At 55.7% G+C, this 56,640-nt stretch carries 56 protein-coding genes and 1 pseudogene (1 of these 57 only partly in view); 40 read left to right on the forward strand and 17 right to left on the reverse strand.

Annotation, left to right across the window (positions count from 1 at the left end; translation table 11 throughout):
• The 3 genes from rlmJ to ACN0VM_RS04845 all read right to left on the reverse strand — a co-directional run.
• A partial coding sequence (rlmJ, locus tag ACN0VM_RS04835) for a 23S rRNA (adenine(2030)-N(6))-methyltransferase RlmJ (RefSeq protein WP_417449721.1) occupies positions 1-346 on the reverse strand: 346 nt, incomplete at its 3' end.
• 15 nt (positions 347-361) lie between these two features.
• Positions 362-1,594, reverse strand: a complete 1,233-nt coding sequence (locus tag ACN0VM_RS04840) for an NAD(P)/FAD-dependent oxidoreductase (RefSeq protein ID WP_417449722.1) — start codon at positions 1,592-1,594, stop codon at positions 362-364.
• 20 nt (positions 1,595-1,614) lie between these two features.
• Positions 1,615-2,490, reverse strand: coding sequence for a phytanoyl-CoA dioxygenase family protein (locus ACN0VM_RS04845; RefSeq protein WP_417449723.1), 876 nt, complete (start codon positions 2,488-2,490; stop codon positions 1,615-1,617).
• A 180-nt stretch (positions 2,491-2,670) separates the two neighbouring features.
• Between ACN0VM_RS04845 and ACN0VM_RS04850 the strand changes: the two genes are divergently transcribed.
• Positions 2,671-3,924, forward strand: coding sequence for a DNA recombination protein RmuC (locus ACN0VM_RS04850; protein ID WP_417449724.1), 1,254 nt, complete (start codon positions 2,671-2,673; stop codon positions 3,922-3,924).
• Between the two features lie 84 nt (positions 3,925-4,008).
• Positions 4,009-4,248, forward strand: coding sequence for a YdcH family protein (locus ACN0VM_RS04855; RefSeq protein WP_417449725.1), 240 nt, complete (start codon positions 4,009-4,011; stop codon positions 4,246-4,248).
• An 841-nt stretch (positions 4,249-5,089) separates the two neighbouring features.
• Here ACN0VM_RS04855 and ACN0VM_RS04860 read toward each other — a convergent pair.
• Complete coding sequence (locus ACN0VM_RS04860; protein ID WP_417449726.1) at positions 5,090-5,551, reverse strand: PAS domain-containing protein; 462 nt, start codon at positions 5,549-5,551, stop codon at positions 5,090-5,092.
• Between the two features lie 139 nt (positions 5,552-5,690).
• Between ACN0VM_RS04860 and ACN0VM_RS04865 the strand changes: the two genes are divergently transcribed.
• The 3 genes from ACN0VM_RS04865 to ACN0VM_RS04875 all read left to right on the forward strand — a co-directional run bounded on the left by ACN0VM_RS04865 (position 5,691) and on the right by ACN0VM_RS04875 (position 8,694).
• A complete protein-coding gene (locus ACN0VM_RS04865) occupies positions 5,691-6,341 on the forward strand; it encodes a ribonuclease HII (protein ID WP_417449831.1) in 651 nt (216 codons plus the stop codon).
• A 168-nt stretch (positions 6,342-6,509) separates the two neighbouring features.
• Positions 6,510-7,625, forward strand: coding sequence for a site-specific DNA-methyltransferase (locus ACN0VM_RS04870; RefSeq protein WP_417449727.1), 1,116 nt, complete (start codon positions 6,510-6,512; stop codon positions 7,623-7,625).
• Positions 7,626-7,686: 61 nt separating this feature from the next.
• The gene (locus ACN0VM_RS04875; protein ID WP_417449728.1) at positions 7,687-8,694 is read left to right on the forward strand and encodes a hypothetical protein; all 1,008 of its coding nucleotides are present in this window, start codon (positions 7,687-7,689) and stop codon (positions 8,692-8,694) included.
• A gap of 419 nt (positions 8,695-9,113) precedes the next feature.
• Here ACN0VM_RS04875 and mutY read toward each other — a convergent pair whose 3' ends face one another.
• A complete protein-coding gene (mutY, locus tag ACN0VM_RS04880; RefSeq protein WP_417449729.1) occupies positions 9,114-10,157 on the reverse strand; it encodes an A/G-specific adenine glycosylase in 1,044 nt (347 codons plus the stop codon).
• A gap of 132 nt (positions 10,158-10,289) precedes the next feature.
• Between mutY and ACN0VM_RS04885 the strand changes: the two genes are divergently transcribed.
• The 25 genes from ACN0VM_RS04885 to ettA all read left to right on the forward strand — a co-directional run bounded on the left by ACN0VM_RS04885 (position 10,290) and on the right by ettA (position 31,690).
• Positions 10,290-10,817 carry a DUF721 domain-containing protein gene (locus ACN0VM_RS04885; RefSeq protein ID WP_417449730.1) on the forward strand — a complete coding sequence of 176 codons (528 nt, stop codon included), beginning with the start codon at positions 10,290-10,292 and terminating at the stop codon, positions 10,815-10,817.
• Between the two features lie 17 nt (positions 10,818-10,834).
• Positions 10,835-11,431, forward strand: coding sequence for a thioredoxin domain-containing protein (locus ACN0VM_RS04890; protein WP_417449731.1), 597 nt, complete (start codon positions 10,835-10,837; stop codon positions 11,429-11,431).
• A gap of 92 nt (positions 11,432-11,523) precedes the next feature.
• Entirely contained in the window at positions 11,524-12,213 is a 690-nt protein-coding gene (locus ACN0VM_RS04895) for a thioredoxin domain-containing protein (RefSeq protein WP_417449732.1), read from the forward strand.
• Positions 12,214-12,285: 72 nt separating this feature from the next.
• Entirely contained in the window at positions 12,286-15,744 is a 3,459-nt protein-coding gene (locus ACN0VM_RS04900; protein ID WP_417449733.1) for a chromosome segregation SMC family protein, read from the forward strand.
• A 175-nt stretch (positions 15,745-15,919) separates the two neighbouring features.
• Positions 15,920-16,276, forward strand: a complete 357-nt coding sequence (locus ACN0VM_RS04905) for an AtpZ/AtpI family protein (protein WP_417449734.1) — start codon at positions 15,920-15,922, stop codon at positions 16,274-16,276.
• Positions 16,277-16,314: 38 nt separating this feature from the next.
• Positions 16,315-17,070 carry a F0F1 ATP synthase subunit A gene (locus ACN0VM_RS04910; RefSeq protein WP_417449832.1) on the forward strand — a complete coding sequence of 252 codons (756 nt, stop codon included), beginning with the start codon at positions 16,315-16,317 and terminating at the stop codon, positions 17,068-17,070.
• A gap of 67 nt (positions 17,071-17,137) precedes the next feature.
• Positions 17,138-17,365 carry a F0F1 ATP synthase subunit C gene (locus ACN0VM_RS04915; RefSeq protein WP_020400691.1) on the forward strand — a complete coding sequence of 76 codons (228 nt, stop codon included), beginning with the start codon at positions 17,138-17,140 and terminating at the stop codon, positions 17,363-17,365.
• 120 nt (positions 17,366-17,485) lie between these two features.
• Positions 17,486-18,028 (forward strand): F0F1 ATP synthase subunit B', encoded by a 543-nt coding sequence (locus ACN0VM_RS04920; RefSeq protein WP_417449735.1) that lies wholly within the window; start codon positions 17,486-17,488, stop codon positions 18,026-18,028.
• Positions 18,028-18,534, forward strand: coding sequence for an ATP F0F1 synthase subunit B (locus ACN0VM_RS04925; protein ID WP_417449736.1), 507 nt, complete (start codon positions 18,028-18,030; stop codon positions 18,532-18,534). The genes ACN0VM_RS04920 and ACN0VM_RS04925 overlap by 1 nt, the downstream gene beginning before the upstream one ends.
• Before the next feature lie 133 nt (positions 18,535-18,667).
• The gene (locus ACN0VM_RS04930; protein ID WP_417449737.1) at positions 18,668-19,588 is read left to right on the forward strand and encodes a cation diffusion facilitator family transporter; all 921 of its coding nucleotides are present in this window, start codon (positions 18,668-18,670) and stop codon (positions 19,586-19,588) included.
• Positions 19,585-19,941, forward strand: coding sequence for an ArsC family reductase (locus ACN0VM_RS04935; RefSeq protein ID WP_417449738.1), 357 nt, complete (start codon positions 19,585-19,587; stop codon positions 19,939-19,941). Before ACN0VM_RS04930 ends, ACN0VM_RS04935 begins: the two co-directional genes overlap by 4 nt.
• A gap of 12 nt (positions 19,942-19,953) precedes the next feature.
• Complete coding sequence (locus ACN0VM_RS04940; protein ID WP_417449739.1) at positions 19,954-20,763, forward strand: PhzF family phenazine biosynthesis protein; 810 nt, start codon at positions 19,954-19,956, stop codon at positions 20,761-20,763.
• 67 nt (positions 20,764-20,830) lie between these two features.
• A complete protein-coding gene (locus ACN0VM_RS04945) occupies positions 20,831-21,367 on the forward strand; it encodes an RNA polymerase sigma factor (RefSeq protein WP_417449833.1) in 537 nt (178 codons plus the stop codon).
• The gene (locus ACN0VM_RS04950; protein ID WP_417449740.1) at positions 21,360-21,740 is read left to right on the forward strand and encodes a DUF6768 family protein; all 381 of its coding nucleotides are present in this window, start codon (positions 21,360-21,362) and stop codon (positions 21,738-21,740) included. The genes ACN0VM_RS04945 and ACN0VM_RS04950 overlap by 8 nt, the downstream gene beginning before the upstream one ends.
• Before the next feature lie 67 nt (positions 21,741-21,807).
• On the forward strand, positions 21,808-22,287 hold the full coding sequence (locus tag ACN0VM_RS04955) for a glutathione peroxidase (protein WP_417449741.1): 480 nt from the start codon (positions 21,808-21,810) through the stop codon (positions 22,285-22,287).
• 23 nt (positions 22,288-22,310) lie between these two features.
• Positions 22,311-22,649, forward strand: a complete 339-nt coding sequence (locus ACN0VM_RS04960; protein ID WP_417449742.1) for a hypothetical protein — start codon at positions 22,311-22,313, stop codon at positions 22,647-22,649.
• 48 nt (positions 22,650-22,697) lie between these two features.
• Entirely contained in the window at positions 22,698-23,042 is a 345-nt protein-coding gene (locus tag ACN0VM_RS04965) for an endonuclease NucS domain-containing protein (protein ID WP_417449743.1), read from the forward strand.
• A gap of 94 nt (positions 23,043-23,136) precedes the next feature.
• On the forward strand, positions 23,137-25,032 hold the full coding sequence (locus tag ACN0VM_RS04970) for an NAD(P)-binding protein (protein ID WP_417449744.1): 1,896 nt from the start codon (positions 23,137-23,139) through the stop codon (positions 25,030-25,032).
• Positions 25,033-25,050: 18 nt separating this feature from the next.
• Positions 25,051-26,418 (forward strand): sodium-dependent transporter, encoded by a 1,368-nt coding sequence (locus ACN0VM_RS04975; protein WP_417449745.1) that lies wholly within the window; start codon positions 25,051-25,053, stop codon positions 26,416-26,418.
• An 18-nt stretch (positions 26,419-26,436) separates the two neighbouring features.
• Complete coding sequence (locus ACN0VM_RS04980; protein ID WP_417449746.1) at positions 26,437-27,429, forward strand: alpha/beta fold hydrolase; 993 nt, start codon at positions 26,437-26,439, stop codon at positions 27,427-27,429.
• Positions 27,430-27,464: 35 nt separating this feature from the next.
• On the forward strand, positions 27,465-28,103 hold the full coding sequence (locus ACN0VM_RS04985) for a LysE/ArgO family amino acid transporter (RefSeq protein WP_417449747.1): 639 nt from the start codon (positions 27,465-27,467) through the stop codon (positions 28,101-28,103).
• Between the two features lie 24 nt (positions 28,104-28,127).
• Positions 28,128-28,808 (forward strand): glutathione S-transferase family protein, encoded by a 681-nt coding sequence (locus ACN0VM_RS04990; RefSeq protein ID WP_417449748.1) that lies wholly within the window; start codon positions 28,128-28,130, stop codon positions 28,806-28,808.
• A gap of 17 nt (positions 28,809-28,825) precedes the next feature.
• Complete coding sequence (locus tag ACN0VM_RS04995; protein WP_417449750.1) at positions 28,826-29,485, forward strand: glutathione S-transferase family protein; 660 nt, start codon at positions 28,826-28,828, stop codon at positions 29,483-29,485.
• 15 nt (positions 29,486-29,500) lie between these two features.
• On the forward strand, positions 29,501-29,920 hold the full coding sequence (locus tag ACN0VM_RS05000; RefSeq protein ID WP_417449751.1) for a GFA family protein: 420 nt from the start codon (positions 29,501-29,503) through the stop codon (positions 29,918-29,920).
• A gap of 99 nt (positions 29,921-30,019) precedes the next feature.
• Complete coding sequence (gene ettA / locus ACN0VM_RS05005) at positions 30,020-31,690, forward strand: energy-dependent translational throttle protein EttA (RefSeq protein WP_417449752.1); 1,671 nt, start codon at positions 30,020-30,022, stop codon at positions 31,688-31,690.
• A gap of 56 nt (positions 31,691-31,746) precedes the next feature.
• On the opposite strand, the gene ACN0VM_RS05010 is transcribed toward ettA, so the two are convergent.
• Positions 31,747-32,550, reverse strand: coding sequence for a VacJ family lipoprotein (locus ACN0VM_RS05010; RefSeq protein WP_417449753.1), 804 nt, complete (start codon positions 32,548-32,550; stop codon positions 31,747-31,749).
• 231 nt (positions 32,551-32,781) lie between these two features.
• Here ACN0VM_RS05010 and ACN0VM_RS05015 point away from each other — a divergent pair, with 231 nt between their 5' ends.
• The 4 genes and pseudogenes from ACN0VM_RS05015 (at position 32,782) to ACN0VM_RS05030 (ending at position 39,478) form a co-directional block, all read left to right on the forward strand.
• Positions 32,782-33,723: an ArsR/SmtB family transcription factor gene (locus ACN0VM_RS05015; RefSeq protein ID WP_417449754.1), complete on the forward strand. Its 942-nt coding sequence runs from the start codon at positions 32,782-32,784 to the stop codon at positions 33,721-33,723.
• A 5-nt stretch (positions 33,724-33,728) separates the two neighbouring features.
• Positions 33,729-34,643, forward strand: coding sequence for a methylenetetrahydrofolate reductase (gene metF, locus ACN0VM_RS05020; protein WP_417449755.1), 915 nt, complete (start codon positions 33,729-33,731; stop codon positions 34,641-34,643).
• A 2-nt stretch (positions 34,644-34,645) separates the two neighbouring features.
• Positions 34,646-38,355 (forward strand): annotated as a pseudogene (gene metH / locus ACN0VM_RS05025) (methionine synthase).
• A gap of 67 nt (positions 38,356-38,422) precedes the next feature.
• Entirely contained in the window at positions 38,423-39,478 is a 1,056-nt protein-coding gene (locus tag ACN0VM_RS05030; protein ID WP_417449756.1) for a glycosyltransferase family protein, read from the forward strand.
• Here the strand turns inward: ACN0VM_RS05030 and ACN0VM_RS05035 are convergent.
• The 9 genes from ACN0VM_RS05035 to ACN0VM_RS05075 form a co-directional block, all read right to left on the reverse strand.
• On the reverse strand, positions 39,475-40,257 hold the full coding sequence (locus ACN0VM_RS05035; protein ID WP_417449757.1) for a sulfotransferase: 783 nt from the start codon (positions 40,255-40,257) through the stop codon (positions 39,475-39,477). The two genes, ACN0VM_RS05030 and ACN0VM_RS05035, sit on opposite strands and share 4 nt — an antisense overlap.
• A 111-nt stretch (positions 40,258-40,368) precedes the next feature.
• The gene (locus ACN0VM_RS05040) at positions 40,369-41,274 is read right to left on the reverse strand and encodes an MBL fold metallo-hydrolase (RefSeq protein WP_417449758.1); all 906 of its coding nucleotides are present in this window, start codon (positions 41,272-41,274) and stop codon (positions 40,369-40,371) included.
• A 55-nt stretch (positions 41,275-41,329) separates the two neighbouring features.
• The gene (locus ACN0VM_RS05045; protein WP_417449759.1) at positions 41,330-41,875 is read right to left on the reverse strand and encodes a PAS domain-containing protein; all 546 of its coding nucleotides are present in this window, start codon (positions 41,873-41,875) and stop codon (positions 41,330-41,332) included.
• A 485-nt stretch (positions 41,876-42,360) separates the two neighbouring features.
• Positions 42,361-44,514 (reverse strand): TonB-dependent siderophore receptor, encoded by a 2,154-nt coding sequence (locus ACN0VM_RS05050; protein ID WP_417449760.1) that lies wholly within the window; start codon positions 44,512-44,514, stop codon positions 42,361-42,363.
• A 58-nt stretch (positions 44,515-44,572) separates the two neighbouring features.
• Positions 44,573-44,779 (reverse strand): hypothetical protein, encoded by a 207-nt coding sequence (locus ACN0VM_RS05055; RefSeq protein WP_417449761.1) that lies wholly within the window; start codon positions 44,777-44,779, stop codon positions 44,573-44,575.
• The gene (locus tag ACN0VM_RS05060) at positions 44,776-45,951 is read right to left on the reverse strand and encodes a PepSY-associated TM helix domain-containing protein (protein ID WP_417449762.1); all 1,176 of its coding nucleotides are present in this window, start codon (positions 45,949-45,951) and stop codon (positions 44,776-44,778) included. The genes ACN0VM_RS05055 and ACN0VM_RS05060 overlap by 4 nt, the downstream gene beginning before the upstream one ends.
• 180 nt (positions 45,952-46,131) lie before the next feature.
• Entirely contained in the window at positions 46,132-47,181 is a 1,050-nt protein-coding gene (locus ACN0VM_RS05065) for an EAL domain-containing protein (RefSeq protein WP_417449763.1), read from the reverse strand.
• Positions 47,182-47,324: 143 nt separating this feature from the next.
• Positions 47,325-47,969 (reverse strand): pyridoxamine 5'-phosphate oxidase family protein, encoded by a 645-nt coding sequence (locus ACN0VM_RS05070; protein WP_417449764.1) that lies wholly within the window; start codon positions 47,967-47,969, stop codon positions 47,325-47,327.
• Positions 47,970-48,031: 62 nt separating this feature from the next.
• Positions 48,032-48,577, reverse strand: coding sequence for a carboxymuconolactone decarboxylase family protein (locus tag ACN0VM_RS05075; protein WP_417449765.1), 546 nt, complete (start codon positions 48,575-48,577; stop codon positions 48,032-48,034).
• Between the two features lie 128 nt (positions 48,578-48,705).
• On the opposite strand from ACN0VM_RS05075, the gene ACN0VM_RS05080 reads away from it, so the two are divergent.
• Complete coding sequence (locus ACN0VM_RS05080) at positions 48,706-49,623, forward strand: LysR family transcriptional regulator (RefSeq protein WP_417449766.1); 918 nt, start codon at positions 48,706-48,708, stop codon at positions 49,621-49,623.
• Between the two features lie 106 nt (positions 49,624-49,729).
• Complete coding sequence (locus ACN0VM_RS05085) at positions 49,730-50,200, forward strand: hypothetical protein (RefSeq protein WP_417449767.1); 471 nt, start codon at positions 49,730-49,732, stop codon at positions 50,198-50,200.
• Between the two features lie 40 nt (positions 50,201-50,240).
• Here the strand turns inward: ACN0VM_RS05085 and ACN0VM_RS05090 are convergent, their stop codons facing one another.
• Positions 50,241-52,994, reverse strand: coding sequence for a response regulator (locus ACN0VM_RS05090; RefSeq protein ID WP_417449768.1), 2,754 nt, complete (start codon positions 52,992-52,994; stop codon positions 50,241-50,243).
• A gap of 95 nt (positions 52,995-53,089) precedes the next feature.
• Here ACN0VM_RS05090 and ACN0VM_RS05095 point away from each other — a divergent pair, with 95 nt between their 5' ends.
• From ACN0VM_RS05095 to ACN0VM_RS05110, 4 genes are all read left to right on the forward strand, one after another.
• Positions 53,090-53,221, forward strand: a complete 132-nt coding sequence (locus ACN0VM_RS05095) for a hypothetical protein (protein WP_417449769.1) — start codon at positions 53,090-53,092, stop codon at positions 53,219-53,221.
• A 94-nt stretch (positions 53,222-53,315) separates the two neighbouring features.
• Positions 53,316-53,525: a hypothetical protein gene (locus ACN0VM_RS05100; RefSeq protein ID WP_417449770.1), complete on the forward strand. Its 210-nt coding sequence runs from the start codon at positions 53,316-53,318 to the stop codon at positions 53,523-53,525.
• Positions 53,526-53,877: 352 nt separating this feature from the next.
• The gene (locus tag ACN0VM_RS05105) at positions 53,878-54,255 is read left to right on the forward strand and encodes a hypothetical protein (RefSeq protein ID WP_417449771.1); all 378 of its coding nucleotides are present in this window, start codon (positions 53,878-53,880) and stop codon (positions 54,253-54,255) included.
• A gap of 166 nt (positions 54,256-54,421) precedes the next feature.
• On the forward strand, positions 54,422-55,267 hold the full coding sequence (locus ACN0VM_RS05110) for a DUF3987 domain-containing protein (RefSeq protein ID WP_417449834.1): 846 nt from the start codon (positions 54,422-54,424) through the stop codon (positions 55,265-55,267).
• On the opposite strand, the gene ACN0VM_RS05115 is transcribed toward ACN0VM_RS05110, so the two are convergent.
• Positions 55,241-56,640: the 3' end of a type I restriction endonuclease subunit R gene (locus tag ACN0VM_RS05115; protein WP_417449772.1), read on the reverse strand. The gene runs 1,699 nt beyond the window's last position; only the last 1,400 of its 3,099 coding nucleotides appear in the window; the start codon falls outside the window, past its right edge — the gene reads right to left on this strand; it ends in the stop codon at positions 55,241-55,243. The genes ACN0VM_RS05110 and ACN0VM_RS05115 overlap by 27 nt on opposite strands.

The following is a 56,640-nucleotide window of genomic DNA, read 5'->3' on the forward strand; positions in this document are numbered from 1 at the left end:
GGAACATGCGGTCACCATTGCGCATAAACTGTTGCGCAATCGCCGGCGACCCAGGATAGCTCGTTTCGCCGTGCTTTTCACGGAAATCCTCTATCAGTTTCAAGTAACGCTCGGCGGCGGTTTTTGGTGCGGCCGGTTCATCCACTGCAGAGATGCCTGTTTCATGCTCTCGCGTTTTCTGGGCCTCCGGGCTTGAGAGGTCATAATAACCGCGACCAGCATGGCTGTCATAGACGCTGAAAGAGCCCGCATTGGTGTGCATGTGCTCCAGCAACAACATGAAAGTCAGGTGCTTGTGCACATCGGCAAAATTACCGGCGTGGTAGACGTGCTGATAACTGAGCATGCAGGGTTTTCTTTCCTATACCGAGAGTATTTCTGCGGCGATTTCCTTGAAGGGGCGACTTTCGTCTTTGAGCAGGCTCACGTCAATATCTATCCGTGCTGCGATCAGTTTTTTTGCATTCATGAATTCTGCAACGCGTCCCACACAGTCTGCAGCCAGCATTTTGCCGTCCCTCATATAAAAGAAAGCGACGGAGCGTTCCTCCGGGTTGCCTCGGACGACAAGGGTATCATAGCCTTCCGATAGGCCCGCGATCTGAAGCTTGAGACCATACTGATCAGACCAGAACCATGGCAAGGCGTCATAGGTCGCGTCGTCCCCCATGATATGCTCGACCGCCACCTTGGCCTGATCCACGGCATTTTGAACCGACTCAAGCCTCATGCCGCGGCGATAGAACGGGTGGTTGAACCAGGCAACGTCGCCTACCGCATATATATCAGGGTCTGACGTTTGACAGTGCGCGTTAACCTCAATCCCGGTGGCGGAAGCGGCAACACCTGCGTCCGCCGCCAGCTCAATGTTTGGCACCAGTCCGATCCCTGCCACGATCATATCGGATTCGAAACGTTCTCCGCTTGCTGTGATAACCGCAGTTGCCCGGTCGTTTCCTTCAATCTCAGTGACCATCTCCCCCGTATGGATCGTGACACCTTCTTGCCTGTGTAGCTGGGTATAAAAATCGGAGACCTCGGGCGCTACCACGCGCGCAAGGATGCGATCTGTGGCTTCCAGGACGGTGACAGCCTTGCCTGCCTTGCGCGCAACTGCTGCCACTTCAAGCCCGATATAGCCGCCGCCGATGATGACTATGCGCTTAGCTGTGTTAAATTCACCGCGCATGGCGTCGGTGTCTGTCATGGTGCGGACATAATGAATGCCTGCCAGGTCTGCGCCTTTGCAGGACAGTCTGCGGGCATGGCCGCCCACCGCAAGGATCAGCTTGTCATAAGGCATTGTCTCGCCGTCAGCGAGGCAAAGTGTCTTGGCGTCTCGGTTGATGGTGCTGGCACGGGCACCAAGCTTCAGTTGGATATTGGCGCCTTCATAAGCCTGCTCCCGCAGGATGGGCAGGCGCTCGGCACTGATTTCGCCCGAAAGATACATCTTGGAAAGCGGCGGGCGCTGGTACGGCACGACCGGTTCGTCGCTGACGATTGCGACGTCGCCGACAAACTTTTTCATCCTGAGAGACGTGGCAATCTGAGCTGCGGCGTGACCGCCTCCGACAATGACAAGCTTCATCATTCTTTAGTTTCCCCCATGTATCAAAGAGCTTTCAGCGGCAGACGCGGCGGCCGCCGTAACCAGTTGTCAGCCGGATAATGTGCCGAGCCATCAATCACATGCAAGGTATAAGCGTGACGTGATTTATCTGATCTGTTGGCGCTGGACATATGCGGGAACTTGCCACCGAACACGAGAACTGTACCCTTCGGCGCTTCAAGCGGTACCTTTTTGTCTTCTTCGAAGGGAGTATCGTCCAGCCGTTCCGTATAGGTGCCGTCCCCGTCTTGTGCGCGGCGGAACGCCTCACGGATCCCTCCGGTTTTGTGCCCACCCGGAATACCCCACAGGCAACCGTTCTCTGTTGTTGCGTCTTCGATCGCGACCCATAGGCCAAGGCAGCTTTCAGGTTCTGTACGCAGGTATGTAGCGTCCTGATGGCACACGACTTCACCACCGATATGAGGCTGCTTGAAGATATACATGGACTGCAGCGGCAACGGTTTCTTTTGGCCCAATCCCCGGCAGATCAACCTGAACCTGTCCTGCCGCGCGAACTGGCTGAAGGTTTCGTCAAGATCGTGCATTGCATGGCCAACCTTGTTCAGCGCCAGATGCAGCGGCTTTGTGAGTTGGCCATCTGCGCCAAAGGCCTCTTCTTCCATGAAAAAACGAATTTCATGCCCTGATTCCAGAAAATACTGATCCTGTGCATGGGCCTCTGATGTGCTTGAAAACACCGAGCGATGTTCGCGGGCATCAAAACCCTTGACCATTTCATTCATGCGGTTTTGCAGTAAGGCGCACATTTCGGCGCTGACCAGACCGTCCAGTACCAGCACGCCGTCTCTTTCAAAAGCATCACGCATTTCTGGTGTAATGCCGTTAAACTCACTCGCATCAAAACGAGGAATCATCCCCTTGCTCCCGGGTGGGGCTTGGCCCGCCGATTGGACACGGTGTCCGACGGAGGTTAATTTAGGCGCCGCCCCGATGGCCAAATACGAAGCACAGCTTCAAGGGTGCGTCAAGCCTTGCAGGGGCTCCTTGGGTGGGCTAGGTGATGAAGTACGTTTTTGTTCTGGGGGAATTTGGCCATGACGCTGTTTGAAATATTGATACTGGGTGGGCTTCTGCTTTTGCTGATGATTGTGGCTTTGCTCATTATCAAGGTGTCGGCGCTTGGCCGGATTGTGAACGACGGCGAGGCCGAGGGCCACCTCATCCGTATAGATGGCCGCTTGAGTGACATGGTAACGGCGGCAGAACGACGTGAACAGGCGACACGAACGGAGCTGTCAAGCCAGTTCCGGGATAACCGCGAGGAAGTGGCTAAAGCAATTGCGGCGCTTGGGGAAACAGTGCGCAAACTGGGCGCGGATCAGGCTACTCAACAACAACAGTTCCGGGACAAGCTTGATGAAAAAATGAAAGAGCTAAGGACCGAAAACAGCCAAAAACTGGACGAGATGCGGCGCACGGTGGACGAAAAGCTGCAGACAACGCTGGAAAAGCGTCTCAGCGAAAGTTTCAAGTCAGTATCTGAGCGGTTGGAACAGGTGCACAAGGGGCTTGGCGAAATGCAGACATTGGCCTCCGGTGTCGGCGATCTCAAGCGTGTGCTGACCAATGTGAAATCTCGCGGTGGCTTTGGTGAGAAAGAACTTGAGATACTGATTACCGATTTTCTCAATACGGACCAGTATATTGCCAACTTCGACTGCGGGAAGAAATCTGGTGAACGGGTTGAATTTGGCATTCGGGTCCCTGGGGCTGGCCGTGATGTTTATCTGCCGGTTGATGCCAAATTCCCAACGGAAGACTATGAGCGGCTGCTTAACGCCGCCGAACTTAACGATCAGGAAGCAGTCAAGCTTGCAGGCGCTGCCCTTGAAAAGGCTGTACTGCGCTTTGCTAAGGACGTGTCTGGAAAATATATCAACCCGCCGCATACAACAGACTGGGCTGTCCTGTTTTTGCCGACCGAAGGGCTTTATGCCGAAGTGTTACGCCGTCCGGGCCTGTTCGAACGGCTGCAACGCGACCACAGAATAACAATCGCAGGCCCCACCAACCTGCAGGTGCTTCTCAGTACCTTCCGCATGGGCTTCCGGCAGGTGGCGCTGCAGGAAAGGGCCAATGAGGTGTGGGATGTGCTTGGAACGGTCAAGCTTGAGTTTGGCCGGTTTGGCGACCAGATTGACCGTATGGGCAAAAGCCTGACCTCTGCCCTTAATCATGTTGAAACGCTGGATCGGCGCAAGCGTATGATGCTGCGCGCGCTCAAGAATGTTCAGGCGGTAGAGGAGAGTACCGCAGACGCGCTTCTGGAGGACAAGGACAGCGAATAATCTCAAGCTTCTTTGACGGAGGTCAAGTCTTGCGTCCGGGCATGGCCATAGGGTCGTTGCAGGTCACGAGAAAAGGAGCAGATGATGAGTCATGTCCCACACGAGCTGCGCGAAGAATTTCCTGAATTCGCCGATACCATCCACAAGCTCAAGGAAGAAAACGCGCATTTCCGCCGTGTATCTGAAGAATATCACGAAGTTAACCGGAGCATTCATCGGCTGGAAAATGGTGACGAACATGCGTCACAGTTTGACGAAGATAACCTCCGCAAGGAGCGTATACGGCTGAAGGATGAGATATATTCGCTGCTGAAGACCGCATGATTAAGTCTCAATATAAAAAGTAATATGAAAGATGGCCGGGGAGGATTGCTTCTCCGGCTTTTCTGCTTGCATTGATGGCAAGTGCTTAACCCGAAGTACTTAGCTAGGCAGAATTTTATCTTTTTCCTAAAATCTTATCTTAATAGACTAGGTGCCGTGCCTCCCGCTTGGGTTGCTGGCCCTGATGGCTGCATTGTTCGCCGGACTGTGGCCAAAACATGTCCTGAATTGCGGTGAACGGTGCTTGAAACAAGGTGGAGGCCATTGAAATCAATTCGGCCCAATACTAAATTATAACTGTAGCCGGGAGCGAAGACTCAAACATACAAAAGGCTGCAAGACGACAGTAGCAACGCCGCAAAAGATAGATCGCGGCATAGATGGCTGACGCAGGAAGCTGCGTGTACAGCGAGGAGAGAGATATGTTTACTGAATTCATGCGCGACGTGAGCCAAGGCTCGGTCGCCCCTTTCAGAAAAGAGTCAAGCCGCCGGGAGAACACCCGGTCCTGGCGCCGTAAACGGCGATCGGCTCGGCTTTCGCGGGTTCCGCTCTCAGTCTAGCCGACTGAACGGTGAATCATTGAGCCCGCTGTTGCATCCAGCTTAAGTCTCTGTGCATCGACGTGTTAGAGCAGCAGCAGGTTCAGGCCGGGCCGGGGTATGGTCGATACCCCCTGACCCTAGCCCCAAGCGCCTACCTTGGCCCGGCCAACCTTATCTGTTTCGAGTACCCTGTTTGTTTTGAGTAAGGAGCGTCCCGTCCACGGCGCTCTGCTATTCTTTCCTAAACCTACCCAAGCACTTAATGGCGCCCCTGACCCTGGGGGTGCCATTTTCTGTCAAGACGCGGTCGGTGTCGACCAATCGTCGATCGCAAGGACAATAATACGTGAGACGCCGCCTTGCACCCCCTCAAAGGGATACAGGTGCCCCTCAAAACTATAGAGCCGACCACTTTCCAGCATGTATTGATCGCTGGTGCGGTTGACGACAAGATTGTCAGCGGCTTCGTTGAAATTGTGGACATAGCTTTCGTAGCGTCCGCCGATATCCAGTTCGTCCAGATACTGACCGGTAAGATCTTGCCCATAGGCCGCCACTACGGATGTGCCCGCAAGCCGGTACCGGTATCGGCGTGGGTTGTTTTCTACTTCAAGCAAGGACATGTAGGGTAGGGCCTCTCTGGGGACGTCATTGACGTTAAAGTCAAGAAAATGTGGAATGCCGCGATCGCCTCTTAAGGCGTGCCAGTAGCGGTCAAAAGCTTTGGCAATCGGATGCATATCAAATAAAGTCCGCATGATTGTGCTTGAAATACACCATGCAGCCCGAAAGAGGGGCCGGTCAAGCCGCAATTGGATGCAGGGTGCCTTTCGCACTACTTTAACCCGATACCGGGCTTTAATTGCCGTGATTAACGGCGTGAAGAAGAATTGATTGATGGACCTATTCGAGCGTGTTGGCCTTGATACAGCCTCAAAACCGGATTGGCGGTTCGAGGCAATTCTGGAACGTGAAGGCTATACGTCTCTGTGTGGCGTCGACGAGGTGGGGCGTGGCCCTCTCGCTGGTCCTGTGGTCGCTGCAGCTGTTATTCTGGACCCACAGTGCGTACCGGACGGTCTGAACGATAGCAAAAAGCTGAGCAAGAAAAAGCGCGAGGCACTTTTTGACCAGATCTATGAACAGGCGATAGCGGTATCTGTCGCGCAAGCCAGTGTGGAAGAAATAGACGAGATCAATATCCTGGAAGCTTCGATGTTAGCTATGCGCCGGGCTGTCGCGGGCCTTGTGGTTGAAGCGCAGGCAGCGTTGGTGGATGGGAACCGGGCGCCGGGGCTTGAGATTCACACCCGCACGCTCGTTAAAGGCGACGCCCGGTCCCTTTCCGTTGCTGCAGCGAGTATCATTGCAAAAGTTTTTCGTGACCGACTGATGAAAAATCTGGGTCAAAAGCACCCGGAATATGATTGGGGCTCAAACGCAGGATATGGTGTCGCCAAACATCTCGCTGCACTACGGCTTGTGGGTGTTAGCCCTCATCACCGTAAATCTTTTGCACCGATTCGAAAGATTCTGAATGAAGAATAGCTTATAACTAGCTGATTCATATTAAAGAATCACTTGACCTCGAATCGAGTCGGAATCATAATCCGCTCAATGGTTCGCCGAAGCTTGAGCAAAAATGCCGCCCAGAATTGGGCAGTTTCGGCCTGTTGGCTCCAGGGACGGGGCCTGTAACCGGGACGGAGAAAATTGATGGCTGAAGCAAAAAGCGCGACCCGCACGGGTGGCGGGCTTAAAACGCTGCCTGTGAATAAAATTGTTCAGGGCGATTGTATCGATGTAATGAATGCGCTGCCCGAAAAGTCGGTCGACGTTATTTTTGCAGACCCCCCCTATAACATGCAGCTCAAGGAAACGCTGTCTCGCCCTGACAACAGCAAGGTGGACGGTGTTCATGACGCATGGGACAAATTCTCAAGCTTTAACGCTTATGACGAGTTTACATACCGCTGGCTCGCTGCTGCCCGCCGGGTGCTTAAGGATACCGGCACTATCTGGGTGATTGGCTCGTACCATAACATCTTCCGTGTTGGTACTGCGCTTCAGAACCTTGAATACTGGGTCCTGAATGACGTGATCTGGCGCAAGTCAAATCCGATGCCAAACTTCCGTGGTACGCGTTTCACCAATGCACACGAAACGCTCATCTGGGCGGCCAAGTCGGCGGACAAGGGCGGCTATACGTTCAACTATGATGCCATGAAGGCCATGAATGATGACACGCAGATGCGCTCCGACTGGACGCTGCCGATCTGCTCAGGCAAGGAGCGCCTGAAATCCGGCGAGAAGAAGGCTCACGCAACGCAGAAGCCGGAATCGCTTCTGTACCGGGTGTTGATGTCTTCCACTAAGCCTGGCGATATTGTGCTTGATCCCTTCTTCGGCACAGGCACGACAGGTGCTGTGGCCAAAATGCTTGGCCGTAATTACATCGGGGTCGAACGCGAGACAGATTATATCAAGGTCGCGCGTGAGCGTATTGCGGGTGTCGAACAGCTTGATGATGAAGCGCTCGGCTATACCGAAAGCAAGCGCAGCCAACCACGTGTGCCGTTTGGCTCAATTGTCGAGCGTGGACTCATCACACCTGGCACCACACTTTATGACAGCAGCCGCCGGTACGCCGCGCGGGTACGCACGGACGGAACGCTGATCTCTGAGGCTGAAAAGGGTTCGATTCATAAGGTGGGCGCCAGTGTGCAGGGTGCGCCGGCGTGCAACGGCTGGACCTTCTGGCACGTTGAGAAAAAAGGCGAGCTTCTGCCCATCGACGTTTTTCGTCAGCAGGTTCGCGCTGAGCTGAATTAAAGATCGGCGTGGTGCTGGGTGTTGTTGCGTGGAAAATAAGCCGTGCGAGCATGGTAGGGCAATGAAAATATATCTTCATATCGGAACCCACAAAACCGGCACCACATCCATTCAGGCCTTTGCAGAAAAACATCGTGCCTGGCTGCTGAATTACGGTCTCTACTGGCCCCAGACCAGTAGCATCAGGCCAGCCAGCACCCAGCATACCATCCTTCTGGAGTTGATCCGCGCCGGTAAGGCTGACAACGCGTCGGACTATGTGGTGCAAGAGATTATGAGTGCTGAGCGAAGCGGCGCTCAAAGCATGCTTTTATCAGGAGAGGGGTTCGCGCAGGCGAGCGATGAAGAAATAGAAATATTTCTTGGCATGCTTGAAGGCCATGATGTTCAGGTTATCGCCTATTTCCGGAACGTCTATGATTACGCCCGTAGCTCTCTTATCCAGCATATGAAGTATTCCGACCGACGGCCACGTGTTGGTCTGCTCTATCGCAGCATACAAACAAACCTGAATTACAGCGCGCTACTCAAACGCTGGCAACGATTTCTGCCGGATGATGTCATTAACGTCTATAGTTACGAAGATGAAAAACAGGCTTTGTTACCGACGTTTTTCGCCCGTCTTGCCGTGCCGGAAGACGGCGTGCGCACCCGGCTTGCCCCGAAAAGCTATCGCAGTATTGACCCCTCGCTGCAGTTGCTGCTTGCATGCATTGAAAATGATCGGGGCAGTATAGATTTTAACAAGACCAGCGCGGCTTACCGGTGGGCCTTCAAGGGACGGCGAACTGTTTCGCCGCTGATCAACGATATGGTTGCAAAAATCTGTGAGGATGCTGGGCAAAAGCTAAATCACCCGCTTCTTAAACCCTACCGCAAAAAGTTATTGGCTGTGCCGGCGGTAGCGCAATCTCCCAGCCTGCGGGAGCAGGCGATATATTTTACCTCGCTTGCGCGGTTTTCAAGGCGTATGGCGCGGCGCAAAAGGTTTGAATCCAGTGGCTTGTATCCGCTATGGCAGCGATTGAGAATTAGGCTGCGTCGCTACCGGAAGCACGGTTCTAAATGATACCTCCGGCTGTGTGGATGCCCGTCCGCGCAGCTGATCAAAGGCGCTCTCCCTGCCCGGGGAGGGCGCCTGTTTTATGTTTGGGCGTGGTGGCAAAACTATCCACAATTTTTTCTAATCTGTATTGATTTTATGCACGCAATACCGACATGATTTTCATCGCCGGATATTTGTGCGGCCGTCGGTCGCCCCGGCATGGTGCAGTTCATGAAATGTGCGCCTGTTGCTTGTTTGGAGAATAAAATGAGCAAAGAAAAAAGTACGAAAAAAGAATTGAAGAAAAAACCAGCCCTCGACAAGAAGGCAAAAAAAGCCGCCAAGGCGACAAAGAAGTCTCCGTCTTATCTTGATGATTGATCGCAGGCTGATTTGCTTCCGGGACTAGTGTTGAAAGAATGGGCCGCTTACGCGACCCATTTTCATTTACTGTCGCCGAGGGCGGCGATTTTTCTGAACACGGTGGGCAAGCCAACGTCTTCTAGTTTGTCCTGTGGATGCCAGAAACCACTTTCCACATTATGCCGGGCGCTGGCTTTGGCTGCGACAAGCTGTGTTTCCAGGTGAAAATGCGTGAAGGTGTGTTTTGCCAGTCCCTCAACCGGTTTCCAGTAATCGTTGGTTGGCACATGCTCAAGCCATTCAGGTTTGGTGGGGAAGTCGGCCCGTTCGACCCACGGTGTTGAAAATAATCCCGGCATCGCACCCAGCAGGCCTTTGGGCGGCCTGCGTTCCAGTAACAGGTGGCCGTCATGCACCAGCCAGAAGGACATGGCGCGGCGGGTTGGCTTGATCTTTTTAGGCGCCTTGACGGGGTATGCTTCCATGTCGCCCTCTGCCTTTGCAGCGCAATCTCGGTTGAGCGGGCATAAAAGGCATTTGGGTTTCTTTGGTGTGCAAACGCCTGAGCCAAGGTCCATCATTGCCTGTGCAAAATCACCCGCGCGCTGCTTTGGTGTAATCTCTGCCGTACGTGCCTTGATCGGCTTTTTGCCGGCGGGCAGTGGGTCGCTTATGCGAAACAGACGGCTGACGACCCTCTCCACATTGCCGTCCACAACCACGGCACTTTCACCAAAGGCAATGGCAGCGATGGCAGCAGCCGTATAATCGCCGACGCCGGGCAGTGCGCGTAGTTCTGCCTCTGTTCGGGGGAATTGCCCACCATGCTCGGTCGCCACCACGCCCGCACATTTGTGCAGGTTGCGCGCCCGGGCATAATAGCCAAGGCCCGCCCATTCGACCAGAATGTCGTCAAGGGGGGCATCGGCTAGAGCAGTAACCGTTGGCCATCGGCGCAGGAATTTCTCAAAATAGCTTTTGACGGTTGCCACGGTGGTTTGCTGCAGCATGATTTCAGACAGCCATACATGATAGGGCTCGGCATATGCGCCGGGTGCCGAGCGCCAAGGAAGGTGGCGGCGGTTGGCGTCGTACCAGTTAAGGAGTTTGTCGGCGATACTCATGATCACAAGGCGCTGAAGTCTTCCGTTTGTCCTTGCCCGTGGGCGGGGCATCAGGTAGCACAGGACCATAGCGCGGCCTTGCCCAGTTGCAAGCAAAATGGCGGCGCAAGGAACAAATGGTGGGCGGGACATATGGCGAAAGCGCCAATCAAAAAGGCAGACAGTAAAAAGAACGCCTCCGACAGGCGCAGGTATACCGCAAGCGCGTCTTCTGTCGCACGGTCGCTGGTGACGCCTGCCATGCGCGCCAAGGGCTTTGCCCAGGTTGAGGTTGTCACGCGCTGGGCGCATATCGTCGGGCCGGAGCTTGCCGCCAGCACGGTACCTGTCAGCCTGCGCTTCCCACGAGGGGAGCGCATGGGCGCGACGCTGGTGGTGCGCTGTGAATCGGCCTTTGCGCCGCTTCTAAGCCATAAGGCAGGACGGGTGATCGAGATGGTGAACAGTTTTTTTGGCTATGCCGCTGTTGCCAAGCTTGAGTTGAAACAAGGCCCGTTGCCGCACCGTACTCACCAGCCACTCCTTGAAAAAAAGCCCCTGAGTGCAGAGGCAAACCAGAATCTGACTACTCTTGTGGGTGATGGGGAGTTGAGCCCGTTGCGTGCAGCGGTTAAAAGTCTTGGGGAATATGTTTTCTCGGGCAGCAAAAAAGACCAATGAACAAATGGGATATGAATGTGTTTAAAAAAGCAGTAGTGGCCGCAGTCCTCCTCGCCTTCTCCCCTGCCATCAACGCGCAAGACAGCGCAGAAGAGGTGGGGCTGAGAGGAGAACTGATTTACGGCGACAAATCCGCCAAGATCGAAGTCATCGAATACGGCTCCTTTACATGCCCGCACTGTGCCCACTTTGCCACCGATGTGTTGCCGAAATTGAAGGCTGAATATGTAGACACAGGTAAAGTGCGCTTTGTCTTTCGCAACTTTGTGCGCGACCGCTATGACATGGCTGTTGCCGTCACCAGTCGCTGTACGGAAGGTACTGACACAGCGAAGGCAATGACCGAGACATTTTTTGCGCAGCAGAAGGAATGGATGACCTCCGACAATCCGTATGAGCAGATGTCGAGCATCGCGAGTGATGCGGGGGTCAGTGAGGAAAGCCTGAGCACATGTATTTCCGATCGCGGCTTGCAGGAACACCTGATTGAGATGCGCAATTTGGGCATTGAAAGGTACCAGATCAATGCGGTGCCAACCATTATCGTTAATGGTGCCAAGATTGATGCGCACTCCTATGATGCGCTGAAGGCGGCAATCGACGCTGCACAATAAATTCGGCTTTTCTTGCGGATGGCACGTTTTAAAAAAGACTCGTCACCGTTTCAAATGAGATGTAAATACAATATATGGTGGGTGGAGACGTTATGAACTACAAGAAGAGCTTATTTCCTTTTCACGTGACAAGCGCAGCTATGGCGGTTTTGCTGCTGACGGCATGCGGTGAAAAAAACGATGGTAAGGCGACAAATGAGGCTGCCGCGGTTGCGATGACGCCTACCGCCGTTCCGGCGGATGTACATGCTGAGCAAGGCACGTGGGGCGATATCGTCTATGGTAGCACTGATGCGCCGGTGACTGTGGTAGAATACGCATCACTTACATGTGGCCACTGCGCCAATTTCGCCAAAGATTATTTCCCTGAGTTCAAGAAGAAATATGTGGATACAGGCAAGGTCCGTGTGCTGTACCGCAACTTCGTTATGAACCGGGTCGACCTGACGGCTTCTGCGGCCGCGCGTTGCGGCGATATGGAGGTTACACACAAGTTGACCAGTGTGTTTTTCGCGCGGCAGAACGTTTGGGCACGGTCGCAAAATCCGGTGGATGAATTGGCGTCACTTGCACGCCGGGTTGGTATCAGCCGTACAGAATTTGACCGCTGCGTAAACAATAAAGAAATGCACAAGCACCTGATGTCCCTGACTAAAACAGCGGTTGATGAATATCAGGTCAATTCCACGCCCAGCTTTTTTGTCAATGGTGAGCGTATGGAGTTCACCAACTTTGAAGACCTTATGGAAAAAATGGATAAAGCCATCGACGACGCCAGCTAGCGGTGTCGTTGGACCGGTAGCGCGGGGCAGCGCTGCCGCCAAGTCGAACAATAGGGGGAGTTTGGCGCAGCCATGCGTTTTTCGCGTTTGCGTTTATCCGGGTTCAAATCCTTCGTCGATGCGACCGAGCTCCATATCGAGCGCGGTCTGACCGGCGTTGTGGGCCCGAACGGCTGCGGTAAATCCAACCTGCTTGAGGCCATTCGCTGGGTGATGGGCGAAAACCGGGCCAAATCATTGCGGGGCGCTGGCATGGATGATGTAATCTTTGCCGGTACGGACAAACGCTCCCCGCGCAATATGGCCGAAGTCACGCTGGTGATTGATAATCACGACCGTTCCGCCCCGGCTGACTATAACGATGAAGATTTTATCGAGGTCACACGCCGGATCGAGCGTGAGAGTGGTTCCGCTTACCGCATTAATGGCAAGGATGTGCGGCAGAAGGATGTGCAGCTTCTGTTCGCTGACGCCGCGACTGGCGCCCACTCGCCTGCACTCGTAAGCCAGGGGCGTATCGGCGCGCTGATCAACGCCAAACCGCAGGACCGCCGTGCCATCCTTGAGGAAGCCGCAGGCATATCGGGCCTGCATACCCGGCGCAAGGAGGCGGAAAGCCGCCTGCGTGGGGCGGAAGGCAACCTCACGCGCCTGCAGGACGTTATTCAGGCGATGGAAAGTCAGGTGCAAAACCTGAAGCGGCAGGCCCGGCAGGCTGTCCGGTACCGCGATATATCCGGCGATATAAGGAAAGCTGAAGGTAGCCTCCTGTATCTTAAATGGAAGCAGGCATCCGAAGAAGTTATCACGCTGGAGCGTACTTTGCGCGAGGCGGAGAAAGCTGTGGCAGAGGTCACCGAGGTTGTCGCCGGGCTGTCTAAAGGCCAGGCCGTGGTGGCTGCGGCATTGCCGCCGCTTCGGGAGGCGGACGCTGAAGCCGCAGCCAAGCTGCAACGCCTGACCATCGAACGCGAGAATCTGGAAAAAGAGGCGGCGCGGCGAAAGGAAGCAGCTGCGAGCCTGCGTGCAGCACTTGAGCAGATTGCCGCAGACCGTGCCCGCGAACAGGATATCGCCAGCGACGCGACCGCTGCCGTTGACCGCCTGCGCACTGAGCGCGAACGGCTTGAAAAAGCCCGCGACAGCGAGAAGGCGAATGAAGTCAAGGCGCGTGAGGCGTTGGATACGGCGGCGAAGGCCGCAAGTGCCGCCGAATCAGCATATGACACCCTGTCTGAACAGGCGGCACAGGCCCGCGCACGGCGCTCAAGCCTGGAAAGTGACAAACTGGCCATCGCACGGCGTACCGCGCAGCTGGAGGCTGAGCAAGTCAGGCTCAAGGGTGAGATGGACTTGATCACAGCGGAAGATGAAGTGCTGTCTGCGCTCAAAGCCGCAGAAGCGTCAGTCACCAAAGGCGAAGAACGCCTTGCTCATGCCGGTGAAGCGCTCCATGGTGCGGAAGCGGCTACCCAGCAGGCCCGTGCCAGCCGTAATGACGCCGACGCCGTGAAGTCCGAGCATGAAGGCCGGGTGAAAACGCTCACCGGAGAGGTCACAAGCCTGAGGCGTATGTGTGAGCATGAAGGTGCGGGGGGCGAAGTGCCGGTCTCGGCTGATGTGCGCGCCGAACCGGGCTATGAAGTCGCTGTTGGTGCGGCCCTTGGCGACGATGCGGAAGCGGGTACATCTGACGGCGCCTCACGTTTCTGGACTGTGCGCAGTAAGCTTGAGGCGCCTGATTGGCCGGATGGGGCTGGCCCTTTGGCGTTCCACCTTAACGCGCCGGAGATCCTCTCGCGCCGGGTGGCCTATACGGGGCTTCTCAATGACGGCGCGGACGGTGACAGCATCGCGGCGGAACTGAAACCCGGCCAGACCTTGGTGTCAAAAGATGGCGGCCTGTGGCGCTGGGACGGTTTTTGCCAGCGCGCTGGCGCGCCGAGCGAGGCGGCGATCAGGCTGGAACGCAAGAACCGGTTAAGTGCGCTTGAACGCCAACTTGAGGATGCCGAGAAAAAGGCGGCAAGTGCGGTGGCGGCTGCGCTTTTGGCGGCTGAGGCCCACCAGAAGGCCCGCGAAGCCGAAGCCGCGCAGCGGCAGGTGCGTGGGGATGCTGAAAAGGCGCTGGGTGAAGCGCGCCGTGCGCTTGTCGGCGCTGAGCAGGAAGCCAGCCGCCGCGCAAGCAAGGTGTCTATGCTCAAGGACACGCTGGCTCGTCTTGCGCAAGAGGAAAAGGAGAGCCTCGCACGCCAAACGGCCATAGATGAGAAGATCGCCGAATTGCCGCAAAACGCCAAACTTGAAACAGAGCTTCAGGCGATGCGTGGTAATGTTGAGACCTTGCGCACCGACCTGAGCCACGCCCGCGCTGCATACGATAGCCTGCGCCGTGAGGCCGATGTGCGCAACGACCGCCTGAGCGCAATCCGCACCGAATCAGGCGCCTGGGAACTGCGGGTCAAGAGCGCGGCCAAACAGCTTGCTGCCCTTGATGAGCGGCAAGCGGATACCGAGCGCCAACTGGCGACAGCGGAAGCCAGCCCTGAAGACATGAAAGCGCGGCGGCAGGCGCTTCTGGATGCCATCGCGCAGGCAGATGCGATCCGCAAGGATACCAGCGACAAGTTGCGTGCCGCAGAAATCGAACTGGCCGAAAAAGACCGTGCGCTCAAGGCTACCAGCGAAGGCCAGGCAAGCGCGCGGGAACGGCAAATCAGGGCTGAGGCAGCGGTTGAGAATGCCGTCAGCCGCCGCAAGGATATCGCCACCCAGGTGGGCGAGCGGTTTGAATGCGCGCCAACCCACCTGCTGGAAAAAGTGGGCCTTGAAGCCAGTGACAGCCTGCCTGATGCGGCGGTGCTGGAAAGCAGGCTGGAGAAGTTGAAGCGGGAGCGCGACCGCCTTGGTGCTGTGAATCTGCGTGCTGATGAGGAGCTGACGGAGATTGACGAACAACTCACGCATCTGACGGGCGAGCGCGCCGACCTTGAGAACGCCATCGCGCGGCTGAGACAGGCCATTTCGAATCTGAACCGCGAGGGTCGCTCCCGCCTTTTGGCCGCGTTTGAAGTGGTCAACAGTCACTTCGGAGAACTGTTTAAAAGTCTGTTTGGTGGTGGTGAGGCGCATTTGGAGCTGACCGAATCCGACGACCCACTGGATGCAGGGCTTGAAATTTTCGCCAGCCCGCCGGGAAAACGGCTGCAGGCGCTGTCGCTGTTGTCGGGCGGGGAGCAGGCCTTGACGGCACTTTCCCTTATCTTTGCGGTATTTATTACCAATCCGGCTCCTATTTGTGTGCTGGATGAGGTCGACGCGCCGCTTGATGACGCCAATGTTGAGCGTTTCTGCAACCTGCTGGATGAGATGATTGACCGCACTGATACGCGCTTCCTGATCGTGACCCATAACGCGGTGTCAATGGCGCGGATGAAGCGGTTATTCGGTGTGACTATGGCGGAACGCGGAATTTCTACCCTCGTGTCCGTGGACCTTGAGCGCGCCGAGGAATTCCGCGAGGCGGGTTAAGTTTGTATTTTTGTAATAATTCAATAATTTCAATAGCTTAACTTATTTCTATTGGTTCTTGACACAGGGTGGGGCGTTCACTATGTTGCAGGCGCCTTTTATGGCGCTTCCTTATTGAGGAGGTGGCCCGGCAGAAACGTTGGTCAAACGCGGTTTCACGAAGGGGCGACGGGTTATGGGAAAGTATGATAAAGACCCTGAGCCGACAACCTTCGAGATGCGCTTGAGCCGAGCCCGTCAAAAGGCCCAGTCACAAGATGCCGATGTACCGGCGTCGCCACTGGGAAGGGCCTTGACGATGGGCGTTCACATGGTTGTCGGTGTGGTCGTAGGTCTGATCCTCGGCGTCAACCTTGATGAATGGCTTGGCACGTCCCCGCTTCTTTTGATCCTGTTTGTGCTGATTGGTTTTGGCGCAGGCTTGCGGAACGTTATCCGTGATGCGATGCGTATGCAGGCCGATGCCGACCGCGAGATGGAAGCGGAAGCGCTGAAAAAGGCAAACAAGGCTGATAAAGCCGATAAAGATTGACCGCGATCCGCATGATGCGGGTTGCCCTAAACAAAGAGATGGTAGCCGTGGCAGGACCTCTTGAGCAGTTTAAAATCACCCGGTACGCCGAAATGGAAGTTGCCGGGGTTGATGCTTCCTTCACCAACAGCTCCCTTTGGATGGTTATTGTTGTGACGTCTCTCACCTTTTTCCTGGTGGGGGGTATTCGCAAGAGCGCGCTGGTGCCGGGGCGCTGGCAGTCCATGGTTGAAATGGCGTATGAATTTGTCGCCAATATGGTGAAAGAGAATGTGGGCCGCGAAGGCAAACAATATTTCCCTTTCATCTTTACGCTGTTCATGTTTGTGCTGGGCGGTAACCTCGCCGGTATGCTGCCCTACAGCTTTACAATTACGAGCCACATCATCGTGACCCTCGCGCTTGCGCTTGTCGTGTTTGTTGGTGTGACGCTTCTCGGTTTCATGAAGCACGGGTTCGGCTTCCTGAAGCTCTTTGTGCCTTCAGGGGTGCCAGTGCCGCTGTATCTGCTGATTGTGCCGGTTGAGGTGCTGAGTTATTTCACGCGCCCTATTAGCCTGTCGGTACGTTTGTTCGCCAACATGATGGCGGGCCATATCATGCTGAAAGTGTTCGCCGGTTTTGTCGTCAGCCTTGGTGCTGCCGGTATTCTTGGCGCCGGTGCGGCTGTGCTGCCCTTCGCTTTCAACATCTTCCTTGTAGGGCTCGAACTTCTGGTCGCGTTCCTGCAGGCATATGTATTCGCCATCCTTTCCTGCATCTACCTGCATGATGCCCTGCATCCAGCGCACTAAGGTTCAGGAAAACAAAGTTTAACTTAGAGATAATCCAAATCTTCTCATAAACGAAGGAACGAGAAAAATGGACGTTGAAGCTGCAAAAATGATCGGTGCTGGTATCGCAACCCTCGCACTCGCTGGTGTTGGTATTGGTCTAGGTAACATCTTCGGTAGCTTCCTGTCGGGCGCGCTTCGCAACCCGTCGGCTGCACCAAAAGTGTTCGGCAACCTGCTTCTGGGCTTCGCACTGACTGAAGCACTCGGCATTTTTGCCCTGCTTATCGCTATCCTGCTTCTCTTCGTCGTTTAATAAACAACGATTTGAGGCCCTGCCCCGGAAGACCGCTTGCGGTAATGTCCGGGGCGACAGTGATCCGGCCATGGGCACCTCTGGTGTTCTGTGGTCACTCCAAAGCGATTGAGACAGGCTATGGCAGAAACGCACACTGAAGTGGCTGACCACGGGCAAGGTGGGCTTCCACAGTTCGACGCCACTACATTCGAGAGCCAGATCGTCTGGTTGTTCCTGAGCTTTATCGTTCTTTTTGTGATCGTGTCCCGCATGGCGTTGCCGCGTGTGACAAAGGTTCTTGAAGAGCGGGAAGAGCGCATTGCAACAGACCTTGATGCAGCTGAACGTCTCAGGAAAGAGGCCGAAGATGTCAGGGATGCCTATGAGGTGTCCGTGGCGGAAGCTCGCAAAAAGGCGCAGGAAACCATTCTGGCTGCCAAGGAAAGTATTCAGGCGGACATTGCCAAGGCTCAGGCTGAGCTTGATGCAACGCTTGGTGTTAAGGCTGCCGAAGCCGAAGCCCGTATTGAGAAAGCTCGCGCGGACGCGCTAGCCGATATTGATAAGGTTGCCGGCGAAGTCGCGGCTGAAATGGTCTCGAAGCTTGCCGGGGTCGAGGTTGACACTAAAGACACAACGAAGGCTGCGAAAGCGGCTCTCAGCGACGTGAAGGGAGCTTAATGATGGCATCTGGCGTACCCTTTTACATGGACCCGACCTTCTGGGTTGCCGGTTCGTTCGCTGTGTTTGTTGGCGGTGTTGTCTGGAAGAAGGCACACAAAAATATTGCAGCAATGCTTGATGAGCGTTCTGCATCGATCCGCGCACAGCTTGATGAAGCGCAGGAACTTCGGGAAGAAGCCGAGAAACTTCTGAACGAATACCAGCGGAAACGCCGCGACGCTGAAAAAGAGGCCTCTGACATGGTGGCCCAGGCAAAGCAAGATGCGAAGATCATGGCGAAACAGGCGAAAGCCGACATCGAAGCCATGGCTGCGCGCCGTACCCGTGCCGCTGAAGCGAAAATCGCGCAGGCTGAAGCCCATGCGGTGAAAGAAGTTAAAGCAGTGGCGGTTAACGCCGCTGTCGCAGCAGCGTCTGCCGTGTTTGCAGACAAGCTGAAGGGCAAGGAAGGCGGCGCCCTTGTGGACCGCGCCATTGCCGATGTCGAAGGCAAGCTGCACTAAGTATTTTCGTGTACTGAGTATATTTTCACTGTTCTGAGTTTTGAGACGCCTCGCTTTTTAGCGGGGCGTTTTTTCTTGGCCGAAACCTTGTGATCGGCTACCCATCAAGCAAAGGCGACAGGAGCGGACTACGGTGACAAAAGAACAAGCTGGCAGATTGATGAAAATGGCCACATGGGCGGCGGTTAGCGTTGCCTCAAGCCTTGTGGTTGCCAAGGCCGTTGCCTGGTGGTTTTCTGGTTCCGTTGCCATGCTTGGTTCGCTTGCAGATTCGTCGCTGGATCTCGCGGCATCGCTTGTGACTATGTTCGCTGTGCGCCTTGCTCTTATTCCGCCAGATGATGATCACCGCTTTGGTCACGGCAAGGCCGAGGCGCTCGCAGGCCTTTTTCAGGCTGCTGTAATGTCGGGTTCTGCTGTCTACATTTCGCTTGAGGCTATCTCGCGTCTATGGAATCCGGTGGCACCTGAACGATCAGACCTCGTGATTGGTGCTTCGGCTATTGCGGTCATTTTGTCATTAGGGCTGGTCGCCTTCCAGACTTATGTCATCAGACACTCCCGGTCGATTGCTATTGCCGGTGACCAGTTACACTATAAGGGTGACCTGTTGCTGAACGCCTCTGTCATTGTGTCTGCTGTCGCGTCAGCCATGGGCTTTCTCTATGCCGATGGCATCTTCGGCGTCCTGATTGGTGGTTATATTCTCTATGGTGCTTATGGTTTGGCCCGTCCGGCTATCGACATGCTGATGGATAAGGAGTTTGACGACGCCGAGCGTGAGCTCATTTTCAATATAGTGATGAACAACCCTGAAGTGCTTGGCCTGCATGAGCTCAAGACCCGTTCTTCCGGCAGGGACCGCTTCATTCAGATGCACATCGAGGTGCCGGGCAATATGACTGTGGCGGATGCTCACTTGATCGCCGACGAGGTTGAGGCCACACTTGGCGAGCATTTCGGTGACACAGAAATTTTCATCCACATGGACCCACCAAGCCCGCAATCCGACGAACTGACGACGCTGGAACTTATGCGACAGGAAGATGCATGATAAAAATTTATGGCATAAAAAATTGCGACACCGTTAAGAAGGCGCGCAAGTGGCTGGAAGCCGAAGGGCTTGAGCATAGCTTTCATGATTTCCGTGCCGACGGTCTGGACGCTGGCATGATGGCGCGTTTTGTGGACGCACTGGGCCATGAGGCGCTGCTGAATACGCGCGGTACGACGTGGCGCAAGCTGGATGACAATACCAAGGCCAATATGAGTGCCGAGAAGGCTGCAAGCCTGATGGTTGAACATGAAGCCCTGATCAAGCGCCCGGTGTGGGAGAAGGAGGGCGCATACCGCCTGGGCTTCGCCGCCAAGGACATGGATGCGCTGAAGGCATGGTTGAAGGCTTAGGAGGAGAGCGCCGTGCGAGAGATCTCATTCTATCAGGTTGACGCTTTCACTAGCCGGCCTTTTACGGGTAATCCGGCCGCGGTGTGTCCCTTGCCTGAATTCCTTGCAGACGACCTGATGCAAGCCATCGCGGCTGAAAACAACCTTGCTGAAACGGCCTATATCGTAAGACGCGCTGGCGGGCATTATGATCTACGCTGGTTCACTCCCACAGTAGAGGTGGAGATTTGCGGCCACGCAACGCTGGCCAGCGCGCATGTGGTTTTCACTCACCTTGAGCCTGATCTCGAGGATGTGCAGTTTGAAACCCGTTCCGGCACGATGGCGGTGACGCGGCAGGTAGACGGCAAACTGTGCCTTGATTTTCCCAACTATCTGCCGTTGCCATTCTCGTTGCCCACTGGCCTTGGCGTGGCAATGGGACGTGAACCCGACGCCGTGCTGAAAAGCGAGGCTGGCGACCGGGACCTGCTGCTCGTCTATGCGTCGTCTGACGATGTTGCGGCGCTTGCGCCCGACCTGAGCGCGCTTCAGGCCTTCGCGCCATACGGTTTTGTCGCCACGGCACCGGGGCAGGGTGCTGTAGATTTTGTTTCGCGCTGCTTTTTCCCCAACCACGGTATCCCCGAAGACCCGGTGACAGGTTCCGCCCACTGTGTGTCAGCGCCATACTGGGCTGACCGCTTGGGTAAGACGCACTTGTTCGCGCGGCAGATATCGGGCCGGGGCGGAGACCTGTGGCTTGAGGTCACGGACACCCGTGTGAAAATTGCGGGTTTTGCGGTTGAAGTCATCCGTGGCACGCTAATGCTGCCTGCCTAAAAAATAACGAACCTTTTCCCACCCTGTTGCGTCCTTAGGGAGTAGAAGAGGATGCAAGATCGTGCCCATGGATGAAACCCGCGCAGAAGAAGACCTGCTTGTCCTTGCGGCAAAAGGCGGATGCCGCCGGGCCTTTGCCGATCTTTTCAAGCGCTATAACAAGCCACTGGTCCGCTTTGCCTATCGTTTGTCAGGTGACGCGGGCCTCGCACATGATGCCGTGCAGGAAGCATGGCTCAGCCTTGCACGGACAATACGCACCCTTGACGACCCGCGTGCCTTCCGTATCTGGATATACCGTGCGGTGCGTTGGCGGTTGGTGGATATTGTTCGCAAGCGCGGTGACGTACCGGTCCCGCTTGACGACATGGAGTTTGCAACAGGCTCCGGCGAGCCTGAGTTGGCCACACAAAGCCAGCTTGATAGCCACATGGCCGCGCTGAGTGCGGCGGACCGCATTGTGCTTACCCTTTTCTACCTTGAAGATATGAAGCTCTCGGAAATGGCAGCGGTGCTGGAGCTTCCTCTCGGCACCGTCAAGTCACGGCTTCACCGGGCCCGAGCCCAGTTACGACAGCAAATGGCAGGAGACGACAATGACTAAACTTGATGAACGCATTCGTGCGGAACTTGAACGTGAAACCGGTGACATCGACGAACTGCTCGCCAGCAAGGACGGTCTGCCCGATATGGTCGCGGCGGCCTACACCGGCGGGCTCAGGCGCTGGATGTGGCTAACGGGGGGCATTACCCTGGTGGTCACCGGACTGATGTTCTGGTGCGGGTACCGATTTTATATCGCACCCGGCACCGATGACCGTGTGTTCTGGGGTGTGTGGTTTCTCGTGGCGCTTAACGCGCAGGTGGCGCTCAAACAGTGGCAGTGGCTTGAAATGTACCGCTCCTCCATGATGCGCGAGATCAAGCGACTGGAGCTGGTGGTGGCGAAACTGGTGCGCGCGCGGCGTGATGTGTAGGCTTGGGCTTGCTATCCTTATGCCTTGCGCTACCATTACGGGGCACACGGCATAAGGGAGCACACCAATGACCACAGTTCACGATTTCACCTGCGAACGCCTGAATGGCAAAACGGAAGACCTGAGTGCCTATAAGGGCAAGGTTCTGCTGATCGTGAACACGGCATCCAAATGTGGCTTCACGCCCCAGTTTGAAGGGCTGGAGGTGCTTTACAAGGATCTCAAGGACAAGGGGCTTGAGATCTTGGGCTTCCCTTGCAACCAGTTTGGCAAGCAGGATCCCGGCAGCAATGATGAGATTGGCGAGTTCTGCCAGATCAACTATGGTGTCAGCTTCCCGATGTTTGCCAAAATTGACGTGAACGGCGAAGGCGCGGCACCATTATACAAACACCTGAAGGCCGAGAAAAAGGGCGTGCTGGGCTCGCAGGGCATCAAGTGGAACTTCACCAAGTTTCTGGTGAACAAGGAAGGTGAAGTCGTCAAACGCTTCGCGCCCACTGACAAGCCCGAAGCCATCCGCAAGCATATTGAAGCGTTGCTTTAAATCACAGTTAAGGTGAACAGGTCATGAGAGGAGAATATGAGAACTGGTTGCGCACGGTAAAAAAATATGCGGATGGCACAGTTACTGCTCAGTTACATCGTGCAGGACGTGTAGAGAAAGAATATGGCGATCTAGATCAACAATACAAAAAAGATAAGCTGGACTCTGTCATCGCGGAATTGACATATAGTACTGCAGACGAAAGGCGGAACAAACCGAATCCCTCTAAGATACCCTTCAATGGTAATGTTCGGAGCAATCTATCTTCTTATAGCTTCGCAGCCTCTCTATATCGTCAGTTTCTTGAGGAGTGTGAAGAGGAGTTTGATGTCGCGGCTGAGCCTGAGGATTCTAATTCTTAAAATCAGTATTCAGTTCCAGAAAAGAACTTATTTGGGTTGGAGCGCGATATGCAGCGCTCGCTTAGGGAAACATTGGATAGCCTCGAAACGGGTTTGCAAATCGCGGATGGGGGCGTTGAGCGGCGGGTTTCATCTGGATATATCGATATTTTGGCGCGTGCGCAAAATGGCGATCTTGTTGTCATTGAGTTAAAGGCAGGGAAAGCCAGAAGAGAAGCTGTAGGCCAAATACTGGGATATATGGGAGATTTGGCCGAAGACGAGCCTGAAGATGCTGTTCGCGGCATTATCGTTGCGGGCGAGTTCGATTCAAAAGTGTTGTCAGCTGTTCGTTTGGTCCCTGCTATCACACTAAAGAAATACAGCATCTCCTTCAACTTCGAAGACTGTTAATGTGATCACATTTTTGCTTTTGTAGGCTGTGCAAAAGCGATATGCTTCCCGGCACGGCAGCAGTATTTGGCCGGTCATGCGGGGGAATAGTATCATGTCCAAGCTTTGGGACATCAGCAGACGCGATTTTATGGGCGGTGTGGCGCTTGTGGGGCTGGCCGCAGGCATGAGCCCCGTGGCTGCCGTGGCCGAAGGGCTGGTGAAGTCGGACGGTGTGTGGACATACCCACCCGCCAAAACCGGTATGCGCGGCAGCCACGTGGGCAGCTTTGAGGTTGCCCACGCCATCTCGTGGGAGGGTAAAACCTTCGAACGGCCGAAGGATGCGACCGACGGGCTTTATGATCTTGTCATCGTGGGTGGCGGCATCAGCGGGCTGGCGAGTGCGGTGCTGGCGCAGGAAAAGCTGGGTGGTGACGGGCGTATCCTGATCATCGACAACCATGACGACTTTGGCGGCCACGCCAAGCGCAATGAATTCACCGTGGACGGCAAAACCCTGATCGGTTACGGCGGTAGCCAGTCGATTGAGGCCCCGGGCCACTATAGCGCGGGTGCAAAAGCATTCCTTGAGACGCTGGGCATCGATACCGAAAAATTTTACCGTTATTTTGACCAGACCTTTTATGAACGCGCGGGCCTTGGCGTGGCGGTTCATCCGAACCCTGAGCGTTTCCCCGGTGGTGAATTGATCCCCATCGGGCCGGGCGGCGGGGCAACTGCGGTTTGGGCGGCCCATGACGATGACGGCAAGAAGCGCATCGCGGCGATGATCGACAAACTACCGCTGGGCGACGCCGACAAAAAGGCCATGCACCACTGGCTGGTGGAACAGCCCAATTGGCTCGCGCATATGTCATTTGATGAGAAGATCGATTATCTGCGCAGTCATTCCTATGAACATTGCATGCGTGAATATGGCGGGCTTGGTGAGGATGCACTCACGCTGATGCGCAACGAGGTGACGGGCCTGTGGGGGCTGGGTTGGGATGCAATATCGGGCCTTGAGGCGGCACGGCTTTGGCAGGGCGGCACATTGGGCCTTGGGCTCGACCCCGAGACGCTGCCCAAAGCCTACACATCGGAGGAGCCCTATATCTTCCACTTCCCTGACGGCAACGCCGGTGTGGCGCGGCTGGCGGTGGCAAAGCTGATCCCCGATGCGCTGCCGGCGCATTCGATGGAAGACGAGGTGCTCGCCCGCGCGCACTACGACCGGCTTGACCGCGAGGAGAATAACGTGCGCATTCGGCTTTCAAGCACCGCTGTTCAGGCGGTGAACACCGATAAGGGTGTTGAGGTTACCTATGTGCGCGACGGCAAGGTGGAGCGCGTGGAAGCGCGTGCGGGCATTATGGCGTGTTATAACCATATCCTGCCCTACATCATGCCGGAGTTGAGCCAAACACAGCGGGAATTGCTCGACTGGGCAGAGAAAGTGCCGCTGGCGTATATCACCGTGGCACTGCGCAACTGGCAGGCCTTCAAGAAGGCCGGGGTGCATTATGTCTTCACCCCCGGTGCGCTGTTTTCCAACTATTCGCTCGACTTCCCTGTCTCGATGGGCGGCTATGCCTTTGCTGCCAAACCGGAGGACCCCATCGCCCTGCACATGACCTATGTACCGACAGCGCCAGGCCTGACCTCGCGCGAGCAGCACAAGGCAGGCCGTTATGAGATGTACGCCCTGACATTCGAGGACTTCGAGACCGCCATTGTGGATGAGTTGACGCAAGCCTTTGGGCCTTATGGTTTTGACGCAGAACGCGATATCGCAGGCATTACAGTCAACCGGTGGCCACACGGCTATGCCTATGAATATAATGAGCTTTATGACGGCGACTGGAGCCCCGAAAAAGGCCCGCACATCGAGGCGCGTGCGCCCGTTGGCAAATTAGCCATCGCCAATTCTGACAGTTCCGCTTACGCTTACGTCAACGGCGCAGTTGACGCCGCAATCCGTGCCGTGGATACGCTGTACGGGGCATAAAAGCGTAAGGGGGAGTGTATGCAGGCGAAGGGAGCTTACCCGTCGTTCACATCACGGCTGGCATTCATTATCGCGGCGGCAGGGTCTGCCGTCGGGCTTGGCAATGTCTGGGGTTTTACTTATGTTGCGGGCCAAAATGGCGGCGGCGGTTTTGTGCTTATTTACCTACTGGCGCTGGCCTTTGTGGCCGGGCCCGCTTTTATGGCGGAAATGCTGATTGGCCGCATGGGCAAGGCCAGCCCGCCAACGGCCCTGGCGAAACTGCAGGCCAGCACTGGTTCGCGCCTTCGCTGGCCCAGCGTCGGCTGGATTGGGCTTATTGGCACGCTGATGGTGCTGAGTTTTTATGCTGTCATCGCAGGGCAGGCGATGTATTACGGCCTTATCGCACTTGAAGGTGGTTTTGGTGGTTGGTCGGAAAGTGCCGTGACCAAACTGGACGCAGATTTTAAAGCCAACCCATGGGCCATGGCGCTGTGGTCTGCGGCTTTCATGGCCTTTACTGCGGCTATCGTGTCGTTTGATATACGCACCGGGATTGAACGCGCGGGTAAAGTGATGATGCCGCTGCTGTTTATCATGCTGATCGGGCTTGTGGCCTATTCCGGACACACCGGCGATATGGGCGCTGCAGTGAATTTTCTTTTTGGTTTCCATGAGATTAATTTTAGCTCCCGCCTGTTTCTGGAAGCTGTGGGGCAGGCCTTTTTCACCCTTGGTGTGGGTGTGGGAGGGCTTATGACCTATGGCTCCTATATGGGCGATGATGTACGCCTGCCACGTGCCACCTTTTGGATCGTGGCGATGGACCTGTTTGTGGCACTTGCCGCTGGCCTTGCCATCTTTCCGCTGGTGTTCGCAAGCGGGGTGGAACCTACGGCAGGCCCGGGGCTGGTGTTCCTCACGCTGCCGATTATTTTCGCCGAAGTGCCGGGCGGTGCCTTTGTTGCCTTCATCTTTTTCCTCTTGCTGACATTTGCCGCTGTCACCAGTTCAATCTCGCTGTTGTCACCCACTGTGCAGCGGCTGGCAGAAGCGCGAGTAAGCCGCCCCGTGGCCGCCTGTCTTATGGCGGGTGCAGCGGTGATGTTAAGCCTGTTGACCGTCTATTCCTTCGCAGGCGGGCGGGGCGTTTATCCGCTGGCGGCATTCGGGTTGAACGGCATGACAGCCTTTGACCTGATCCGCGAAGGTGTCAGCAACTTTATCCTGCCGCTGTCGGGCCTGGCTTATTGCCTGATTATCGGTTGGGCGCTCAAGCGTGAGGTTGTGCGCGCAGCCTTGCCGATGGCGGAAGGCAGGCTATTTACCCTTTGGTACGGGGTGGTGCGCTTTATTGCACCGCTGGCGATCACCGCGCTGTTTATTGGCGCGGTGGTCGGCTGAGACAAAGGGGAGGACTGTATGACGGATTGGCCAGCGCCGGAGATGGTGCCAACAAACGGCGTGACACTGGGCGTTTACCGTATGGGTCCGCCGCCTGAGGCGAGCGAAAAACCACCGGTCTTTTTCCTGCACGGCTTTCCCGAGATAGCCTATAGCTGGCGTGCACAGATGACGGCGTTTGCCGAGGCCGGCCACAGCGTATTTGCCCCTGACCAGCGCGGCTATGGCGTCTCGGACGCTCCAGACGGTGTCGCTGAATATACCATGCAGAAACTGACGGATGACCTGAGAGGGCTTTTAGATCACTACGGTATTGAGAAAGCAGTGTTTGTTGGCCATGACTGGGGCGCTATCGTGCTTTGGCAACTACCGTTTTACATGCCTGACCGTGTGCTGGGCTGCGCCGGGCTGAATGTGCCGCTGCTGCCGCATTATCCGATGGACCCAATCGCCATGTTCCGCATGCGCTTCGGCGATGACATGTATATCGTGCGCTTTCAGGAAGAGGGCGCGTGCGAGCCGATTCTTGAGCGCGACCTGATGCAGACTTTCAAGTTCTTCCTGCGTAAACCCAACAGGGGCAAGGTGCAAAAAAGCGACGTACCGTTTGAGGAAAAAAGTCTCGACCTTCTTGGCCTGCTGGAAAAAGGGGAGGACGCTTGGGGGGGTGAGCAGTTGCTTTCGGATGAGGAAACGGCTGTTTATGCAAAAGCGTATGCCAAAAACGGTCTCACCGGCCCCATCCACTGGTACCGCAATTTCACCGCTAACTGGCAGGACCAGAAACGCTTCCTCGAAGGTGGCAGACTGCCGCATGTGAATATGCCTTGCCTGATGATTACAGCCGACCTTGACCGGGCCTGCCCACCTGCTATTGCTGAGCCCATGGCTGATATGTGCGCGCCCTATGAGCGGATTGATCTCAAGGGCTGTGGGCACTGGAGCCAGCAGGAACGCGCGGATGATGTGAACGCCGCGATCATGGACTGGGTGCAGCGCCACTTTGCCTGAAGAGGTCAGGCTGCATTTGAGTGGAAGGCAGCGTGATGGCATCGATTTTATTTGAGGGATTCTTGGTCTCGCTCGGGCTTTTACTGGCGATCGGGCCGCAGAATTTTTACGTGCTCAGGCAGGGGCTGAAGCACAGGCACGTTTTTGCCGTCACCACCACCACATTTATTTCCGACGCGTTGATGATCGCGCTTGGTGTATTGGGAGTTGGCCGTTTTTTTGCTGATTACCCCACTATTGCCTACTGGCTTGGCTGGGGCGGGACGGCGTTTTTGTTATGGTTTGCGCTCAAAAGCCTGAAGGCTGCGATCAAACCCGATGTGATAACCGATGACCGTATCGAAGGCTCTGCCGGTGATGCCGCAGGCAAGGGGGTCGGGGTCGCTATCCTCCACGCGCTGGCGTTTGCATGGCTCAACCCCTGGGCTTATGTCGATACCATGGTGCTGATTGGTGGTGTCAGCGTCCGCTATGAGACCGATACTGCGCGTTTCATGTTTATGGCAGGGGCTACGATGGCGTCCGCGCTGTGGTTCTACAGCATTGGCTATGGCGCCAAACGGGCCGCGCCGCTGTTCAAGAAACCAGCGACATGGCGCGTTCTCGATAGTGTGATCACGATTGTCATGCTGGGGGTTGCATTCCTGCTGATACGGCATCAACTTTCTCTTTAGAAAAAAACAGGCGAGGAAAAAGCTATGAAGTTGGTTGGTGTCAGCCTTTCACCCTATGTGGAGCGTGTGCTCATCACCCTCGATGCCAAAGGTATGTTGGACGAAGTGGAGCTGGCGCTGCCGCCTGCGAGCTTCGGCACGCCTGAAGCACGGGCGGTCAATCCGTCTGGGAAGATCCCTTATCTGCTATTGCCGGATGGTATGGTGCTTTCGGAAGGGCAGGTGATTGCCGAATATTTGAATGATACACTCAGTGGTCCTGACTTGATGCCGTCCGATCCGCTGCACGCCGCGCGGGCGAAGCTACTGGCCCGCACGGTTGACCTTTATGTCGGTATCCAAACCGCGCCGCTAGCGAAAACCATCACCCGTGGCATTCGCGATGAAGCAGCTATCGAACTCGCGCTTGAGGAAGGCTTGCCCTTTGGGCTTGATCTGCTGGAAAGCCACATCACAGGTGAGCAATATGCCGTTGGCGATGCCTTCAGCTTCGGTGACGCGGCACTTATACCGCACATGTTCCATTTCCTTGTTTTCCTCAAGGAATTTGACGTGGATGTCTTCACCGGTTGGCCTAAACTGTCAGCATGGTGGGAGAAAAACCGCGAATCTGATATCGTGACCAGAAGCCACGGGCGTATGGCGGCATCGCTTGAGTTTTTTCTCGAGCGTATCCGCGCCGCGAAGGCACAGCAGGCAAGTTAAAACGGGGAGGGAAGCCCATGAAGCTGATCGGCGAAAGTGTATCACCCTATTTTGAGCGTGTGTATATCGGCCTTGATATCAAAGGCGTGACCGACAAGCTTGAGTACGGCATGCCGGACGGCGGTTTCAAATCCGACGCGCACTTCGAGGCTCACCCTTTGGGGAAAATTCCCTATCTGGTCAAGGATGACGGTACGACCCTGACCGAGGGGCAACTCATTCTGGAATATCTGGACCGCACGCTAGGCGGCAGGCTATTGACGCCCGAAGATTTTGACGCAGCAACCGATGCACGCGCGATTGGCCGCATCCTTGATCTCTATTACGCGGAAGCGGTGCGCCCGATGGGGCGTGTCGCCTTTGGTGGCACCGCTACCGATGACGAGATCGCAAAGGCGCGGGAGCAAGATATCCCTACGGCGCTTGCATACGTCAGTAAATATATGGGCGGCGGTAAATACGCGGTGGGGGACGACTGGACCATTGCCGACTGTGCGCTGATTTCGCATCTGTATTGGTATGGCGCCTTGATGCCTCGTTTTGGGCTGGAAGGCTTTGGCGACAATGAGAGGCTTGCAGATTATTGGGCCAGGGTAAAGGACGACCCGGTGGTGACGCGCAGTTTTGCGCGTACCAAAAAAGCCTATGACAAGTTCTTCGGCGACAAAAGTGAATAGGGAGCGGAGGAAAATATGAGTGAAGAGGTCAATTATACCGGTCGGTGCCTGTGCGGCAGTGTGAAGGCGGAGATCGTGGCAAAAGCCAAATGGGCAAGCCATTGCCACTGCCCCAGTTGCCAAAAAGCAACCAGCGCTGGCTATGCGACCTATGTGGGCTTTGAACGTGTGGCTGTGCGTTTCACCGGGGAGGATCCGAAGTTATATAAATCCAGCCCCGGGGTGAAAAGACGCTTTTGCGGCACATGCGGTAGCCCTGTATCGTTTGAAGGCGAGGCATGGCCGGGTGAAATTCATTTCCACGCCCTGTTCCTTGATCAGGCAGGTGAGTTCGAGCCCGACGCTCATGTCTATGTGAAAACCCGCATGCCGTGGGTGGAACTGAGCGACCATCTGCCCGCCTTCCAGAAATTTGAAGACGAGGGCAAGGGCTGACGAATAGCGTTGCCTGCCACGCAAAGCCGCTTGTTCTGGCCGTCATTCTGCGTTAACAGAGGCGCAAAGTTTTCACGCGAAATTCCAAGGACCGATTTCATGGCCTCCTATCAGTATGTTTACCAGATGCACAAGCTGTCCAAGACCTATGCGGGCGGCAAACAGGTGCTCAACAACGTCTCCCTCAACTTCATGCCGGACGCCAAGATCGCTGTCATCGGCCAGAACGGCGCGGGTAAGTCGACCCTGATGAAAATCATGGCTGGCTACGACAAGGAGTTTGCCGGCGAAGCATGGGCTGCCGAAGGTATCCGCGTCGGGTACCTGCCGCAGGAACCACAACTGAACCCGGAAAAAGACGTGCTGGGTAACGTGATGGAAGGTTTGGCAGCCACTCAGGCACTGGTGGATGACTTCAACCAGGTCGCGACCGACTATGGCATGGACCCGGAGAATATGGACCTCCTGGCCAAAATGGGCGAACTGCAGGAACAAATCGACGCCGCCGACGCGTGGGATTTGCAGTCGCGCGCTGAAGTGGCGATGGACGCGCTGTGCTGCCCGCCAAATGATTGGCCGGTGGACAAGCTATCAGGCGGTGAGAAACGCCGGGTGGCGCTGTGCAAGCTGTTGCTGGAGAAGCCTGAAATTCTGCTGCTTGATGAACCAACCAACCACCTTGACGCAGAAACCGTGGCATGGCTTGAGAAACACCTGCAACAATACAAGGGCTGTGTGATTTTGGTTACGCACGATCGCTACTTCCTTGATAACGTTGTGGGGTGGGTGCTGGAGCTTGACCGTGGTCAGGGCATCCCGTTTGAAGGCAACTATAGCGCATGGCTTGAGATGAAGACCAAGCGCATGGCGCAGGAAGAACGCTCAGACAAGGCGCGCCAGAAAGCCATGGAATCGGAGCTGGAGTGGATCCGGCAGTCGCCCAAGGCGCGGCAGGCCAAGTCCAAGGCACGCATTAAGGCTTATGACGAGATGATCGAGCAGCAACATGACCGTGTTGCAGGCCCGGCGCAAATCAAGATTCAGCCACCAAAACGCCTTGGCGGAAAAGTGATCGAAGCCAACGGGCTGACCAAAGCTTTCGGTGACAAGCTGCTGTTTGACGGGCTTGACTTCAGCCTGCCACCTGGGGGCATTGTTGGCGTGATTGGCCCCAACGGTGCCGGTAAGACCACGCTCTTCAAGTTGATTACCGGCCAGGAAAAGCCGGACTCTGGCGAGATCAATGTGGGCGAAACCGTTGAGCTGGGATACGTAGACCAGTCCCGCGACGCGCTGCACGCTGACAAAAACGTCTGGGAGGAAATCTCCGGCGGGCATGATGTGTTTTATTTCGGTAAAACCGAGATTAACACCCGCGCCTATGTGGGCGCGTTCAACTTCAAAGGCGGTGATCAGCAGAAGAAGGTTGGCCTGCTGTCAGGTGGTGAACGTAACCGCGTACACCTTGCCAAAATGCTCAAGGAGGGGGGCAACGTACTCCTGCTTGATGAGCCGACAAACGACCTTGATACCGAAACGCTTGCGGCCCTTGAAGAGGCGCTTGAAAACTTCGCTGGTTGCGCCGTGGTTATTAGCCACGACCGCTTCTTCCTTGACCGTATTGCAACCCACATCCTGGCCTTTGAAGGCGACAGCCATGTGGAGTGGTTCGAAGGCAACTTTGAAGCCTATGAAGAAGACAAGAAGCGCCGCCTGGGAGCAGATGCAACCCAGCCGCACCGCATCAAATACCGGCGCTTTACCCGCTAAGAGGCAGGCGCAGGTTAAAAGAAGGGGCCCCGATGTCGGGGCCCTTTTTATTTTGGTCAGTTGTTTTGCTCCGCGTCTTCCGCGTCTATTTCGGCCTGCTGTTCCTCAAGCATATCAAAGAGGTCTTCTTCCGGCTGTGGCGGGTTGCCGTCATAAATGGCGTTGCGTCGGGTTTGCCAGTATACGGACCGCGCGATGACATAAGGGTCGTCTTCCTTATAGAGCTCATCAAGTGTTTTGTGCAGGCGAACGCGCGCGTCAAATGCCTCGATCGCCGTGCGGGTCAGGCTCAGGTCGAAGAATTTTTTGCTGTCGTCGATTTCATCAAGAGTAAGAGTCACAGGGTCGCCGTAGACATTGGCGACAAAACCTATGGCATCCCGGCCATTTGAAGGCCCCAGAAACGGCAGGACAAGATAAGGCCCATCACCAATCCCCCATGTTGCAAGCGTTTGCCCGAAGTCTTCATGGTGATAAGGGATGCCTACATCGTCAGAAACCTTAAAAAGGCCGGCTATCCCGACTGTGGAGTTCAGGAGGAAGCGTCCCAGTGTTGCACCAGCCCTGTCAAATTTGAACTGAAGCAGATCATTGAGGAATACCCACGGTTCGCGCAGGTTCCGCATCACGTTCGATACGCCTTGTCTGGGAACTTCAGGTACCACAGCTATGTATACCGAACTGGCCGGTTTAAGGATCACGCGGTCAGTAACGCGGTTAAACTCGAATATGGCGCGGTTCATTGGCTCCAGCGGGTCGTGGGCCGCAGTCGCGGTGCCCGGGTGCGTGGAAGCGCATCCAGCCGTCATCAGCAAGGCTGCGGCTGCAAGCACGCATTTGCCGGTGTGTGAAAATATCATACTGTCCTCAGTCGCAGGCTCGATTAAATTTTCTTTTTTCGCAATTATTGCAACAATGTGGCAATAATGGGCTGTTTGTACAAGAGCATACGCACATTTTTACCCCCTCCTTATTCACATGCCCGTGTGAGCGGGTTAGAAAAAATATCCCGCCACCTGCAAAAAATCATCACTTTACATATATAAAGAAATCTTTATATTATGATCTGAACAAAATCGGAACTCTGTCTTATGGAACACCTATTGGCTGCTCTCCGTGCCGCTGGCGAAGCGACACGGCTTCGCATCCTTGCCCTTCTCGGTAAGGGCGAATTGACCGTGGGCGAACTGGTGCAGATTCTGGACCAGAGCCAGCCGCGTGTATCGCGCCATCTGAAGTTGATGGGTGAAGCCGGGCTGTTGGACAGGTTTCAGGAAGGTACACAGGTATTTTACCGTCTGGCAGATGCCGGACTGGGCGCCAAGCTCAATACAGCATTGCTGGAGCTGTTGCCCGCTGTGGATGGCGAGCTTGCAGCCGACTATAAGATATTGGATGACATACGCACAGAACGGTTTGAAAAAGCGCAGGCCTATTTCCGCGCCCACGCGGAAGAGTGGGATCAGATTCGTTCGCTTTATGTCGCCGAGGAAGAAGTTGAAGCTGCACTTCTTGATATGCAGGGCGGACGCATGATGGGACGCGTGCTGGACGTGGGCACAGGAACCGGTCGTATGCTTGAGGTATTTGCCTGCCGTGCCGAGCAGTTATTGGGCATCGACGTGTCGCGGGATATGCTGGCAGTAGCGCGCGGTAACCTGGCCATAAAAGGGCTTGAACAGGCCCAGGTGCGGCAGGGTGATATGTATGCGCTTGCGCTGAAGGATAATAGCCAGGACACGGTATTGTTTCATCAGGTACTGCACTTTGCAGACGACCCTTTGCGTGCTGTGCGCGAAGCTGCACGTGTGCTGGCGCCGGGCGGTAGCCTGCTTGTAGCAGACTTCGCCCCACACCGCGAAGAATACCTGCGTGAAGAGCAGGCCCATCGCCGCCTTGGTTTTACAGATGATGAAGTGGTCAACTGGTGTGCAGTCGCAGGGCTGGAGACAAAAGAAGTGCGTCACCTTGATGGTGGCCGTTTGCGTGTAACGATCTGGCGGTGCGACAAGCCCGCAATTGGTAAGGAGTAGGGGTTATGGCCCGAAGTGGTGCTATCGGTGTTGCTGGACCGTCGCTGTTTGAAGAGATGGCGCATGACGTGAACGTGTCGTTTGAGTTTTTCCCGCCCAAAACGCCGAAGATGGAAGAAACCCTTTGGCATTCGATCAAGACGCTTGAGGCTTTGCACCCCGAGTTTGTCTCGGTCACCTATGGTGCTGGGGGCACCACGCGGGAGCGCACCCACAAAACGGTCAAGCGCATTCTGGATGAGACCAGCCTGACACCTGCGGCCCACCTGACCTGTGTTGGGGCAACAAAAGGCGAGGTTGACGAGGTTATCCGCGATTATTGGGAAGCCGGCGTGCGCTCTATCGTCGCGCTCAGGGGTGATCCGCCGGAAGGGGCCGACAGTTATACGCCGCATCCTGGCGGGTATGAAAACGCGGCGGCGCTGGTGGAAGGCCTGCGTGCGGTTGGGGATTTTGATATCTCTGTCGCTGCATATCCCGAACGCCACCCCGATAGTGCCAATCTGGCTGCCGACCTTGAGAACCTCAAGCGCAAGGTGGATGCGGGCGCAAATCGTGCCATCACGCAGTTCTTCTTTGAACCTGATAGCTATTTCCGCTTTCTTGACCACTGCGAAAGCTACGGCATTGATGTGCCGGTGGTGCCAGGTATTCTGCCGGTAACCAATTTTGCCACCCTGAAGAATTTTGCCGGGGCCTGTGGCGCCAGTGTGCCGGCGTGGCTTGGCAAGTTGTTCGAGGGACTGGACGAACGCCCGCAAACCCGCAGCCTTGTTGCTGCAACAGTTGCTGGTGAGATGGTACGGCGTCTGTATGCAGGCGGCGTGCGCGATTTTCATTTTTACACGCTCAACCGCGCGGAGCTTACCTATGCGATTTGCCACATGCTGGGCATACGCGGTGCTGATGAAGAGGTTTGATCATGTCGGGTAAACTGGAACTTCTGAACAAGCTGGCCGCTGAACGCATTCTGGTGATGGACGGTGCCATGGGCACCATGATCCAGAAGCGTAAGCTGCAGGAAGCGGATTATCGCGGCGAACGCTTCAAGGACTGGCCGTCGGACCTCAAGGGCAACAATGACCTTCTGGTGCTGACCAACCCGGATGTGATTGCTGACATTCATGGCGCGTTTCTGGCTGCTGGCGCGGACATTATCGAGACCGATACTTTTAATGGCACGTCAATATCCATGGCGGATTATGATATGCAGGCGCTGGCGCGCGAAATCAATGTGGAAGGTGCACGGCTGGCCCGCCGTGTGGCCGATGAATGGACAGCGCGCACGCCGGACAAGCCGCGTTTTGTCGCTGGTTCTGTTGGCCCGACCAACAAAACGCTCAGCGTTTCGCCCGATGTGAACAACCCCGGTTTCCGGGAAGTGAACTTTGATGATGTCGTCGCAGCTTATGAGGAGCAGGTGGACGGTCTGATGGAAGGCGGCGCGGATATCATCCTGATTGAGACAGTGTTTGATACCCTGAACGCCAAGGCAGCGATTTTCGCCACCGAAAATGTGTTTGAAGCACGCGGCACCAAGTTGCCGATCATGCTCTCCTGTACCGTGACGGATATGTCGGGCCGTAACCTGTCGGGCCAGACGGTCGAAGCCTTCTGGTATTCAGTGCGCCACGCCAAGCCGTTCACCATCGGCCTTAATTGTGCGTTTGGGGCGGAACACCTGCGCCCGCATGCGGTGACATTATCCGCCATTGCAGATGCGCGCATCGCGATCTACCCTAACGCGGGGCTGCCGAACGAGATGGGTGAATATGACGAAACGCCAGAGGTCACCGGTGGCCATTTGAAGGAATGGGCCAAGGAAGGCCTGTTGAATATCGTCGGCGGTTGTTGCGGTACCACGCCTGAGCATATCGCGGCGATCGCAAAGGCGGTTGAGGGCGTCGCACCGCGCAAAGTGCCCAAGCACAAACCCGCAATGCGGCTTTCCGGCATTGACCCCATCACCATTATCAACGCGGCTGAGTAAGGTATCCATTCATGAGTAGACCCACTGCCCAGTTTATCAATGTTGGCGAACGTACCAATGTTGCCGGTTCCGCAAAGTTCAAGAAACTGATCTTTGAGGAGAACTATGAGGAAGCCGTTTCTGTTGCGCGTCATCAGGTGGAAGGCGGCGCGCAGATTATCGACATCAACTTCGATGACGCCATGCTTGACGCTGAAGAAGCGATGGAAAAATTCCTCAAACTTTTGGCGGCTGAACCGGATATCGCCCGTGTGCCGGTCATGATCGACAGCTCCAAATGGTCTGTGATCGAGGCGGGGCTGAAGTGTGTGCAGGGCAAGGCGGTGGTTAACTCGATCAGCCTCAAGGAAGGCAAGGACGATTTTGTTTCGTACGCGAAACGGGTTATGCGTTATGGCGCTGCCGTTGTGGTGATGGCGTTTGATGAGAAGGGGCAGGCGGATACGCTTGAGCGCAAGTTCGATATCTGCAAACGCTCCTACGATATTCTGGTGAACGAGGTTGGTTTCCCACCCGAGGATATCATCTTTGACCCGAATATTTTCGCGGTCGCCACCGGTATTGAGGAACACGACAACTACGGTGTGGACTTCATTGAAGCGACAAAGCTGATCAAAAAGAACCTGCCGTACGCCAAAGTGTCGGGCGGGGTGTCTAATGTGTCTTTCTCCTTCCGGGGCAACAACCCGGTGCGCGAGGCGATGCACAGCGTGTTCCTCTATCATGCCGTGCGCGCGGGCATGGATATGGGCATTGTGAACGCAGGCCAGCTCACGGTTTATTCCGATATACCGCCTGAGCTTAAGGAGCGGGTGGAGGATGTGATCCTGAACCGGCGCTCAGATGCCACGGAACGCTTGCTTGAAATCGCTGATCAGTTCAAGGGTCAGGGCGGCGTTGCCCGCGTTGAGGACTTGTCGTGGCGCGAACAGCCGGTCGCCAAACGGCTTGAGCATGCACTGGTAAAGGGCATCGCCGATTATATCATTGAGGATACGGAAGAAGCGCGGCAGATGTTCGACCGCCCCATCGAGGTGATTGAAGGCCCGTTGATGGACGGTATGAATGTGGTCGGTGACCTGTTTGGCGCGGGCGAAATGTTCCTGCCCCAGGTGGTGAAATCCGCCCGCGTGATGAAACAATCGGTCAACTACCTGCAACCCTATATCGAGGCCGAGAAAGCCGAAGGCGCCAAAGCCAAGGGCAAGATTGTCATGGCCACCGTGAAGGGTGACGTGCACGATATCGGCAAAAATATTGTCGGCGTGGTGCTGCAGTGTAACAACTTTGAGGTCATCGACCTTGGTGTGATGGTGCCTTGGGCGGATATCCTCAAGGCCGCGAACGATCACGGTGCGGATATGATCGGTCTTTCCGGGCTGATCACACCCAGCCTTGATGAGATGGTGACCGTGGCGCACGAGATGGAGCGTTCGGGCTTCAATACTCCGCTTCTGATTGGCGGCGCTACCACCAGCCGTGTGCACACCGCTGTCAAGATAGCACCGGAGTATTCGGGCGCCGTGACGCACGTGCTGGATGCTTCCCGTGCAGTGGGTGTCGCCAGCACGCTGGTGTCGGAAGGCATGCGTGCCGATTTTGTCGCCAAGGTGAAGGCCGAGTATGACGATATCCGCGAAAAGCGCCTCGCCCGGCCAAAGTCCGACCGGCTGGTGAGCCTTGAGGCCGCGCGCGCCAACAAGGCCACGCCTGACTTTGATGCTTTTACCCCTGTGCGCCCGGCGTTTACCGGCACAAAAGTGTTTGATGATTATCCGTTGGCGGAACTGGTGCCCTATATCGACTGGACACCGTTTTTCCGCACGTGGGAACTGGCGGGCAATTACCCGGCGATCCTTGAGGACAAGGTCGTGGGCGAAAGTGCGCGCAGCCTGTTTGCCGATGCACAAGCCATGCTCAAACAGATCGTCGATGAAAAATGGCTGACAGCCAAGGCTGTTGTGGGTTTCTGGCCGGCCAATGCCGTGGGTGACGATGTGGTGCTCTATACCGGTGATAACCGGAATGAGGAGCTGACGCGCCTGCATTTCCTACGGCAGCAAGTACAGAAGCGTGAAGGCCGCGCCAATGATTGCCTTGCTGATTTTGTCGCCCCCGCAGGCGCAAAGCCTGACTGGGTGGGCGGCTTTGCCGTCACCACCGGGCACGGGATTGAGGAACATCTGGCGCGTTTCAAGGCCGCGCATGACGACTATAACGACATCCTCCTAAAAGCGCTGGCTGACCGGCTGGCCGAAGCCTTTGCCGAGCGTATGCATGAGCGGGTGCGCAAGGAGTTCTGGGGTTATGCTGCGGATGAAAATCTGGACAAGGCTGAGCTGATCAAGGAACGCTACTCAGGCATTCGCCCGGCACCCGGTTACCCGGCGTGCCCGGACCATAGCGAAAAGCCCGAGCTGTTCCGCCTTCTGGACGCGGAAGCAGAGGCCGGTATTCATCTGACGGAAAGTTTCGCCATGCTGCCGACAGCGGCAGTTTCCGGCTTCTATTTCGCGCACCCCGAGACGCGCTATTTTGGCGTTGGCAAGGTGGGTGAAGACCAAGTGGCTGAGTATGCCGACCGCCGCGGTGTGGATACCGACCAGATAAAACGCTGGATCCGGCCCAACCTTGCCGATTAGTCCTAGACCAAATATAAGCCTTGGCCTATTGGAAGGAAACGTGTCTTGAACGTGCATAGGAGCGCGCATGCCGAGTAGGGGAGCCCAAGTAAATCGACCAGTTAATCTGGTTTACTGCAGTTTTGTGTCCAACTGGCTGGACGTGCGGTCAACCTTGCCCATTCAGGCACTTCGGATGCGAGGTGCCAATGTGCGGAGGCTAAGCAATGAAATTCGTTTCATGCCGAAAATTCATGACGATGCGCCCAGGATTATTCTGCTTCAACGCTGCCTGAATGACCCTGAGGCGTGGCCAGGCGTTATCAAAGAGGCTGTGCTACGCGACTGGCTTGTGGTTGTTGAACGTGACGACTATCCGTTGACACCGGTAAAATCCAGCAGGGCAAAATGGGCGGATTCCATGCAGTGGGATATTTTCTCCGCCTGTCACGCCGTACAGACAACCACGCCGCAGTTGCGTGATCTTTTCCTGAATTATAATTCAGAAGTGGCCGTCTTTCCAAACCATTATGGCGAGATGCCGAAGTATCGCATCGGTGACAAAAGTAAGGTACGGATATTCTTTGGTGCCTTCAACAGGGGAGAGGCCTGGCGGCCTCTGCTGGATGTATTTAACCGCGTATTTCGGCGGCATCCCAATGTGGCACCTGTGGTGATCGCCGATCAGGAGTTTTATGACGCCATCGATGTACCGAAAAAAACCTTCCTGAAGTCATGCAGCTACTCTGAATATCTGGAGCATATGTCCCTCTGTGATATCGCACTCCTCCCCCTTCATGATGACATCTTTACGCGGCACAAGAGCGACGTGAAGTTTGTTGAGGCCGGGGGTACGCGAAATGCTGTGATTGCAAGCCCGACCGTTTATCAGGACAGCATAGAGCATGGGAAGACTGGGCTAATTGCCCGTTCGGAGGGAGAGTGGGAACAAGCGCTTGAGCGCTTGATCACCGACAAGGCGTACCGTGAAAAACTTGCCGACAACGCTTATCACTATGTTCTCGAAAATCGCATGCTCATAGACCGCATCCACGAATGGGTTGACTGGTACTATGACCTTTGGGATCGGCGCAAAAAGCTTACAGAAGCCATGCTTGAGCGGTATCCGGCAGGTAGACCCTAGGGCGTGCCAGAGAGGGCCGGAAAATAGGCTCCAGCAACATTCTGCAGCTTGACCGCATCTTGGTTTGTTGGCATCGCGGCTGCGGCAGTCAGGGCATCTCTATCTGGTGAAAGTCCTATAAAACGGACAATCCGCCGCAGTTCGGCCGACGGGTCACGCAACAGCCCCTCATAACTGAGTTGCAGACACGGATTTGCCGTGCCGCCCTCCTTCAGGCGGTCAATGAAATCAACCTGTTCGAGCGCGAACGATAGGCTGCCTTCCACAGTGGCACAGCGTTGGGTGAAGCGAACATTCCCCTTGGAGAAATCACCGCTTCTTGGGAATATACCCCGTTCTATCAGCTCGTTGTGTCGCTTGGTCAGGGACTGGGCGATGTCAAAAGGGCTTCGAGTAATATAAACGATTTTGGCATTGGGGAAGAGGCGTTTCCATAGCGGCAGAGTTGTGACCGTTCGAGGGTCTTTGAATCCCCACGGGGCATTCATCGGGCCAAAACTCGCGCGTATCTGCGGGAGGTTAGCTTTGACTATGCCGCCGATGACATTGGCGTCAATATGTTCTTGAGTAGGGTAGGCAGGGCGGTCCCAACTGGATTGGGTCTTCTCGAAAAACTTGTTATTCACCTGAATGAAGATGCGGCTTTCGTGGTCGCCCTGAAGGTCATGACCAACAAATAGGCCCAAGGCTTCCATCATGCGGGTAAGAAGGCTGGTGCCGCTGCGGTGCACGCCTAAAATGATGACAGGCGGTGTCATGGTTTCGTCGCTTGGCGTCATTAATATGTCTTCTTAAGTTCTGGCGCGGCCTTGTATGACCCTGCCGAGGCCATGTTCTGGCATATTTCATTTGCTTGGGTATTGTCGTCGTAAGCTATGTTGTCCCTGGCTTCAAGGCTCAAACACCTCAAGGTCCTTGGCTGAGATAACCGCGCCGTCATAACCGGCGGCGTGGATTTCCCTTACGAGGTCCTCGTCGGCTGTGCCCCAGTATAATTGGTGGTAAAGCACCAGAAGTTTTGGTTTTGCCTCGTTCGCGATGGCGGCCAGTTCGCTCGCGGACGTGTGGAAGCTGGCATGATAATTTTGCCAGACAGGTTCCCGCCTTTTGAAACCGGCGTCTGAATAGACCTCATGCACAAGGATATCCACGCCCTTCGCTGCTTCGGTGAGCGCCGAGCTGGGCCGCGCATCGCCCGAGATGACAATGGTTTTGCCACCTGACGTGAATTTATAGCCGTACGCTTCTTTCCAACTGCCATGCATGACGGGAATCGCCTCTACCGTGAGGTCACCTCCTGAGAGCACAATGCCGGGCGTGATTTCTGTGACTTCTACCTTGTGCCCTTCAGGCATGGCTGGCTCCAGCCCGTTCAGGCGTATGTCAACGTCCAGACGGTAGGCTTGGGCCAAATGTTGTGCCATCGCGGAGGTGCCCGGCGGGCCATAAAGCCTTAGAGGCATCGGCCGTTCGAGTACCCAGGAAGTGAAAATAAGGTCGGGCAGGCCGACGGTGTGGTCCGAATGCAAGTGCGTGAGGAAAGCGGTATCGAGCTTGTCGGGGGCAAGCGCGGGGATGCCGTTTGCTGCGGCAGCTGCGGCGCGGCGCACTAACCCAGGCCCGGCATCAACAACGAAGGACCTGCCGCCGACGACAACGGCGACAGAGGGGCCGGAGCGAGCGGGATCGGCGTTTGGCGTGCCGGTACCCAACATGACAAGTTTCATGTCTGTCGCGTGCGTTTGTATGGTGAAAAAAAGCATGCACATAAGCGTGCCGCGAATGATGCCCAACATGGTTTTCTCCCCGAATGGGGATACTATGGCACTACAGCGATCTTTAGAAAAGGGGCTACTCGCTGTGTGCCATCGGCTGGTAGACAATGCCGTATAGTACCATGTCTACCGTCTCGCCGTCGCTCGAGAGCGGTAGAGCGAGCACGCTATAGTGCTGGAAGTCCTTGGGTGCCCATGTGGCGCGCTGGTTGGTCAAGTAATAAGGGGCTGCCGTTTTTACCAACTTGTGGGTGCGAGCGATAATGTGGGCGGTATTGTCAAAGTCGGACCAGTTTTTGCCTGTCAGCTCTACACCGGCGCCTTCTGTGATCATCGTGCCGCAAAGACGGAAGGAAAAGTCTTTTCCGCCGTTAATGACATCGGCGATGGCGACATAGGGTAACTGCTTTTTGATTTCGGCAGGCGAGATATCGCGGCGAGAGGGGAGCTTGCCAAGTGTCCCTTTTTTTGTCGACCAGAAGCGAAACAGGGCCTCTAGCACCGGGTGCTCGACCGATGCGCTTTTTAAGCCGGTGTCGCCATGACCTTTGGCAGGCGCGGGTATAAGGCCCTCGCCGCTGGGCCGCAGGGCGTCTTTGATGTTCTTGAAACCGGGTACCAAACGAATTACTCACACACTCGAAACACATAAACGCTAAGCGCGAGGGAATACACCGAATAGCCTCAAGGTTAAAGCGAATTAATCATAAATTCAGCGCTTTTCTGCGACTTTGCAGCATAATGCGGATACGTAACAATCGAGCACAACAATCTTGTCTATCGGTGTCATTTCGCGCAATAAATGAAGGGTTGGTTTAAACTATTGTTTATCTCCCGACGGGGGCGGTAGAGCCGGTGGGGAGGCGCAGGGGCGTTCAGCCGAAAACTGCCGCGCCCGAAGGTGCAGCGGTTTCCTCACTTGAAACATATGATACTTGAAACTCAACTCCCCTTCAGCTTGCGCTTGTTGGAAGTGTTGTAGAATATATTGTTGCCCAAAGCTCAAATTTCAGTGCGGCCTTGGCGGTGAAATGTGAGGGGCGCATAAAAATGCCCGCGAAGGCCAAAGCGCTCACGGGCATCAGGGTTTTCTGAAAAGGCGTGCCCCTAGAATTTACGCGCGATGCTGGCGGTCACCACACGACGGGTACCGAAGAAGCAGTTGGTTGCGCTATAGCAGCGAGCGACATATTCCTTATCGAACAGGTTACTGGCCGTGACCGACAGGCGCCAGTCTTCAAGGTCATAGTGCAGGCTGGCGTCAAAGATGGTTACCGCCGGGTTGGTATAGACCGTAGGCGTGAAGGTGCTGGCAAGGTTGCCTGCGCTTTCGCTGAGGTAGCGTGCACCAAAGCTGGCACCAAGGCCTGCAAGGCTCCCGTCCTGGAAGGTATAGTCAGCCAGCGCCGAGATCTTGTGCGTTGGCGTCACTGGTAGCTCGCCGCCGAGCTCAGGACCATTACTTTCGGTTACCTCGCTATCGGTGTAGGTATAGCTGGCGTTGATGCTGAGACGTTCATTGAAGCGACCAACCACTTCAAATTCTACACCCTTCACTTCAACTTCACCCGTTTGCACGTCAAAGGCCTCGGCGCCCGTGTTCGTCGGGTCCGGCGTTAACACGTTTTTCTGGGTCAACTGGTAGGCGCTGAGTGTCGTAAAGAGCTTGATGCCTTTTGGCAGGCCGCGGGCATCATATTTGACGCCTGCTTCCAGTTGTACCCCGGTGGTGGGGTCAAACGGTGTGCCATCGCGACCGGCTCCCGCTACAGGCTGGAAAGACCGTGCGTAGGAGATATATGGCGCAAATCCGCTCTCAAACAGGTAAGACACACCGCCACGGTAGGAGAAATCCTTGTCGGTACGGGTGGTCCCGCTCATGCGGTCGTCCGTGTCCACCCAGTCATGACGCAGGCTGGCGGTGAAGTGGAAGCCGCCCAGCGTGATATGGTCCTGCACATAGACGCCAAGCTGCTTTTCCTTGAGGTCAGAGAACAGCACAGGGTCCAGCGTGGGAATGTCGTAGCCGTAAACGGGCTCAAAAATGTCAATGGTGGGGATGCCCGCGAAGCTGAACGCGCTGAAGCCCTGATAGTCATACGTGCGGTAGTCCACACCCACGAGCGCTGTGTGTTCCAACACCCCTTCATCGACAACATTGATGCCGAGGCGGGTGTCGACGGCAAATGTGTCCACATCTTCCGCAAACGAGAAGCTGTAGCGGTTCACGGTACGGTAGTCGTCCGGTGTGCCGTCAAAGTCAGCGTCGGCGAAGCCGCTGCCGCCAATACCGCGCTGGTCGCTGTCCAGATGGGTGTACTTCAGGTTTTGTTGCACCGAGAAGGTCTCGTTAAACGCATGCTCAGCGTCATAGCCGATACCGTAATGCTCGCGCTGGAACCGGTTATAGCTGGTCTCGCCGAGGTTTGCGGTGGAGGAAATCTCGCCTTCGGGATTGTCGAATAGCGTACCCTGGCTTGGCAGGAAACCACCGCCGTCACCCGTGACGTCATCGTTCTGATAGAAGGACAGCAAGGTGAAGCTTGTGTCTTCAGCAGGCTTGAAGGTAATCGCCGGGGCGACATAAATCCGTTCGGACTTCACGCCGGCGGTCTGGGTGCCACGGTCACGGTAGAGCGCCGTCAGGCGCGCGCTTACAGTATCGGAGACTGCGCCCGTGATGGTGCCGTTTACTTGCACGTGGTCACGGTTGCCATATTGTGCTTCAAGTTCACCACCAAACTGCTCATCCGGGCGGCGGCTGGTCACATTGACGATGCCGCCGGGCGGTGTCAGACCATACAGCGCGGATGACGGGCCCTTGAGGATCTCGACAGATTCCGCGCCGTAAAGGTCGAGCCCGGTGTTGGCGATGGAGCCGATCGACGATTGCAGCCCGTCAATATATTGCACAGGCTCAAAACCGCGCATGGTCAACCAGTCAACCCGCTCGTCGGGGCCGTAATTCTCACCGTTTACGCCAGCCACATAACGCACGGTCTGGCCAAGGTTGGACCAGTCCAGCAGGTCGATCTGGTCGCGTGTAATGACAGAGATGGATTGCGGTGTTTCCACCAACGGGATATTGGCCTTGGTGCCAACACCACTGCCGGTTGGCACATAGTTGGGTGCGGTGACCACGATGGTCTCAAGCTCGTCACCGGTATTCGCCGCCTCTTGCGCGCTGGCGAGGCCAGTGAAGGCAAGGCTGGTTGCGCTCAGGAGGGCGATGCGTCTGATGGGGGATAATGTGTTACTCATTGGTCGTTTCCTCAAATTACACCCGGCTTTTGGGGGAGGGTGCTTGTTATGGATGCCATTACTGACGGCGCACTTTCAGCGCCCACAGGGTGACAACAACGGGCGCGGCAAGGCCTGCCCAAGAGAGTGCATCCCGCATGCCGTCGCCCGTCAGTGCGCTCACCAGCCCTAAAAGGCTGAGCGCGGCGAGGGCGACCGGTACGGCAAATACCTGCCACGGTGTGCGAAGGGATGATGGTTTATTGCTGGTGGGCGCCCGGTTCATGCTTGTGTCTCCACCCTGGCAGGCTCTTTGGCCTCCGGATTTTTTCGGCCACCGCTTTCAAGTTCTCGTACACGGGCTTCCACGCTGCTACCGCGCTTGCCCAGCCACAGGTACAGCCCGCTCAAAAGCACGACGATGGTGAACAGGTCCATCAGGCCCCACAGGATTTTAAGCGGTAGCCCGCCATAGTCACCAAAATGCAAGGGCTGCGAAAGCAGAAGTGCCTGCATATACCAAGGCATAGACCGCATCGTGGTAAAGGTGCCTGTTTCGGCATCAATAAGCGCGGGGGTCAGCAGCTTTTTGGTCAAGGCTGTGTTGCCCTGCATGAACACTGCATAGTGCCGTTTGGTGGAAAAGCCACCGCCGGGGAAGGCGACAAATTGTACACGCATGCCGGGCGCTGCCGCCTGCGCGGTATTGAGCGCAGCCTGAACGGAGGCAAGCTGTGTGGGGGCAGACATGCTGCCATAATCGCCTGTCATTTCTGATAGCTGATCATACTGCCAAAGGGTGGTGATCTGGTCCGACAAGGTGTTGATCACACCGGTGAGCCCGACAACAGAAACCCACATGACGGTCACAATGCCCATGAGATTATGATAGTCAAGCCACTTGAGGCGCGCGCTACGGTTCGTGCGGACGGTGCCAAAATCAAGCTTGCGCATGAAGGGGGCGTAAATCACGACGCCGGAGACAATGGCTACAAAGAAAAGCAGCCCCATCGCCCCAAGGAACAGCATGCCGGGCAGGCCCAGAAACATGTCAGTGTGCAATTGCAGCAGGAAACCCATCACGCCGCCCTCATCGGGCGCAGGCACAAAATTCCCCGTGCGCCAGTCAAGCGACATCAGGGTCATTTCGGCGCCCGGTGCGTCGGGTGCGGGCCCGGAGGTTACATTCACCACCGGGCGATCCTCATCAAAGCTCATGAACAGGCCAACTTCGCCAGGGCGGGAGGCAAGCGCGTTGGCCAGCACCCGGTCCAGACTGACCCGCGCGCCCTCATCCGCGACCGGCGGCATAATATAGGCTTCACCCGTCAGGTCTTCTATCTCATGCTCAAAAATAAGCGGCAGGCCGGTTATGCACAGCATCAGCAAGAAGACGGTGCATATCAAGCTTGTCCACTTGTGGGTAAGGTACCAGATGCGAATAGTGTTGCGCTGCATGGTGCGAAGCCGCCGAAGTCAATAAATCAACATTACTGATAAGAATGATTATCAGACTTATTAACGGCAGAGAACGGCGATGACAAGCGCTGTCATTGAGATAGTAACAAAATCTGTCGTGGCAGAAGGGCGCGGAAGCTATTGCTATTAGCGGTGACAGTATAGGCACCAGGGGCGGGGTTACAGTACCGGTGCGGGGTGGCCGAAATAATAGCCCTGCAGAAAGTCCGCGCCCACACCGCGCAAAAAGTCTGCCTCGGCAACAGTTTCGATGCCTTCCGCTATGGTCTGGATGCCATTCTCCCGGGCGATGCTGATAAGGTTTCGCACGATCACCTGTTTGAAGCTGTCTGTATCCACATCCCGCACGAGGTCCATATCCAGCTTCACATAGTCGGGCCGCATCTCGTGCAGCATGTTAAGCCCGGACCAGCCGGAGCCAATATCATCCAGTGCGACACCAAACCCCGCGTTGCGGTAGAACGCCAAAATGCCCTTAAGATGCGCTTTGTCGCGCGCCATATGGGTTTCAGTCAACTCGAACACCACATCTTCGGCACGAAGCCCGGATTCGGCGATGCTGCTGGCGGTGGTGCGCAGGCAGTAGGCCGGGTCATAGACGCTTGAGGGATTGAAATTGATGAATATCTTGCCGGCCAGTTTTGCTTCGGCTGCGCTCTCCACCGCTTTGCGGCGCGCCGCGAGATCAAGCGAAAACAGCAGGTCGGATTTTCCAGCCACGCCAAAAACATGCACCGGGGGAATGATGTTATCAGCAGTGTCGCGCAGACGAAAAAGGCCCTCATGGGCGAAGGCATCTCCGGCCCGTGGGCCGGAGGCATATACGATGGGCTGAAACCATGTTTCATAGCGCTCTGCCGCCAGGGCCTCAATTACCCACTCGCTATGAAAACGGTTGATGAACACGTCGGCCGTGATCACGCGACCAAGGCTTTCCGGTGGGAGATGGTTGTCGTCCGTTGTCACTATGTTGGTGTTTGCAAGCTCCGGTCCGCCAAGCGCACCAAGAAAGGAGGTGAGAAAGTCAGCGACTTGCTCACGGGCGCGCTTGATCCGAAGGCCATGCTCACCAAAGGGGCGGCAGTCGTATTGTTGTTCGGCTGCCAGCCGTTTGGCCTTGGTGTAGCTCTCGCCCGTAGGCAGGTAGACCCAGAAAAACGTTTCGTCAAAGACGTGGTTTTTGACAGTTTCACAATCAATGCAGCGCAAGGGGAGGCTCCTTTTTTCCGTGGAACATGGTATACGGAACCGCAGGCGGAAAAGATCAGACCGACAACGGTAGGAGCGCTTATAAGCCATGCGTGCCTGGCATGATATGGTTTACTGGCCCCGAGGGGCGCGTTTCCTGAATGTCAGCGGTTATGGTTTCCTGCCTTGGCATACTCGGCAAGCTGGGCGCGGAGGGCGCGGTTTTCTGCTTCCAGAGCGGCATATTCGGCACGTATGGGCCCCAGTGTTTCTTCAAGTTCGTTGGCGGTGAAGCGGGGTGTGATATGCTGCGGACAATTCCAGTCAAACGTCTCCAGTTTCATAACCATAATGCGTTCTGCTTTTGCCCTGTAACCCGGCTTCATCAGGTGTTGGGCAAGGTTTTCATCGTCATCAAGATTTCTGACTTCAAGGCGTGCGAGGACTTTCAGTCTGGCGCGGTGGGCATAATCCATGAGGAAAAGCGCCACCCTGTTGTTGGCTCCGGTGTTGCCCAGCGTGATATATTGACGGTTGCCGCTGAAGTCAGCGAAGGCGAGCGTTTGCGGGTCCAGCACCTTCAGGAAGCCCGGAGGGCCGCCCCGGTGTTGCACATATGGCCATCCCGTCTCCGAGATGCTGGCAATATAGAAGCTGTCGCGCGCCGTGATGAAGTGGGCCTCATTTTCAGTGAACCGATCAAATTCGCGGCCTGGTTTCGGGTTAGCATAGGCCCTGCGTGACCCGTGTTTTTCCTGCGCGTCGATGACGCCGGGGCCTGTTAATCTGTCCAGAAAGCCATATGCCATGAATATCCTCCGGAAAAGGGATGGGGCTGCCTGTATGGGGGGACAGGCAGCCCCGGGGGGGCTTACGCCGCCAAAGCGTTACGAACAACCGGGAAGTCAATCTCGGTTTCCGCAACATTGTTGAGCATGTTGGTAAAGAAATTCTCTGCAACGACGGCAACAATTTCGACAACCTCGGCTTCGCTTAAGCCTGCGGATTTCACCGCGCGGATGTCTGCGTCTTCGACGCGGCCACGGCTGCGGGTCACCTTTGCCGCAAAGGCCACGGCGGCATTAGCGCGTGCGTCGGCGGATGTTCCCTTGCGGGCACGGTCAATCTCTTCACTGTCAAGGCGGGCCAGGTTGGCTGCAAGATAATTGTGAGCAGACAGGCAATAATCACAGCCGTTGATCTCGGCGACCGCGAGGGCGATACGCTCACGGGTTTTGACATCAAGCGTTTTACCCAGCGCACCGTTGAAACCGAGAAAGCCTTCAAGCACCTTTGGGCTGTTGGCAATCAGGCGGAAGAGGTTGGGCACGGTGCCTAACTGGGCTTTCACGGCGTCAAGCAGGGGACGGGAAGCTTCGGGAGCGCTGTCATGGCTCGGGACGGAAATACGGTTCATTTGATTTCTCCATTTTATTTTCCCGGCGGTCATTGGTCTTGCCGGGATGTCCAAGAGATAATCAATTGCGTCGTTCATGATAATATAGCAAAATTGCAAATCTTTGTTGCGTATTTTGGGATAATTATATGGACCGGATTGATTGCATGCGGGCGTTTGTGGCGGTTGCTGCCACCGGCAGCTTTGCTGAAGCGGCCCGCCAGTTACGCCAGTCACCCTCGGGCACTTCACGCGCCGTGGCGGAGCTTGAGGCGCAGCTTGGGCTTGTTCTGTTCAACCGGACCACACGGTCGGTCAAGCTGACAGAACGCGGCCGTATCTATCTTGAGAGTTGCCGGCAAATTCTGGATGATATTGAAACTGCGGAAGCATACGCCCGGGGCGAGGGAGCAAGACCACAAGGTGTCTTGACTGTCGCGGCGCCAATTCTCTTTGGCAGGCTTCACATATTGCCGCTCGTCAACGCGTTGCTGGCCGCGCAGCCCACACTTGCTGTGCGTCTGATCCTGTCGGACCGCAATGCCCATCTGGCAGAGGAGGGCATTGATGTTGCGGTGCGGATCGGAGACTTGGGTGATAGCAGCCTGATGGCGCGTAAGCTGGGCCGGGTTTGCACCGCGATTGTTGCCAGTCCCGACTATCTGGCTGAGCACGGTGTGCCGGAAACGCCGGATGATCTGAAAAACCACGCCATTATTGCATTTGAGCCACTTGATACGACCAATGAGTGGCGTATCGCGCCGGGGGTAAGGCCGGTGCGGCTGATGCCCCGGCTGATGGTCAACAGTGCCGATGCGGCGATTACCGCAGCGGAGGCCGGGGTCGGTGTTACACGCGCACTTTCCTATCAGGTGCGCGCCGGGGTGGAGGCCGGGCACCTCGTGCCTATACTGACCCGTTATAAGGCGCCGGAAATCCCCGTTAGTGCGCTTTATCCGCCGCGCCGGATCATCTCGCCCAACCTTGAGGCATTTCTTCAGTTTGCGGGCGAATATTTCCGCTCCAATCCGGTGGTGCCGCTGTGGGAATGGGGTAATCCAGGCTGATGGCCATGCGCAAAAGATTACGCTATATATATTCAGGGTTTTATAAAATAAAACTAATAGTATAGTCATGGGTGGAACAACGCAGGGATCAAGGAGGGGGAACTTCATGTCATCACGCCTGTATTATCCGCCGGAGACGGCGACACCCGCAACGCTGGCAACCACACAAGCCACGGCACGCGCACCGGGTACACCGGCCGCCGCGGCTCCGGCGGCCTCAGGGGCTGCTAGCGAATTTACCCAGAAAATGGTCAAAATGGTGCCAGCCGAACTGGTTACGGCTTATACGGCGGCGGTGGCTGTCATTTCAGATGTGGCGAGCGACAAGGCGCGTATGATTGCCTATGCCATTACCTTTGTTGTTTGTCTCGTGCTGACGCCGGTGTATCTCAATAACGAGGCGGAACCGGGCCGGCCGAAGTGGACCCACATCATCATCTCCACGCTCGCGTTTCCCGTATGGGCTTATCTTGTTTCCGGCAATCAGATCATGCCAGCCTATTATAACGGGTCAATCGCGCTTCTAGCGACGATCCTCTTTAGCGTGGTGACGGGAGCTATCCCGCTGAAAAAGTAAGAAGCCGGGGTTGATGAGGCATGGCGCTATTTACAAAGGGCTATTGTATGTAGTCCTTTGTGACAGCATCCCTTGGGTGATCCAATAGCCACTTCTGAAGCTTTTCTTCAAGGTCAGATGTTTTTACCGGTTTGCTGATAAAGTCATCCATTCCGGCGGCGAGGCATTCTGCTTCATCCTCTGCCATGGCGTTTGCAGTGCAGGCCACAATGGGCGTGCGCGGCTTGCGTTCCAGTTGCTCAAGCAGGCGTATGGCGCGGGTGGCTTCAAGCCCGTCCATTTCCGGCATGCGGCAGTCCATCAGAATGAGATCAAACTGGCGCTGCCGGACTTGTTCCACAGCCTCAAGGCCGTTGCCCGCAGGGGTCACAAGACAGTGGTACCGTTCTAGTGATTTGGTCGCGACCATGAGGTTTACCGGGTTATCTTCAGCCAGCAGGATACGCGCACCTTTGAAGTCAAGGTCAAGGCTGGACACGGTGCGTTTGCGGCCACTGAGGTTGTGACGGGTGATTAACCCGGTGACGGGTTTTTCCGATGTGGCGTGCAACACGGCTGCCAACATAACCGGTAACTCGCCGGGAAAGACCGGCTTCGTCAGATACCCTGAGATACCGATCGCGCGTGCTGCCTTTCCGTCACCTTTGCCGGGTGCGGAGGTTACCAACACCACTGGTGTCTCGCGCAACGCGGCGGTAGCCTTAATTTTTGTGGTGAGTTCAAAGCCATCCATGCGGGGCATGCAATAATCTGTCAGCACCAGTTTGTAGGGATCTTGCGCCGATATAGCTGCCTGCAGTTCCTCCAGCGCCATGGCCGCACTGCTGACCGTTTCGGGGCGCATGTGTGCGCTTATCAACTGGTGTGCCGCAATTTTGCAGGCGGTTTCACTGTCATCGACCACCAGCACGCGCAGCCCACGGAGGATATCAATATCCACGGGCGGCGCCGCAGGGCGGGCTTCCCTGTCTTCGGGCAAGGGGATGGCGAAGCTGAATGTGGAACCTTCGCCGAGGGTGCTGGTCACAGAGATATCCCCCTCCATAAGGTGCACAAGGTTTCGGCAGATGGTCAACCCGAGCCCGGTACCGCCGAACTGTCGTGTGGTGGAAGCATCCGCCTGGGTGAAACGGCCAAAAACGCTTTCCAGTTTATCCGCTGGGATGCCGATGCCGGTATCCTGCACGGAAAAGTAAGCCCACCGCTCGCCACTTTCACTGATCTTCGAATTCAGTGACAGAAGAATCTGGCCACTTTCAGTGAACTTGATCGCATTGCCTAGCAGGTTGAGCAAAATCTGGCGCAGGCGGCCCGGATCACCTTTGACGAAGGCTACGGTGTCCGGCGGGCAGTCCAGAAGTAATTCTATGCCTTTTTCATTGCATCTCGGCACCATCAGTTCGCAAACGTCCTGAACAAGGTGCATCACGTTGAAGGGCACAATTTCGAGGTCCATTTGTCCAGCCTCGACCTTGGAAAAATCGAGAATGTCGTTGATCAGTTCCAGCAACGCATCAGCCGAGCGCATGCTGGTTTCGGCATAATCCCGCTGTTTCGGCGTCAATTCGGTATCGAGAAGCAGCCCTGTCGTGCCGATAATCCCGTTCATCGGTGTTCTGATCTCGTGGCTCATGTTGGCAAGAAACATGGACTTTGCCTCAGACGACGCGCGGGCTTCCACCAGCGCCTGGTCAAGCCAGCCGTTTTTCTGGTTTAATTCCTCGGCGGCGATGCGCAACTCTTTGGTCTTCTCCTTGACGGCGCCTTGCAGACGCGCGCGGTCATGCAGCGTACGGTGGGCCAGAAATGCGAGCAATGCGGTTATCAAAAGGCCGGCCAGTGGCACGCCGTAGATAAGGCCCTGTGCACCGGTGTGGGGCATGTCTATAACATCCACATGAAGCTGCCACGGGCGGTTCGCCACCGACAGATCGTGAATGAAGCTAACCTGAGGCGTTTCGCGGGCGATGGTATCGCCATCATTCAGCAGTTTGTCTTCAGGGTAATAGTATGTGGTGCCCCCCGCGCTGGTGATTTTATACCGCAGCGACACCGAACTATCCGCAATACCTGAGGCGCGGAAAATATCATGCAGATAGTTGCCGGAAACGACGATGCCGGAAACGAAGGCGCGGTTGGATGCCAGCACTTTTTGGGCCGGATAGGCGATAAAAAATACCGGGTCAGGCATAAGCGGCGGTATACCGACGCGGAAGTCTGAAATATGCGGCGTGGCGTTGCGCACGGCGGGAATGATATAATCGAAAATTGGTGCATGGCTGCCTATGTTGCGGCCGATAAGGTGCGGGGTATCAGTTGACGGATAACTGTAAGCAAGCACATTGAAGTAGCCATTCACCGGGGTCGGCGCAGAGATTTTGCCGTCCTTGAAGTCGAAGATATCAAAGCCTTCATACCGCGGGCCGCCGTTTTGCTGGAACTGGGCAATGAACGAGGCTGTATTTCCCGCCGGTGTCCGCGCGATCCAGCTGACCCGCTGCTGGTCAGGAAATTCGGAATAAACAAGTTGAATCAGTCGCTTGAATTCTTCTTCCGTTACCCACTTGGATGACGAAAACAAATTGGCCACCGAAGCCACCTGCAATAGCCGCCGGTTGAAGGCGGCTTCGATATTGCGCGCCTGTTCCGCCACTTTGGCTGAGAACGTGGCGGTTGTCAGTTCCCGCTCGACAGTGTGAAATTTCTGGAAAAGCGCAAGTGAAATGGCACTGCCAACAAGCAGGATCAGTAAAGGCGCAAGCCGGGTCAGGTATTTTTGTGAAGCGTCTGTCATACGGGGTGTAGCATATCAAAGTTCCATCCTGCGGGGCACACAAATTTCACTTGGTCCATCACAACACCCTGAGGAGATGGCAGGAAGCGACCGCCATGAATATAAAAATTTGGCGGATTAACGCCGCCTGCAATGCCGCGATCGGCCGCACGGTTGTGGATGCCGCTGTCATCCGGCTGCGTGATCAGGGCGTGTACCGGGCCCGTGCTCTCTGCGGCGTCAGGTAACAAAGGTAAACAGCAGAATGAAGCCCCCTCAAGGCAGTGCATGCCACAATTCTCTCACCAATCAATATGTTGTTCCGCACGATAGGACGAGATGATGAAATTATGGTTAACACGCGGTGCGCAGTGGAAGCAGTGCGCCCCTGTCGTACGGCTTGCCGACCGGGTGCCCGGCATCTTGCCACAAGGCAAACGCATGGCGCGTGAATGGGTCGCCTTTAACCCAACCCGGTCAGACCGGTCATCAGGGTCCTTCCGCATAAACCTGAATAGTGGTGCCTGGGCAGACTTGGCGACCGATGACTAGGGCGGTGGTCTCATAAGCCTTGCAAGTTATCTTTACGACATTAGCCCTTATGAAGCTGTACAATATGTGCAAAAGCTTACGGGAGTGGTGGCCAATGACCGTTAGTTTGCCGGAAACGCACCCCACCTTGGGCACCCCCCCTCCAAGGTGTACCCTTACCGCAATGAGCGTGGTGATATTGTCGCTGCGGTGTGCCGGTTTGGAACCGGGCAGAACCAGTCTCAACCGGTTTATACCGGCGCACACCGTTTTAAGGGAGATATTTCTCCTCAGGACCGGTAGGAAGAAAATCAGGTCCGGTTGCCTTAGGGCGAACAAATGGCAGAGACCTTGAAGGCGGGTTCTTTATGACATGGAGGCCTTGAGCGTCCGCCCGTCAGAACCGGTCATCCTAGTCGAGGGTGAAAAATGCGCGGATGCACTCTCCGGCGTCGGCTTTCTTGCCAGCACAAGCATGGGCGGGTCGAACGCTGCCCGTTTCACTGACTGGACCACGCTTGCAGGGCGCGCGGTTATCCTTTGGGCGGATAATGATGACCCTGGTACAAAATACATGCATACGGTTGCCAACCTGTGCCAGCAGGCTGGCGCGGCCCAAGTTCTTGCCGTTGATGTAAGCGCAGACACCCTCGAAAAAGCGGTCAATACCGGTTGCGACCGAAACCGGTTGGGGTGCCTCAAACCGACATTAACTGTCTTCCCAAAGGCTGGGATGCTGCCGATGCAGTAGGTGAAGGCTGGACGCGTGACCATGTTTTGGCGCTTTTGAACTGGCGAAGCCCTGTGAGGACCGGTCACGAGCGGTTGGTGCCAATGATAACTAGCCAACACCGGACCTTACAATTCTGGACACCACCACGCCCCCACCGGTTTTCCCGCTGGATATATTCCCGGAACTGGTTGCTGACTGGGTTGTCACCACAGCTCGAAGCAAATCATCGCCCCCGGATTATGTTGCTGCCACACTCATAACGGGGTGCGCGTCATTGATTGGCAGTTCAAGGCGTGTGTCGCCTTGGGCTGGCTGGTCTGAGCCTGCCATTTTCTGGACGGCTATTGTCGGTAATCCTTCTGCCGGGAAAAGCCCGGCAATGGACCCGGTGCTCTCAGCACTCTCAGCACCTGAGAGCGCTGACCTGAGCGGCTTCGAGGAAGCTTTGCGGCAGTATGAAACCGACAAGATGGAGGCTGCACTTGATTTGCAAAAGTGGGAGGGGGAGGCCAAGGATGCCCATGCAAAGGGCTATGCGCCGCCTCTGATGCCAGAAAAAGCGGTAGCACCCGATATGCCGGTCAGGAAAAGACTAACAGTGCGGGATGCCACCACAGAAGCACTGCTTGTTGCTCTGAAAGGCCAGAAAAAGGGCTTGTTGGCGGTGCGTGATGAGCTAGCAGGCTGGTTTGGCGGTATGGACCGCTATACGGGCGGCAAGGGCGGTGACAGAGCCCTATGGCTGGAAGCGTACGGCGGCAGGCCATACACGCTTGACCGAGTAAAAAACGGTGGTGAGCCTTTTCATATCCCGAACCTTGCCATATCAGTGCTTGGCGGTATTCAACCGGACCGGTTGGAAAGCTGTCTGCTCAAAGGTGATGATGACGGCTTGAGCGCGCGGTTCCTATACATCTATCCAAACCCGGCACCCAGGCAAAAGCCAAGGCCGCTTTCTCGTCAATCCAGCGCTGTGACACGCCCTCGACATGTGACAATAATTTTAGTCGTTGGTCCAAGCGTCGGCTAATGTTTCTGCTTGCTCCATCACCAAATTAATCGCGGCAGGCGCCTTATCGGGAGGGTATTTGTATCGCCGTAGTGTGCGCCGGACTAAATTTCGTAATCTAGCGCGCACGCTATCCCGCTTTTGCCAATCGATTGTAGCGCTAGACCGAAGTTTTTCAGTTATCTCGACGGCAATTTTCTTCAGCGTGTCATCGCCCAGTTCGCGCACAGCACTTTCGTTTTCCGCTATGGCGTCATAGAAGGCTAATTCGTCGTGCTTCAGGCCGAGCTCTTCACCCCGTGACGCGGCCTTCTGGTAGTCCTTTGCCATTGCAATCAGTTCTTCGATAACCTGTGCGGTCTCGATTGCGCGGTTCCGATATTTCAACAAAGCGGCCTCAAGCCGTTCGCTGAATTTGCGCTCTTGTACAACGTTATTCGTGGTCCGAGCTTTGATTTTATCGTTGAGCAACTTCTGCAGTAGCTCCACGGCAAGATTTCGCTCTTTCATATGCCTGAGGTCGTCCAGGAACTCATCAGACAGGATGCTGATGTCCGGGCTGTCGAGCCCGGCCAAAGCGAAAATGTCATCAACACCATCAGCCACAACAGCATTGTTGATGATCTGATTGATCGCGCTGTCTTTTGTGTCAGCGGAGAGTTTTTTGTCGGGCGTGGTCGCTTTTACAATTGCGGTTCGTACAGCTTGCAAGAAGGCAATTTCTTCTTTCAAGTTTGCCGCTTCGTCCAATGTACCGCACAATGAGTTTGCGCGTGTCAGTGCCGTTACATGGTCAAGAAAGCGCTTTTTACCGTCCTCAAGCCCCAGCACGTAGTTTGCTGCAGGTAACAGCAATTGCATTGCCTGCGTTTTGTAGGCCGAATAATCAAAGTCTTCGAACATGGCTTGAATGATTTCCAGATGCTCGAGAAGCTTGGAAAATGCCTCGGCTTTAACGTCGTGGGTTGGTGCGCCTTTGCCGTCACTGTCGGTATATGTCTTGAGCGCTGATTTCAGCTCATTGGCGATGCCGATATAATCAACCACAAGGCCACCTTGCTTGTCTTTGAATACCCGGTTCACACGGGCAATGGCTTGCATCAGGTTATGGCCCTTCATGGGCTTGTCGATATACATTGTATGCAGGCAGGGCGCGTCAAAGCCAGTCAGCCACATATCACGCACTATGACAATTTTTAGCGGGTCGCCGGGGTCCTTTACCCGTTTCTCGATCGCTTTTTTGACGGCCTTGTTATAGATATGCGGCTGCAGTAGTGCTTTGTCAGCGGCACTGCCGGTCATGATAACCTTCACAGCCCCTTTCATCGGGTCGTCGTCGTGCCAAGCGGGCCGCAATCCAACAAGCGCATTATATAAGTGAACGCATATTTCCC

Origin of the sequence: Kordiimonas sp., from assembly GCF_048260245.1 — a bacterium.
Classification (GTDB): Bacteria; Pseudomonadota; Alphaproteobacteria; order Sphingomonadales; family Kordiimonadaceae; genus Kordiimonas.

What these genes read in the sequence shown, in the direction of transcription:
- ACN0VM_RS04840 (WP_417449722.1), bottom strand. Translation starts at nt 1,594, where the DNA reads ATGATGAAGCTTGTCATTGTCGGAGGCGGTCACGCCGCAGCTCAGATT.
- ACN0VM_RS04845 (WP_417449723.1), bottom strand. Translation starts at nt 2,490, where the DNA reads ATGATTCCTCGTTTTGATGCGAGTGAGTTTAACGGCATTACACCAGAA.
- ACN0VM_RS04850 (WP_417449724.1), top strand. Translation starts at nt 2,671, where the DNA reads ATGACGCTGTTTGAAATATTGATACTGGGTGGGCTTCTGCTTTTGCTG.
- ACN0VM_RS04855 (WP_417449725.1), top strand. Translation starts at nt 4,009, where the DNA reads ATGAGTCATGTCCCACACGAGCTGCGCGAAGAATTTCCTGAATTCGCC.
- ACN0VM_RS04860 (WP_417449726.1), bottom strand. Translation starts at nt 5,551, where the DNA reads ATGCGGACTTTATTTGATATGCATCCGATTGCCAAAGCTTTTGACCGC.
- ACN0VM_RS04865 (WP_417449831.1), top strand. Translation starts at nt 5,691, where the DNA reads ATGGACCTATTCGAGCGTGTTGGCCTTGATACAGCCTCAAAACCGGAT.
- ACN0VM_RS04870 (WP_417449727.1), top strand. Translation starts at nt 6,510, where the DNA reads ATGGCTGAAGCAAAAAGCGCGACCCGCACGGGTGGCGGGCTTAAAACG.
- ACN0VM_RS04875 (WP_417449728.1), top strand. Translation starts at nt 7,687, where the DNA reads ATGAAAATATATCTTCATATCGGAACCCACAAAACCGGCACCACATCC.
- mutY (WP_417449729.1), bottom strand. Translation starts at nt 10,157, where the DNA reads ATGAGTATCGCCGACAAACTCCTTAACTGGTACGACGCCAACCGCCGC.
- ACN0VM_RS04885 (WP_417449730.1), top strand. Translation starts at nt 10,290, where the DNA reads ATGGCGAAAGCGCCAATCAAAAAGGCAGACAGTAAAAAGAACGCCTCC.
- ACN0VM_RS04895 (WP_417449732.1), top strand. Translation starts at nt 11,524, where the DNA reads ATGAACTACAAGAAGAGCTTATTTCCTTTTCACGTGACAAGCGCAGCT.
- ACN0VM_RS04900 (WP_417449733.1), top strand. Translation starts at nt 12,286, where the DNA reads ATGCGTTTTTCGCGTTTGCGTTTATCCGGGTTCAAATCCTTCGTCGAT.
- ACN0VM_RS04905 (WP_417449734.1), top strand. Translation starts at nt 15,920, where the DNA reads ATGGGAAAGTATGATAAAGACCCTGAGCCGACAACCTTCGAGATGCGC.
- ACN0VM_RS04910 (WP_417449832.1), top strand. Translation starts at nt 16,315, where the DNA reads ATGGTAGCCGTGGCAGGACCTCTTGAGCAGTTTAAAATCACCCGGTAC.
- ACN0VM_RS04915 (WP_020400691.1), top strand. Translation starts at nt 17,138, where the DNA reads ATGGACGTTGAAGCTGCAAAAATGATCGGTGCTGGTATCGCAACCCTC.
- ACN0VM_RS04920 (WP_417449735.1), top strand. Translation starts at nt 17,486, where the DNA reads ATGGCAGAAACGCACACTGAAGTGGCTGACCACGGGCAAGGTGGGCTT.
- ACN0VM_RS04925 (WP_417449736.1), top strand. Translation starts at nt 18,028, where the DNA reads ATGATGGCATCTGGCGTACCCTTTTACATGGACCCGACCTTCTGGGTT.
- ACN0VM_RS04935 (WP_417449738.1), top strand. Translation starts at nt 19,585, where the DNA reads ATGATAAAAATTTATGGCATAAAAAATTGCGACACCGTTAAGAAGGCG.
- ACN0VM_RS04945 (WP_417449833.1), top strand. Translation starts at nt 20,831, where the DNA reads ATGGATGAAACCCGCGCAGAAGAAGACCTGCTTGTCCTTGCGGCAAAA.
- ACN0VM_RS04950 (WP_417449740.1), top strand. Translation starts at nt 21,360, where the DNA reads ATGACTAAACTTGATGAACGCATTCGTGCGGAACTTGAACGTGAAACC.
- ACN0VM_RS04955 (WP_417449741.1), top strand. Translation starts at nt 21,808, where the DNA reads ATGACCACAGTTCACGATTTCACCTGCGAACGCCTGAATGGCAAAACG.
- ACN0VM_RS04960 (WP_417449742.1), top strand. Translation starts at nt 22,311, where the DNA reads ATGAGAGGAGAATATGAGAACTGGTTGCGCACGGTAAAAAAATATGCG.
- ACN0VM_RS04965 (WP_417449743.1), top strand. Translation starts at nt 22,698, where the DNA reads ATGCAGCGCTCGCTTAGGGAAACATTGGATAGCCTCGAAACGGGTTTG.
- ACN0VM_RS04970 (WP_417449744.1), top strand. Translation starts at nt 23,137, where the DNA reads ATGTCCAAGCTTTGGGACATCAGCAGACGCGATTTTATGGGCGGTGTG.
- ACN0VM_RS04975 (WP_417449745.1), top strand. Translation starts at nt 25,051, where the DNA reads ATGCAGGCGAAGGGAGCTTACCCGTCGTTCACATCACGGCTGGCATTC.
- ACN0VM_RS04980 (WP_417449746.1), top strand. Translation starts at nt 26,437, where the DNA reads ATGACGGATTGGCCAGCGCCGGAGATGGTGCCAACAAACGGCGTGACA.
- ACN0VM_RS04985 (WP_417449747.1), top strand. Translation starts at nt 27,465, where the DNA reads ATGGCATCGATTTTATTTGAGGGATTCTTGGTCTCGCTCGGGCTTTTA.
- ACN0VM_RS04990 (WP_417449748.1), top strand. Translation starts at nt 28,128, where the DNA reads ATGAAGTTGGTTGGTGTCAGCCTTTCACCCTATGTGGAGCGTGTGCTC.
- ACN0VM_RS04995 (WP_417449750.1), top strand. Translation starts at nt 28,826, where the DNA reads ATGAAGCTGATCGGCGAAAGTGTATCACCCTATTTTGAGCGTGTGTAT.
- ACN0VM_RS05000 (WP_417449751.1), top strand. Translation starts at nt 29,501, where the DNA reads ATGAGTGAAGAGGTCAATTATACCGGTCGGTGCCTGTGCGGCAGTGTG.
- ettA (WP_417449752.1), top strand. Translation starts at nt 30,020, where the DNA reads ATGGCCTCCTATCAGTATGTTTACCAGATGCACAAGCTGTCCAAGACC.
- ACN0VM_RS05010 (WP_417449753.1), bottom strand. Translation starts at nt 32,550, where the DNA reads ATGATATTTTCACACACCGGCAAATGCGTGCTTGCAGCCGCAGCCTTG.
- ACN0VM_RS05015 (WP_417449754.1), top strand. Translation starts at nt 32,782, where the DNA reads ATGGAACACCTATTGGCTGCTCTCCGTGCCGCTGGCGAAGCGACACGG.
- metF (WP_417449755.1), top strand. Translation starts at nt 33,729, where the DNA reads ATGGCCCGAAGTGGTGCTATCGGTGTTGCTGGACCGTCGCTGTTTGAA.
- ACN0VM_RS05030 (WP_417449756.1), top strand. Translation starts at nt 38,423, where the DNA reads ATGCCGAGTAGGGGAGCCCAAGTAAATCGACCAGTTAATCTGGTTTAC.
- ACN0VM_RS05035 (WP_417449757.1), bottom strand. Translation starts at nt 40,257, where the DNA reads ATGACGCCAAGCGACGAAACCATGACACCGCCTGTCATCATTTTAGGC.
- ACN0VM_RS05040 (WP_417449758.1), bottom strand. Translation starts at nt 41,274, where the DNA reads ATGTTGGGCATCATTCGCGGCACGCTTATGTGCATGCTTTTTTTCACC.
- ACN0VM_RS05050 (WP_417449760.1), bottom strand. Translation starts at nt 44,514, where the DNA reads ATGAGTAACACATTATCCCCCATCAGACGCATCGCCCTCCTGAGCGCA.
- ACN0VM_RS05055 (WP_417449761.1), bottom strand. Translation starts at nt 44,779, where the DNA reads ATGAACCGGGCGCCCACCAGCAATAAACCATCATCCCTTCGCACACCG.
- ACN0VM_RS05060 (WP_417449762.1), bottom strand. Translation starts at nt 45,951, where the DNA reads ATGCAGCGCAACACTATTCGCATCTGGTACCTTACCCACAAGTGGACA.
- ACN0VM_RS05070 (WP_417449764.1), bottom strand. Translation starts at nt 47,969, where the DNA reads ATGGCATATGGCTTTCTGGACAGATTAACAGGCCCCGGCGTCATCGAC.
- ACN0VM_RS05075 (WP_417449765.1), bottom strand. Translation starts at nt 48,577, where the DNA reads ATGAACCGTATTTCCGTCCCGAGCCATGACAGCGCTCCCGAAGCTTCC.
- ACN0VM_RS05080 (WP_417449766.1), top strand. Translation starts at nt 48,706, where the DNA reads ATGGACCGGATTGATTGCATGCGGGCGTTTGTGGCGGTTGCTGCCACC.
- ACN0VM_RS05085 (WP_417449767.1), top strand. Translation starts at nt 49,730, where the DNA reads ATGTCATCACGCCTGTATTATCCGCCGGAGACGGCGACACCCGCAACG.
- ACN0VM_RS05090 (WP_417449768.1), bottom strand. Translation starts at nt 52,994, where the DNA reads ATGACAGACGCTTCACAAAAATACCTGACCCGGCTTGCGCCTTTACTG.
- ACN0VM_RS05095 (WP_417449769.1), top strand. Translation starts at nt 53,090, where the DNA reads ATGAATATAAAAATTTGGCGGATTAACGCCGCCTGCAATGCCGCGATC.
- ACN0VM_RS05100 (WP_417449770.1), top strand. Translation starts at nt 53,316, where the DNA reads ATGAAATTATGGTTAACACGCGGTGCGCAGTGGAAGCAGTGCGCCCCT.
- ACN0VM_RS05105 (WP_417449771.1), top strand. Translation starts at nt 53,878, where the DNA reads ATGGAGGCCTTGAGCGTCCGCCCGTCAGAACCGGTCATCCTAGTCGAG.